We start from the raw sequence: 57,671 nt of genomic DNA on the forward strand, positions 1-57,671 counted from the left end.
TCACCTATCAGGTTGCGCAGCAGGATCTGATTCTGAATACCGCAACCGCCTATTTCAACGTCTTGAAGGCGATTGATACCCTTTCTTACACAGAAGCGCAGAAACAGTCCATCTACCGCGAATTGGATCAAACCACCCAGCGTTTCAATGTTGGCTTGGTGGCGATTACTGATGTGCAAAACGCCCGTGCGCAATATGACAGCGTTTTGGCTAGCGAAGTGACCGCGCGTAACAACCTGGATAACGCGGTGGAATCGCTGCGTCAGATCACCGGCATGGATTATCTGGCGCTGGCCTCACTCAATATCGACCGCTTTAAAACTGCGCGTCCTGATGCCGTTGCTACCCTGCTGAAGCAGGCTGAAAGCCGTAACCTCAACCTGCTTTCTGCACGTTTGAGCCAGGATTTAGCCCGTGAGCAAATTCGTTCTGCTGAGTCAGGCCATATGCCAACGCTGGATCTGACGGCATCGACCGGTATGTCCAACAGCAAATACGGCGGTAGCCGTGCTAATCAAAGTTCCGGCACCACGGATTCCATCACCGGTTCCAACCAGGTTGGCCTGAGCTTCTCACTGCCGCTTTACAGTGGTGGTTCGGTGACGTCTCAGGTGAAACAAGCGCAATATAACTTTGTTGCTGCCAGTGAGCAGTTGGAAGGTGCACATCGCAGCGCGATTCAGACTGTGCGCTCTTCGTTCAACAACGTTAACGCCTCTATCAGCAGCATCGATGCTTACAAGCAGGCCGTCGTGTCTGCTCAGAGCTCATTAGATGCGATGGAAGCGGGCTACCAGGTCGGTACGCGTACCATCGTTGATGTGCTGGATGCGACCACCACACTGTATAACTCAAAACAGCAGCTTTCTGATGCGCGTTACAGCTACCTGATCAACCAGCTGAACATCAAATACGCTCTGGGTACGTTGAATGAGCAGGATCTGCAGCTGTTGAACAGTTCACTGGGCAAAGAGATCACCACGGCTCCAGAAGTGGTTGCGCCAGAGAACAACCAACAAGCCGCGCGTGTGGATAATGGCCCTAAAGCCACCGCACCTTCAGCCGCCGCCAAAGCGCGCCCGGCTGCGGCTCGCAGCAGTGGAAATCCATTCGGTAATTAATCTCTTGAGGGGCCGCTTGCGGCCCCTTTCGCATTCAAACGTATAACAACGTAAAGATCCCCCAGCCATTCGGCGAGTCGCTTCAATTTCCACCCCTCATCACCTATCCTAAGCCCCACCTTTGGGCACAGGATGAAAATAATGAAACGGACTAAAAATATTCGTCATGCCGCTTTTCGTAAAAGCTGGCAGGCACGCCATTTAACGCCAGTTGCACTCGCGGTCACCGCAGTGTTTATGCTGGCAGGCTGCGAACAGAGCGATGAAACGGTCTCGCTGTATCAAAATGCAGATGATTGTGCAAAAGCCAATCCAAGCCAGAGTGCGCAATGCACCACAGCGTACAATGACGCGAAGAAAGAAGCCGAACGCACCGCACCCAAATATGCGACCCGTGAAGATTGTGTTGCTGAGTTTGGTGAAAACCAGTGCCAGCAAACACCTGCTCAGGCAGGCGTCGGCACCACGAATAATGCGGAAGCGCAGCAAAGTGGCAGCTTCTGGATGCCGCTGATGGCCGGATATATGATGGGCCGCATGATGGGCGGTGGTGCAGGCTTTGCACAACAGCCACTGTTCTCGCCAAAAACCCCTAACAGTCCGGCAAACGGTCAGTTTGTCGATGCTTCGGGCAAAAATTACGGTACTGCAACCTCTGGTCGCAGCATGAACGTACCGAAATCCGCTATGGCACCAAAACCGGCTACAACGTCCACGATCACGCGTGGTGGCTTTGGTGAGACCGTTGCGAAGCAAAATACGATGCAACGCAGCAGTGCCACCGGCACCACTCGCAGCAGTACTGGCAGCAGCCGCTCGATGGGAGGCTAAGCCGCAGTATGCAACGTATTGCCATCAGCGAACGCCCGGACTGGCGCGAAAAGGCCAACGAATACGGTTTCCAGTTTCATACCATGTATGGCGAGCCTTACTGGTGTGAAGATGCGTACTATCAGTTTACGCTGGCCCAGATTGAGCAACTGGAAGATACCACTGCCGAATTGCATCAGATGTGCTTGCAGGCCGTGGAAAAAGTGGTGAACAGTGATGCACTGCTCACCCGCTTTTGCATCCCTAAGCACACCTGGGATTTCGTGCGCGATTCATGGAAATTGCGCCAGCCCTCGCTCTACTCCCGTCTTGATTTGGCCTGGGATGGCCAAGGCGATGCCAAGCTGCTGGAGAATAACGCGGATACGCCAACTTCACTGTATGAAGCCGCGTTCTTCCAATGGATTTGGCTGGAAGATCAAATCAAAGCAGGCCATCTGCCGCAGGGCAGCGACCAGTTCAATAGCCTGCAAGAGAAGCTGATCGAACGCTTTGCTGCGCTGCATCAGCAGCACGGTTTTAATCTGCTGCACTTCGCTTGCTGCCGTGATACCGAGGAAGATCGTGCCACGGTACAGTACATGCAGGATTGCGCCACTGAAGCTGGTCTGGCCAATGAGTTCCTGTATATCGATGAGATCGGTTTGGGCGAGAAAGGACAGTTCACCGATCCGCAGGATCAGGTGATCAGCAACCTGTTCAAACTCTATCCCTGGGAATTCATGCTGCGAGAGGTGTTTTCCACTAAGCTGGCAGATGCCGGTGTACGATGGTTAGAGCCCGCCTGGAAGAGCATTATTTCCAACAAAGCCCTGCTGCCACTGCTGTGGGAGATGTTCCCGAATCACCCTAACTTACTGCCTGCCTATTTTGCTGATGATAAAAATGCCCCGCAGATGGACAAGTACGTGGTGAAACCGCTGTTTTCACGTGAGGGTGCGAATATCCGCATTATTGAAAATGGTCAGGAAATTGCGCGCGCTGACGGCCCGTATGGCGAGGAAGGAATGATTATCCAGCAGTTCTATCAACTGCCGAAATTTGGCGACAGCTATACCCTGATAGGTAGTTGGCTGATTGACGATCAACCTGCCGGTATCGGTATCCGGGAAGATCGCGAACTGATCACTCAGGATCTGTCTCGCTTTTACCCGCACACCTTTATTGAGTAAAAAGCGGAGCCACCCGCGTTACACGGGTGGCTTCGATTTAGCCGACCTGCACGGACATCATACTGATCGCGCCCATCTCCATTCCTTCAATCGGAATGCTAATCTGCTCATCGTCTACGCGTGCCCCGAGAATATACAACAGCGGTAGATAGTGCTCAGGGGTCGGGTTCGACAGCTCTGCACCCTCGTGCTGTAAGTAATTCACTAACGGATGATCTGCCGCAGCCCCTGCAAAGCCCAGATTTTCGCGTACGAATTCATTGAAGCTTTCAGCCCATGGATAGGTTGTGGCAGCACCCTGCCAGCGCAGCATGCGCAAGTTATGCACCACATTACCACTGGCCACTATCATCACGCCTTCATCCCGCAACGACGCGAGTTTGCGGCCTAATTCGAAATGCCATTCAGCAGGTTGAGTCGCATCAATACTCAACTGCACCACGGGAATATCCGCTGCCGGATACATTTTTGCCAGCACGCCCCACGAGCCATGATCGAATCCCCACTCCTGATCGGCATGGACGTCAATCGGCGCCAGTAAGTCGATGACTTCCTGCGCTAACTCTGGCGATCCGGGGGCGGGATAACGCACATCAAACAGCGCCTGAGGAAAACCGCCGAAATCATGAATTGTGCGTGGATTGTTCATTGCCGTCACCGCCGTGCCACGCGTGTACCAGTGTGCCGACACCGCCAGGATAGCGCGTGGTCGCGGCAATGTTGCACCCAAATGCTGCCATGCGCGGGTATAAGGGTTGTCTTCCAATGCGTTCATCGGACTGCCATGACCTAAAAACAGGGCGGGCATACGGTTGTGGCTCATGAGGTTTCCTCTGACGAAAGTGTCGCTTTATTAGTCGCTACGATACTCGCTTTCGTGCCGGGATTAACGCTGATAACGGTGATGATGTTTATCAGGGAATTTGAATAAGAATTTGCGGAAGATTACGCGATGTAAGGGATAAAAAGAACGACATAAAATCGCATTAAGTCATTGTCAGGTCGCCACTTAGGCGACCGAACGGAGGTTGAACCAGCAACTTAATGCGATTTATCGGATTAACTTGCCTGACGCGTTTCGTGCTCACGGCGATAAGCCACCAAGTCTTCAATCGTCACAACGGTCATATCGTGTTGTTTCGCAAAGATAATCGCTTCCGGTGCATGCGCCATACTGCCATCGTCGTTGGTGAGTTCACACAGTACACCTGCCGATTTGAATCCAGCCAGCGTCACCAGGTCGATAGTCGCTTCAGTATGACCACCGCGGGTGAGTACGCCGCCTTCACGAGCGCGCAGTGGGAAGACATGGCCAGGACGATTGAGATCGCTCGGCTTAGCCCCATCAGCGATAGCGGCACGAATAGTGGTGATACGATCGGCTGCAGATACACCGGTAGTCACACCGGTTGCCGCCTCAATGGTTACGGTGAAGCCCGTGCCATAAGAGCTGGTATTGGTTTCTACCATCATTGGTAGATCCAACTGCTGGCGGCGCTCTTCGGTGATACACAGGCAGACAATTCCACTCCCGTGGCGAATGGTCAAAGCCATCTGCTCAACAGTCATGGTTTCGGCGGCAAAGATCATATCGCCTTCGTTTTCACGATTTTCATCGTCGAGCACCATTACACCGCGACCGTTACGCAGCGCATCAATGGCGCGTTCTACACGCTGTTCCGGCGTGCCAAATTCAGAAAGAAGCGTCTGATTCATGGTAAAAAACCTTATAAAAAATATATGAGTTACCAGAACCAGGGCGTGCTTAGGAGTGCGCAAAAAATACACATGGCAAAAACGTGACGCGGGCGTAGGCCCGGCTGATGTCGTTACCCTCTCCCATCCGGACTCTAACCGTCGGCCCCGGAATTACACCGGATCTGCTGACCTTTCACTTTACAGTGAAAGCGCTCGCGGGCTTTCAGCCGAAGCTGATTTACCGCCGGTGGGGAATTTCGCCCCGCCCTGAGAATAAGCGAGGTCACTATAACGCCAATCATCTGCATGGGCAATCGACAAAGGCGCAAATGCTTTTGCATTTCCTGCGTTACGGATTTCAGGTTTAACCTTTTCGTTTCTGGCATTACACTTAACCTTTGTTGAGTCGGAACACGCGCTGTTATCAGCCACTGCAACCAGGAAATCACCATGATCGACACGAAAAAAATTGAACAACTGGCTCGCCAGGTACATGAAGCCATGCCAAAAGGGATTCGCGACTTTGGCGACGATGTCGAAAAGAAAATTCGTCAGGTATTGCAGGCGCAATTAACCCGTATGGATCTGGTTAATCGTGAAGAGTTTGATGTACAGACGCAGGTGTTGCTGCGTACACGTGAGAAGCTGGCCGCGTTGGAACAGCGTCTGGCAAAACTGGAGAGCGAGAGCCCTGCTGCACCGGCACCAGCAGTGGTGACGCCAGACCCAGCGGGTAAAATCGATACTCCGCAGTAACGTTGCAGTTGCCGGACATCGGCAAACTGCGGCCTAAAAGGCGCATTACCTGTCATTAAGGCGTAAGCGCTTTTGGTCGCCATAATAAATGGCAACCCTACGAAGATGTTGCACGGTTTTCGTAGGGTGCGCATTTATGCGTAGCGGCATGCTTGCATGAGCGGTATTCGAGTCCAGCAGCCGCCTATACGATTAATGGCTGCGAATAGTCTTGATGATATTGGTGGTTGAGATACCGTCTTCAAAGTTCAGCACGCGCACGTCACCGCCATTCGCCCAGACCTCTTTGCTGCCAGCGATATCTTCTGGCTTATAATCCCCGCCTTTCACCAACAGGTCCGGCAAAACTTCAGCGATCAAACGTTGTGGCGTGTCCTCTTCGAACAGCACCACCCAGTCAACCGCTTCCAGCGCACCCAGCACAATCATGCGGTTTTCCTGCGGGTTAACCGGGCGCGTTTCGCCTTTCAGACGCTTGGTAGATGCATCGCTGTTAACGGCCACGATCAGACGATCGCCCAGCTTACGTGCATTCGCCAGGTAGGAAACGTGGCCAGCGTGCAGGATGTCGAACACACCATTGGTCATTACCACTTTTTCGCCACGCTGACGCGCCATCGCAACGGCCATTTTCAGCTCGGATTCGGTCATCACACCAAATCCCGTTTCCGGGCGGGCATGAATGGCGTTTTCCAGCTCAACGGTACTGACCGTTGACGTACCCAGTTTCCCCACAACCACGCCCGCCGCCGCATTGGCGAGGAAGCAGGCCTCTTCCAGGCTATCTCCGGCTGCCAGCACGGCCGCCAGCACACCAATCACGGTATCGCCAGCACCGGTAACGTCATACACTTCCTGCGCCTGAGTAGGCAGATGCAGTGGCTCTTTACCCGGTTGCAGCAACGTCATACCGTTTTCTGAGCGGGTAACCAACAGTGCAGAGAGATCGTAATCAGCGATCAGCTGCATGCCACGACTGACAATCTCTTCGACCGTTTTACACTTGCCGACCACTGCCTCGAACTCAGACAGATTAGGCGTCAGCAAGGTTGCGCCGCGATAGCGTTCAAAGTCCGTTCCTTTTGGATCGATCAACACAGGAACCTTGGCTTCACGCGCCAGCTGAATCATGGTTTCCACACTGCTCAGTGCACCTTTCGCGTAGTCTGACAGCACCAGCGCACCGGCCTGTGTCAGCGATTGACGCATACGATCGTGGATCGGCTGTGGATCGACCTGCTCAAAGCCTTCTTCAAAGTCGAGACGAATCAGCTGCTGATTACGCGATAACACACGCAATTTGGTGATGGTAGGATGGCTTTTCACCGCAACAAAATCGCAGTCGACCTTCACCTTCTCCAGCGTTTCGCTCAGCACACGTGCCGCATCATCTTCACCGGTCAGGCCGATTAAACGCGATACCGCGCCAAGCGCAGCAATGTTCATTGCGACGTTCGCCGCACCGCCTGGACGTTCCTCGATCGTATCGACTTTCACCACCGGCACTGGGGCTTCAGGTGAGATACGGCTTGTCGGCCCATACCAGTAGCGATCCAACATCACATCGCCAACAACCAGTACAGCAGCTTTGCCAAAAGCGGGCAGCGTTACTTTCATTCCAGAGACTCCAGACTTCGGTCAAAATAATGCGCGGATAGTAGCATAAAAGCCTGTCGGCTCACTTACTCCGCGCCATCAGATTCGGTAGCGGCCAGCCAGCGTTGCCAGCTGTCATGCACGACGGCTCGCTCGGTGGCAAAGGATTCTGGTGCAACGTGCCCCGGCAACTCTTGCAGCGCTAAATGGTGTAGCGCATCGCGCAAGGTCACGTAAGCATGTGTTAGCGCCTGTGCTTCCTCTGTATCCATGATTTCGTGACGCGCCATCAGCTCGAAAATTCGCACATTGTCTGACCAGCGCGTCAGCCCGGGCTGGTCGGCCGCGTATCCTAGGACAAGATATTGCGCGATGAATTCAATATCGGTGATACCGCCCTCATCGGTCTTTATTTCCCAGCGCCCTTTGTGTTTATTGCTGAGATGCGCACGCATTTTCTCACGCATCTCTCGCACTTCCTTCCGCAGCGTATGATGTTCACGCGGCAGAGAGAGAATGCCGCGACGGATCTCATTGAAACGTTCGCAGAGTGCTGGCTCGCCAAACACGATACGTGCGCGTACTAAGGCCTGATGTTCCCAAGTCCAGGCTTCACTGCGTTGATATTCGTCGAAAGCGGCAAAAGTGCTCACCAGCATTCCCGCCGCGCCAGACGGACGTAGACGCGCATCCACTTCATACAAGATACCGGACGAGGTCCGCGTGCTGAACAGATGCATCACACGCTGCGCCAGACGCAGGTAGAACTGGCGGCCATCAATCACGCGCTCACCATCGGTTTCCGCATCATCCGGGCAGTCATGCAGGAAGACCAAATCAAGGTCAGAGCTGTAACCCAATTCCCAGCCGCCCAGCTTGCCGTAGCCGACCACGGCAAAACCGCGGTCATTGTCACTGGTGAGATGAGAAGGACGGCCATAGCGCTGTACCATCATCTGCCACGCCTGCTGTACCACCGACTCAATGATGGCTTCGGCCAGCCAAGTTAAGTGATCGCTCACTTTCATCACTGGCAGCGTTTCGGCGATATCAGCAGCGGCGATGCGCAGATGTTGTGCCTGCTTAAACTGGCGTAGCGCTTCCAACTGTTGCTCTTCATCGTCGGTGGGGATACGCAGCAAGTACTGGCGCAGTTCATCGCGATACGCATCGGTGGCAGTGGGTTGATAAAGCGTGGCAGGATCGAGCAGTTCATCCAGCAGCAGCGGGTAGCGTGCCAGTTGGCTGGCGATCATCGGAGAAGCAGCGCACAGGCGAATCAGATGGCGCAGTGCGCCATGATATTCCGTCAGCAGCTCCAGATAGGTGCTGCGCGTGATAACGCCCAACAGCAGCGGTGTCAGGCGCCCCAGCACGACATCGGCATCTTCGCGTGGACAGACTTCACTGAGCAAACGCGGCATCAATTGATCGAGCGCTAAACGCCCGCGCGGGCCAATCGTGCGGCGGCTGACATCCTGACGGAAATTGTTCAATGCGTTAAAGAGCGCGTGGCGCTGTGTTTCATCCAGCTGTGGCACCACAGGAATCAGGTCATTTTCTTCCAGAGTGTCTTGCCACAGGCCGGCAAATTCAACCAACTGGGGTTGGTCATCCACATCCGGTGCATCATCGCCAATTAACTCATCAAAGATGCTGCGCACGCCTGCCATCTGTTGCTCAAGCTGCGCCATTAACGCATCCCAGTCCGCAGTCCCCATCGCCCACGCTAAACGCTGGCGATCGAGGGGATTTTCCGGCAACGTTTGCGTCTGCTCATCGTTAATGCTTTGCAGCAGGTTTTCCAGACGGCGCAGGAACAGGTAAGCCTCGCGCAAATGTTCTACCTGCGGTGGGCTCAGTAGCGCCAGTTCACCAATCGCCTGCAGCGTTGGCAACAGGGAGCGGAGCTGAAGTGAGCGCTCACGTCCACCACGGATTAACTGAAAGACCTGCACGATAAATTCAGTTTCGCGAATGCCACCCGCGCCGAGTTTGATGTTGTCCTTCAAACCACGCCGACGCACTTCACGGGCAATCATGCCCTTCATATTTCGCAGTGACTGGATCACACTAAAGTCGATGTAGCGACGATACACGAACGGGCGCAGCATCTGCTGCAACTCTTGGCTCCAGTGGCCGTGGTCATCTCCCATCAGCCGCGCTTTCACCATCGCGTAACGTTCCCAGTCGCGACCCTGCTCCTGATAATAGTCTTCCAGCGCCGCAAAGCTCAGCACCAGTGGGCCACTGTCACCAAAGGGACGCAGGCGCATATCCACACGATAAACAAAGCCATCAATGGTGGGCTGATCCAGCACTTTAATCAGGCGCTGGCCCATACGGGTGAAGAACTGAGCATTATCGAGTTCACGCCTTCCCCCTTTTGTCACACCATTTTCCGGCCAGGCAAAAATCAGGTCGATATCGGAAGAGAAATTGAGTTCGCCACCGCCCAGTTTGCCCATGCCGAGAATCAACATCGGCTGCGCTTCGCCCGCTTCATTGCAAGGGGTGCCGAAATCACGGCTGCAATCCTGCCACACCCAGTCACGCGCAGCAGCGATAAGTATTTCAGCCAACGTGCTGAGTTGCGTCAGACTCTGTTCGGTACTGGCATGTTGCAGTGCCTGCATCCAGGCAATACGCACCAGCATGTGACGACGGAACAGGCGTAGCTCACGCATCAGTGCGTTTTCATTATCCACACCCACCATCGCCTGAGCGAGCCAGCCTGCATAGTGCTGCCACTCATCAGGTGCGGGCGGTTGCTGCTGGATCTGTTGCCACCACTCCGGGTGCTGCTGCAGGTTATCAACCACAAAGTCACTAAAGGTCAGCGCCCCCGCCTGTTCTGGCGTAAAGGCTGACGGCGGCATATTCAACCGCTCTGCCACAATAGCTAATTGCGCCTGCATCAGCGCCGGTAACGGTAACAACATCTCCCCTCCCTGATTTATGTGTGCGTCGAGCCTAGCGTTTCACTCCGCTATTCAGCCAGAACGGCGATGGCCGAATGGCCAGGTTAACCAGCTGCAGCAATCCGCGCTCTTGCTGGACGCGAATCGCATGCTGTAACTCCTGCCAGCCGGACAACCAGATATTCACCTCTTCGGCTGGATAGGCCCCAGCGAGTAGATGCACCGCCAGAAGTTGGCGATTCAGACGCGTCAATTTGTCCTGGAATTCATTGAACAACTGCACATCGACAAATGTTTCTCTCAAGTCGGCAGCAATACGGCTGAGCATGATGTCACTGAAACGCTTGAACGATCCCTGCAACTTACTTTTGCTCTTGTCATCAAGCCAGTTCTGCCACTGTGACTCCACCAGCCAGTGAGTGAGTGCTAACTGAGCCTCGACGGAGATCGCCGAAAAACAAGCTGCTTCAGCATCGATATCAGTATCAGCAAGTAACGCATCCAACTGGGTCAGTTTCTGTCGCAAATCGCTACTTGCCTTGCGCGGTACTAGAGCACCAAATAGCGAAAACGCCTGGCGCAGCGTTTCGAGTGCTTCAACCACAGCCTCTTTTGCATCCTGATTGCCGCGCAGCCACACCTCTTCATGGTATTGCCACTGATTAATCGCCACGGTCATGGCATTCACCATCCCCTGCTCCACGGTGGCTTTTGCGGCGATTCTTTGCAGAGGCAAGGCCCGTAACGGGCGTTCAGGATTGCCCTGAGCCAGCTGATAGCCTCGTGCCGCTTTGCTCAAACTGCCAAGACGCAGGCCGCCCGTGGTGATTAAGGCTTCCGCGAACTTGAGCATGTCGGCGCGCTGCCCACTTTTCAGCTCCAGCTCAACTTCATACAGCGGTTCAGTGAGCTCACCCGCAGCGACTTCACCGCGGTCGAAAGCGACTTCAATTTCGCTCTCACCAAATTGGACCAGCCAGGCTTCACGCTGGAAGTGCGTGCTGAAAAGCGGCTGCAAGCGCTGCTGCAAGGCAGCAATGTCGGTGCCTTGTGGCCAAATTTCTGCTGGAAGCTGGGCGATATCCAGCTGAGGTTCCGTGAGATCGACATTATATTCAGGCCGCTGGTGCAGGCCGCCTACCGTTTTACCGGCGGCTTTCAGCGTCATTTCATAGCGCTGATCTACGCCTCGAATACGCAGGCCCATGTCCCAGCGACGTAGCTGATTATCATCGGTCTCAAAATAGATGTTGGTCAGTTCGCGCGCGGCGAAGTGCTGATGTGGCCAAACGGCAAGCTTTTCACCGAGTTTTTCGGCGGCTTGTGGTGTGGCAATGAACTTTAATTCGATTTCGATGGTCATAATTTTTTATTCAATACGCTGCTGGCACTTACGAGTTTAATCTGGCGAAGAGTAATGCACCCGAAGCCCGCTGTCTCTGCTTTCTTGTGCTTTTACGACCCTTTTCGCATTGGATTGAGACCAGGATAGTTCTCATTCAGATTTTTGAGAAGCGTCCCCAGACTGTGCCGGTAAATTTACGCCATTAAGAAAAAACGATATCGAATGAAAAAAATCACTCTCGCTGCTCTTTCTTTGCTGGCTTTTAGTGCCATCGCCCCCGTTCATGCTGCTGACGAAAAGCGTTATATCTCCGATGAATTATCCACTTGGGTACGCAGCGGTCCAGGCGATCAGTATCGTCTGATTGGCAAGCTGAATGCCGGAGAGGAAGTCACACTGTTGCAAGTTAACAACGATTCGCAATATGGTCAGATTCGTGATGCCGAAGGGAAAACCAACTGGATCCCGCTGTCCCAGTTGAGTGCCGAACCTAGCCTGCGCACCCGCGTGCCGCAGCTGGAGCAACAGGTTAAAGATCTCACCGCCAAGCTGGCAAACATCGACAACAGCTGGAACCAGCGCACTTCTGAAATGCAGAATAAAGTCGCGAACAGCGATGGCACGATTGATGGCCTGAAAGCCGAGAATCAGAAATTGAAAAATGAGCTGATTGTCGCGCAGAAGAAAGTCAGCGCCGCTAACGTCCAACTGGATGACAAACAGCGCACCATCATCATGCAGTGGTTCATGTACGGCGGCGGCGTGCTAGGTGTGGGCTTACTGCTTGGTTTGGTGTTGCCGCATATGGTGCCGCGCCGCAAGAAAAACGATCGCTGGATGAACTAAACACCCACGTCGATTTGTCGTTTTCTTTCAGGGGATCGTAAGATGCCCCTTTCGGCGTGCCCGATTTTTAACCAAAGTATGCAACAATAAAGCAACATGCGTGCTTCGCGCGCAGATTTTCATTGCCTCTGGAGTAGTTGAGTGAAGACGTTTCTGGTCGGTGGCGCAGTGCGTGATGCCTTACTGCGTTTGCCGGTAAAAGATAGAGATTGGGTCGTTGTCGGCGCCACGCCCGACAATATGCTGGAGCAGGGTTATCAGCAGGTTGGCCGTGACTTTCCGGTTTTTTTGCATCCTCGCAGCCGCGAAGAGTATGCGCTGGCGCGCACCGAGCGTAAAAATGGCAAGGGTTATACCGGCTTTGTGACGCAGTTCGCCCCGGATGTCACGCTTGAGCAGGATTTGCAGCGCCGCGATCTCACCATCAATGCCATTGCGCAAGCTGACGACGGCAGCCTGATTGACCCTTATCATGGTCAACAGGATCTGGCGAGCCGCACGCTGCGTCATGTGTCCTCGGCATTCAATGAAGATCCGCTGCGTGTACTGCGCGTGGCGCGTTTTGCCGCCCGCTTTGCCCATCTCAATTTCCGCGTGGCAGATGAAACACAAGCCTTAATGCGTGAGATGGCCGAAAGCGGCGAGCTGGCTGACCTTACCGCAGAACGAGTCTGGAAAGAGACCGAGAAGGCGCTGCTGACACGCAATCCGCAGGTCTATTTTCAGGTACTGCGTGACTGTGGCGCATTGCAGGTGCTTTTCCCGGAGCTGGATGCGTTGTATGGCATCCCCGCCCCCATCAAATGGCATCCTGAGATCGATACGGGCGTGCACGCACTCATGACACTGACGATGTCGGCGGTGCTTTCCGATGAGTTGGATGTTCGCTTCGCCACGCTGTTCCACGATGTGGGTAAAGCGCTCACGCCACCGGAGAAATGGCCGAGCCATCATGGCCATGGCTTAGCCGGTGTACCGATTGTTGAAGCGCTCTGCCAGCGTTTACGCGTGCCCAATCAGGTGCGTGACCTGGCGCTGATCGTGACCGAATTCCACGATATCGTACACACCATCGAGCGTCAGTCTGCGGAGTCGCTAATTGCCCTGTTTGACCGTATCGATGCATGGCGTAAACCCGATCGCGTGGAGAAAATGGCCTTGACCAGTGAAGCCGATGCACGTGGTCGCGCCGGGTTGGAAAGCATGGCTTATCCGCAGGGTGATTATTTGCGCCAGGCGTTTACGCTGGCTCAGGCGGTGCCAACCAAGGATGTCGTCGCTGCGGGCTTTAAAGGCCCAGCGGTACGGGAGGAGTTGACACGTCGTCGGGTGATTGCGGTGCAGGAAGGATTAATCAACGCGCGGCCAGACTAACTGGCCGCGCGCCGAGCTTTACATGAACAGCGCGTACACCGCCGCCGCCACGATGAAGCGATAGATGGCGAAGGACACAAACGAGATACGCTTAATCAGTTCCAGGAACACTTTGATTGCCAACAGCGCGACCACAAAGGCGGTCACGAAGCCCACGGCAAACATCGGGAAATCCTGCATGGTCAGGAAGCTCATGCTTTTGTAGAGATCCAACACCGTCGCGCCCATCATCATCGGAACGGCCAGGATGAACGAAAACTCCGAGGCCGCATAGCGGCTTACACCCATTAACATACCGCCAGAAATGGTGGCACCTGAGCGTGAGAAGCCCGGCCACAGCGCCAGACACTGGAAGCAACCAATCATAAATGCCTGGCGATAGGTGATATCGTCAATGCCCACCGCTTTCGGCTGCTTGGGTTTAAAGAACTCTGCCGCCAGCAGCAGCACGCCGCCAACCACCAGCGCGTACATCACGTTAATCGGATTAAACAGGCTTTTGATTTGATCGTGCAGCACCAGACCAATCACCACCGCAGGCACCATACCTAACAGAATATGGATCAGCGTCAGTTTTCCGGTTCCTGTGCCTTCATGTGGCTCTTTGCCGAAGTGAATGCCAATCAAACCAAACAGACGACGCCAGAACATCACCACAACAGCCAAAATCGAACCCAGCTGAATCACCACTTCAAAGGTTTCGGCGGTTTGGCCTTCAAAACCCAGCAGGTGGCCAACAATAATCATGTGGCCCGTTGAAGAGACCGGCAGGAATTCCGTGAGGCCTTCCACAACCCCCAGGATTGCAGCGACCCATAGCTGATGAATATCTGCCATCAAAATTTTCCTCTATCCGTTTTAAACAGTAAAAAGGCGGTCGCAAGGTGCTACCGCCTAAAATTATGCCTGCGCCACGCTGAAGGAAACCTTAAGAAAATCGGTCACTTCGCGTCCGATAGCGCAACGGCCTCAAGTGAGACACACCATAATTTGGTTTGGTTTCATTGTGATGGCAATCACGGAGGATTTATTTAGGAATAGTCCCGCGCTCGATACGCACGCCAACCGTCGCCGCCTGGGCCACTGCGCCTGGTTTTCCGACCTTAATGCGCACACCCGGCGTTTTGAAACGATTCATCAACAGATCGGCAATTTCTTCCGCCACGCGTTCCACCAAAGCAAAGCGTTGGCCCTGTAGATGATTGAGGATCGCTTCAGTGACATCTGCGTAGCTCAAACAGTCATTAACATCGTCGCTAATCGCCGCACGGCGGTTGTCCCACGCCATTTCGACATCGAGCACCAGCTTTTGCTGCATGCCCTGCTCCCAGTCGTAAACGCCAATAGTGGTGAACACGGTGAGTTGTTCTATAAATACGATATCCATGATGTCAGTCTCTGTTTTTGGCTAAGCCGGATACCACTTCCGGCGGATTATGCGTATTATCCACGCTTATCGAGAACAAAACGACCCAAAAGGAACGGTACGAAGCTATGAGTGCTATCGCGCTTGGTATGATTATTTTCGCGTATCTTTGCGGCTCGATTTCCAGTGCGATCCTGGTTTGTAAACTCGCGCGTTTACCCGATCCGCGTACCGCTGGATCCGGCAACCCTGGTGCGACCAACGTGTTGCGTATCGGCGGTAAAGCCGCTGCCGCTGCAGTCCTGATTTTCGACGTTGCCAAAGGGATGATTCCGGTGTGGATCGCTTACCTGCTGCACGTCACGCCGATATATCTCGGCTTAACGGCGATTGCGGCTTGCCTCGGCCATATCTATCCGGTGTTCTTCCGTTTTCGCGGCGGTAAGGGCGTCGCCACGGCGTTTGGCGCTATCGCACCGATTGGCTGGGATTTGACGGGATTGATGACCGGCACTTGGTTGCTGACGGTGCTGCTGAGTGGCTACTCTTCATTAGGCGCGATAGTGAGTGCGCTGATCGCTCCGTTTTATGTGTGGTGGTTCAAACCCCAATTCACTTTCCCGGTTTCGATGCTCTCCTGTTTGATTCTGCTGCGTCATCACGACAATATCCAGCGCCTGTGGCGCGGCCAGGAAAACAAGATCTGGAAGCGGAAGAAGAAGAAATAAAAAAAACCGGCGCGAAGCCGGTTTTTTCGTTTTAGATGGCGGGCAGTTCTGCCAGTGGCCAGCGAGGCCGTACACTCACGCCCAACTCACCGCGCGTTCCGCCTTTCAGCCGCACCATCCCTGCATAGGCGATCATGGCACCGTTATCCGTACAGAATTCCGGACGGGCGTAGAACACCTCACCACCGCGCTTCTGCATCATTTCAGCCATACGCTCACGCAGCGTGCGGTTCGCACTCACACCACCGGCGATCACCAGGCGTTTAAAGCCGGTTTGCTCCAGCGCACGTTTGCACTTAATCATTAAGGTATCGACCACCGCATCTTCAAATGCACGGGCGATATCGGCGCGCGCCTGCTCATCGCCTGCATGCTCACGAATGGTGTTGGCAGCAAAGGTTTTCAGGCCGGAGAAACTGAAGTCTAAGCCTGGACGATCGGTCATCGGACGCGGGAATTTGAAACGGCCCGGCGTCCCCTGCTGCGCCATACGTGAAAGCATGGGGCCACCAGGATAATCCAAACCCAGCAGCTTGGCGGTTTTGTCGAAAGCTTCACCAGCGGCATCGTCAATCGATTCACCCAGCAAGGTATATTCACCGATGCCAGTGACGCTGATTAACTGAGTGTGGCCGCCTGACACCAACAACGCGACAAACGGAAATTCCGGTGGATTGTCTTCCAGCATCGGCGCCAGCAAATGGCCTTCCATATGATGGACCGGTACGGCGGGCACGTTCCATGCAAACGCCAGCGCACGACCAATAGTCGCACCCACCAGCAGCGCTCCGACCAAACCCGGACCTGCGGTGTAGGCCACCGCATCAATTTGTTTCGCTTCCAGTCCGGCTTCTTTAAGCGCGGCCTGAATTAGCGGTACCGTTTTACGCACGTGGTCGCGCGATGCCAGTTCTGGCACCACTCCACCGTAGTCGGCGTGCAGTTTCACCTGGCTATATAGTTGATTCGCCAACAAACCGGAGGCATCGTCATAGATCGCGATGCCGGTTTCATCGCAGGACGTTTCAATACCCAGAACTCGCATAGCTTTTATCACCCTCTTCTTGCGGCGCGCAGTGTAGCACAGGGGAATCACACGCTGGACGACTTTGCCAGGAAAAAGTGTTTTTCTGTCGCACAAAGAGTGCGCTATACTCCACGGCCTGAAAAAACCGGCAGCCGCGATGGCATATGTCTCTGTTGGTTCTAAATTGTTCATGGTGCTTTACAAGTCAGCTACGGCTGGAGTAAAATGCTGCACCATTTTAAAAGTGCTGGCGCCGCAGTCAGCAGCAAAACCGAATTTATCGAGGTAAGAGTTACATGCCGGTAATTAAAGTACGTGAAAACGAGCCTTTCGACGTAGCACTGCGTCGCTTCAAGCGTTCTTGCGAGAAAGCAGGTGTTCTGGCGGAAGTTCGTCGTCGTGAGTTTTATGAAAAACCAACGACTGAGCGTAAGCGCGCTAAAGCGTCTGCTGTTAAGCGTCACGCCAAGAAACTGGCTCGCGAAAACGCACGCCGCACTCGTCTGTACTAATTTCTTTCGGAAGTTCGCTTCCGCCGCGTGTTAAACGCAGACAGAGTCAAGTAAGAGGCCGTGCTTTCCGAAAGGAAGCGCGGCTTGTTGCCGTTTATGAGCTGAAAAACCGGGGCTTATGGCTGGACGAATTCCACGCGTATTTATCAATGACTTACTTGCCCGCACGGATATCGTGGATCTTATCGATGCCCGCGTTAAGCTGAAAAAGCAGGGTAAGAACTATCACGCGTGCTGTCCTTTTCATAACGAGAAAACCCCCTCTTTCACTGTAAGCGGTGAGAAGCAGTTCTATTACTGCTTCGGCTGTGGCGCCAAAGGTAACGCCATCGATTTCCTGATGAATCACGATCGTCTGGATTTCGTCGAAAGCGTTGAGGAGCTGGCCACGCAACACGGCTTAGAAGTGCCGTATGAAGCGGGTAATGGCCCGAGCCCGATGGAGCGCCATCAGCGCCAAAGTCTGTACCAGCTGTTGGAAGGCCTTGACGGTTTCTACCAGCAAAGCCTGCGCAATCCGCAAGCTGTCTCTGCACAAAACTATCTCGCCACGCGCGGTCTCAGCCAGGAAGTGATCGATCACTTCGCTATTGGTTATGCGCCAGCAGGCTGGGATAACGTGCTGAAGCGTTTTGGTCAGCAGAAAGATGACCGCGAATCCTTGATGGAAGCGGGCATGTTGGTCAGTAACGATTCTGGCCGCACTTATGATCGTTTCCGCGATCGCGTAATGTTTCCGATTCGCGATAAGCGCGGACGCGTGATTGGCTTTGGTGGACGCGTACTGGGCAACGATACGCCAAAGTACCTGAACTCCCCGGAAACACCGATTTTCCATAAAGGCCGTCAGTTATATGGCCTGTATGAAGCGCAAAAAAACCACCCACAGCCAGCCCGTTTGCTGGTAGTGGAAGGCTATATGGACGTGGTAGCACTGGCGCAATTTGGCGTTGATTATGCAGTTGCCTCACTGGGCACCTCGACCACCGCTGAACATATTCAGTTGCTGTTCCGCTCGACCGATACGGTGATTTGCTGTTACGACGGCGACCGTGCAGGGCGTGAAGCCGCATGGCGTGCGTTAGAAACCGCATTGCCTTACATGAATGATGGTCGTCAGCTACGCTTTATGTTTTTGCCTGATGGCGAAGACCCGGACACGCTGATACGAAAAGAGGGCCGAGAAGCCTTTGAAGCGCGGATGGAGCAGGCTTTACCGCTCTCCACGTTTTTATTCGACAGCCTGATGCCGCAGGTCGATCTGAGCACACGCGACGGTAAAACCAAGCTGGCGACGCTGGCACTGCCGTTGATAAGCCAGATACCCGGTGAAACGTTGCGCATTTATATGCGTCAAACATTGGGTAATAAACTCGGCATTCTTGACGATAATCAGTTAGACAAGCTGATGCCAAAGCTAGCAGAGAGTGGCACCGCGCCAACCGCACCACCGTTGAAGCGCACTACCATGCGCGTACTGATTGCGTTGCTGGTGCAGAATCCGCAATTTGCCACCATCGTACCGACGTTGGACGGGCTTGAGCAGTCAAAGATGGCGGGTTTACCGCTGTTTGTAGAGTTAGTCAGTCGTTGTACGGAGAATCCTGGCCTGACGACGGGACAGCTACTAGAGTTATATCGCGGGACAGAATTTAGCCAGCCCCTTGAAACGCTGGCAACCTGGAACCACATGATAGTGGATGAAGAAGCGGAAGCTGTGTTCCAGGATTCACTGGCGAGCCTCTACGACTCCGCCCTTGAACAGCGTCTTGAAGCACTCATCGCTCGCGATCGTACCGAAGGCCTGAGCGCCGCCGAACGCCGCGAGTTCTGGGCTTTAAGCCAGGCATTAGCGAAAAAATAAGATTTTTATCAAACCAGAACGTTGAAGGCTGCTAAAGCCGCCGTTTTGGTTTGTTCGTCCGGTCAACGCAGTAAGCACACCGGAGCAAGAGGCGTTAACGTCGCAGCCAGTTTTAACGCTGCCAGCGCACAGCAACCGGAGCGTACTGAAGTACGTGAGGATTGCGAGCACTGCCAGAGTTAAAAATGGCAAGTAAGTTAGCCTCGAAAGAAAGAATTCAAGCGGCTTAAGTGCCGATATATGAAGGGCTGAAGCCCTGGCCGCGTTGAAGGCAGCGGCAAAAACACAACGCCTTCACTGTTATAGTTGGCTCGCAGCCGACCGACACCAATCTAATTAACAGAAGTGTGGATACCGTCTTATGGAGCAAAACCCGCAGTCACAGCTTAAGCTGCTTGTCACCCGTGGTAAGGAGCAGGGCTATCTGACCTATGCTGAGGTCAATGACCATCTGCCGGAAGATATCGTCGACTCCGATCAGATCGAAGACATCATCCAGATGATTAACGACATGGGTATTCAGGTTGTTGAAGAAGCACCTGATGCCGATGATCTGATGCTGAATGAAAACAGTACCGATACTGACGAAGATGCCGCAGAAGCTGCCGCACAGGTACTCTCCAGCGTTGAGTCTGAAATTGGCCGTACTACTGACCCGGTGCGCATGTACATGCGTGAAATGGGTACCGTTGAACTGCTGACACGCGAAGGCGAAATCGACATCGCTAAGCGTATTGAAGACGGTATTAACCAGGTTCAGTGCTCTGTTGCTGAATATCCGGAAGCGATCACCTATCTGCTGGATCAATACGATCGCGTGGAAGCGGGTGAATCACGCCTGTCCGATTTGATCACCGGCTTCGTTGATCCTAACGCAGAAGAAGACATCGCCCCTACCGCGACTCACGTCGGCTCTGAGCTGTCTGAAGAAGACCGTGATGATGACGAAGAAGAAGACGAAGATGGCGATGACGACAGCTCTGACGATGATAACTCCATCGATCCAGAGCTGGCGCGCGAGAAATTCAACGATCTGCGCACTCAGTACGAAACCACCCGTACCGTAATCAAAGCCAAAGGCCGCAGCCACGCTGATGCCGTTGCAGAAATCAACAACCTGTCTGAAGTGTTCAAGCAGTTCCGTCTGGTACCGAAGCAGTTCGACTACCTGGTGAACAGTATGCGCGTCATGATGGAGCGCGTGCGTACGCAAGAGCGCCTGATCATGAAGCTGTGTATTGAAATCTGCAAAATGCCGAAAAAGAACTTCATCACCCTGTTCACCGGCAACGAAACCAGCCCAAGCTGGTTCAAAGCGGCGCTGGCCATGAATAAACCATGGTCTGAGAAGCTGCTGGAAGTTGAAGATGAAGTGACGCGTTCACTGCAGAAATTGCAGCAGATTGAAGAAGAAACCGGCCTGACCATCGAGCAGGTTAAAGACATCAACCGTCGCATGTCGATCGGCGAAGCCAAAGCGCGTCGTGCGAAGAAAGAGATGGTTGAAGCAAACTTACGTCTGGTTATTTCTATCGCGAAGAAATACACCAACCGTGGTCTGCAGTTCCTCGATCTGATTCAGGAAGGTAACATCGGCCTGATGAAAGCGGTTGATAAGTTTGAATACCGTCGTGGTTATAAGTTCTCAACTTATGCGACCTGGTGGATTCGTCAGGCTATCACCCGTTCTATCGCCGACCAGGCACGTACCATCCGTATTCCGGTGCATATGATTGAGACCATCAACAAACTCAACCGTATTTCGCGCCAGATGCTGCAAGAGATGGGCCGTGAGCCAACGCCGGAAGAACTGGCTGAGCGCATGCTGATGCCAGAAGATAAAATCCGCAAAGTGCTGAAAATCGCTAAAGAGCCGATCTCCATGGAGACGCCGATTGGTGATGATGAAGATTCGCATCTGGGCGATTTTATCGAAGACACCACGCTGGAGCTGCCGCTGGATTCTGCAACATCAGAAAGCCTGCGTTCAGCCACCCACGACGTGCTGGCGGGCCTGACTGCGCGTGAAGCGAAAGTCCTGCGTATGCGTTTCGGTATCGATATGAACACCGACCACACGCTGGAAGAGGTTGGCAAACAGTTTGACGTTACCCGTGAGCGTATTCGTCAGATCGAAGCCAAGGCGCTGCGTAAGCTGCGTCACCCTAGCCGCTCTGAAGTACTGCGTAGCTTCCTTGACGACTAATCCTCGTTAAGACGAAAAACCCCGGCTTGCCGGGGTTTTTTATTGCCTTTAAAACGGCGTCAGCCCTTTTTCCTGCATCATCTTGCGCGCTTTATCGCTCTGCAAATACTTCACAAACTGCGCTGCCGCCTGCTTCTGCTGGGTGCTACGCGTAATCACCGCGCCGTAAAGCGTATCCTGCTGCACCGTTGGCGGAATCAGTCCGACAATGGTAATCCCCTTCACTGCCTGCAGTTCACTGTTCTGCTGGAAGCCCAGCTCGGCTTTGCCCTGCGCCACCGCTTCGCCCACCGGTGTGGCGGGGATCACGGACACTTTACTGGCGGTCTTCGGTCCCAGCGCCAGCTTGCTCAGCATCTTGCCTTGAATATATTTACCGCTAGCACTGTCCGATATCGCGATGCTGGAGGCTTCAGTTAATACCTGTTTGAATTTCGCTATGGTGCTGATATCTGGCGGCGCCATGCCCTGCTTCACCGCCATAGCGATATAAGAATGCGCCAGCACCTGATGGCTTTTGCTATCGACCCATTTGGCCTGCTCCAGCGGTTTGATGGCGTAATCCACCATCACTAACACATCGGCATTATCCTTGCGCTTAAGCCGATTGGGGATAGCCTGCGGGGTATCTCCCATGGAAGGTGCCGCTTCCAGCTGCAGGGTATTGCCGGTTTGCTGCTGATAATCCTGCTTTAAGCTTTCAATCACCGGATACATGCCACCGGAGCTAAACACTTTCAGCGTCTCCGCTTGCGCCCCCTGTTGCACCACAAGCAACAGCCCCGCCAGCGCGATTATAGGTTTCATCTTCCCTCTCTTTATTTGCCATAAAGATTTGGGTTTAGTCAGAAACTGCAGATTGAACAACTTCAGGGCCGCGTTAAGCGGAGCACGCTCACGCGTTATTCTGTAACCAATCATGAAGTTGGCGATATGCCGCTGCCATCTCCTCAATTGTGGCGCGGTTCAATCCACTGGGATTGGGCAGCACCCATAAACGGGTTTCGCCAAGGGTTTGCGGCTGCTCGCCCCACTCCACTTTGCGCTGTCGAAACGCCTTCTGGAACGCATCTTTGCCCAGCACCGCCAGCGCACGCGGTTGATAGCGCAAGATCTTCTCCTGCAAACGCGCCCCGCCATCGCGCAGCTCATCACCCGCCAACTCGTTAGCCTGAATGGTCGGACGCTCAACCAGCATAGTGATGCCACAACCAGTTTCCAGCAGACGCTGCTCCTGTTCAGGTTTCAATAGCTCACGCGTAAAGCCAGCCTGATGGATTACCTTCCAGAAGCGATTACCGGGATGGGCAAAATGAAAGCCGGTATGTGCCGAGGATTTCCCCGGATTGATGCCACAGAACAACACTCGAAGATGCGGCGCGATGATGTCCTGAATATCGTGTTCGCTCATACGCTCTCCAGTCCCACACGCTGTTTCACCGCGCGACGACTCACCGCCAGCAGGTTGCGTGCTTCCGCATCATCTGGGCAGGCGCGCGCCAGTGCTACTGCCCCCACCATCTCCGCCAGTATGCTGCTTGCAACATCATCCGCTTGCGGATGGCTGAGTTCACGCAGTGCCTGCGCCAGCCGTTGACGCACAGCTTCACGACGCTGTGAAAACAGCGTACGCGTTTCCATCGGCAAGTGGGCTATTTCACTCACCAGCGCAGGCATCGGGCACCCTTCTCCCGGCGTATTGCGATGATGTTCTGAGAGATAGTTGTCGATGAGTTGCGTCAACCGCTCGGCGGGATCGGCCAGGCTAGTGATGGCAGCAAAGCGCTGAGCCGAATCGGTGAACATCTCAGCAATCACCGCTTCGACCAGCGCTTCCCGTGATTCAAAGTGGGCGTAGAAGCCGCCGTGAGTTAAGCCAGCGCGCTTCATCAGCGCCGCCACGCCAATGCCTTCGGTGCCGCTCTCACGCATCACCACTGCGGCTTCATCCAGTATGCGCTGCCGCGTACGCGCTTTGTGGCTCAGCTTTTCCATCATTCATCATCCTGCTCATCGTTAATGGCAATCAGTGTAATTATTACGATCATCATATTCCAGCTTGACGAAAAATATGATGATCGTCATATTAAGTCCATCAGATATGACAACCATCATTTACAGGAACAGACCATGACACAACAACTGGCTTTGATCACCGGCGCATCCAGCGGTATTGGCGCAACCTATGCGAAACAGCTGGCAGCACGCGGCAGCAATCTGATTCTGGTGGCACGAGATGAATCGCGTCTTAACCAACTGGCGCAATCGCTGCGTGACGCGCACGGCGTGGAAGTGAGTGTGCTGGCGGCGGATCTGACGCGCACTGAAGATTTGCAGCGTGTGGCGCAAACCCTTGCGGATAACGAGAAGATTACGATGCTGGTAAACAATGCCGGTATGGCAGTTGAAGGCGAGTTTGTAGCAGGTGATATCTCTCAAATACAAACCATGCTGACATTAAACATTGTGGCCCTGACGCAGCTTGCACATGCAGCCGCACAGGCTTTCCGCCGCCGTGGTTCGGGAACGATTGTGAATATCGCTTCAGTGCTGGCACTGGTGAATGAGATGGCGAATGGTGCGTATAACGCCAGTAAAGCCTTTGTGCTCTCCCTGACGCGCAATATGCAGCGTGAGCTGGTGGAGAGAGGCGTGCGTATTCAGGCGGTATTGCCGGGCTTAACCCGTACCGAGATCTTCCAACGCTCGGGGAAATCGGTTGATGACCTCCCGCCAGAAAGCGTGATGGAGGTTGAGGATTTAGTCGCAGCGGCGCTGCACGGGCTGGATAGCGGCGAGCTGATCACCATCCCATCGGTGGAAGATATTGGCTTGTGGCAGAACATGGAGAGCACCCGCTTTGCCATCCTGCCGTATATCTCGTTGAATAAGCCGGCTTCGCGCTATTTATGAGGTAATGAGCGCAGGTTGAGACGAGGTGGATTGAACGCCTTGTCTCAAAAACCTGCGGAGGTTGAGAGCTGATTGAGCGATCTTGAGTGGTGAATAGGGATTTTTGCTTGGAGATCAACGAGTCAGAGATTGCTCTAATTTTCACCAACCGATTGGCGAACGCTGGATCACCCCTCCGAGATACTTTATAATCCCCGCTCCGCTGGCCCCTTAGCTCAGTGGTTAGAGCAGGCGACTCATAATCGCTTGGTCGCTGGTTCAAACCCAGCAGGGGCCACCAAATTTAGTGATCAAAATCATGCAGTTAAACCACCTTTCACGGTGGTTTTTTTGTGCCTGTGATTCACCATTGGCAGCAAAATGGCAGCAGACTTTTCTCGACATTCTAATTGTGCTATTGCTGTTCACTCAGAGCAGCCCGCACACAGCGGCTCAACAAAGCGGAAAATCTTTAGAAATGTATAAAGTAACTGTGTTATCTGAACGTATCAGGTTGACCAGTTTATGATTTCATCCAGTCCAAACAAAATTGCAGGGAAGTAACTTTCATCCAGTCCAAAAAAGTCTGTAAGCATGACACTATCAGCATGATCCTCAGGCCTTAGCACCATGTTTACGCCTACAGCATTACCCGAATCTGACTGCATGAATGTCAACTCGACCTGTTTAAACAGACAGCTAAGAACGACATCCGAATTCTTCTGTTGAAATATCAGCGACTGATGCAGCTTTTTTAAATCATCCCGAAATATCTCAAGCTGGCCCGCAGCAAACTCCGCACGGAATTCAGTTTTAAGCGAAGGAACAGAGAACTCAACCCAGACCATGATCCGGTCATATGCCGCTTCTTCAGGCTCCGGTATCCTTTCATAAGGGGTTAACTTGAGATGTAGGGTTCCGCTCTGTATATCGATCATCCGTTCACCTTTAAGGCATGTACTGAAAGTGCATAATAGTCCAGTCTTTTTCTCTTACCAGAACTTCAAGCCGGTAGGGTTTATAGAAATAACTTCCTTTTTTTTGTTTATCTTCTACCAGCCGGTACATACGGGTTTCATATCTGAAAAGCCCTGGTTTTCTAAGTGGGTCTGGCATACGTGTTCCATATCGAATGGCTTTTTCCTGTATCTGTAAAGGCACATATCGACCAGGTTCATACATGTGCTTTGCTGCGCTTTCCGTCATCTTCAAAGAGCGAGCCGAAAGGCCTATTTTTAGCCTTCCGCGCAAGAGGCTAATCGTGGCATGGCTAAGATTTACAGTTACGGCTGCACGAACTCCACTCTGTAGTAAAGCTCTCCCGGCAAGAAAAATACGAAATGCTCCTGCCGCCAGCAACACCAAATCGGTTGGGTCAATGAGGGGAGACTCTAACGGTGCCTCTTCAAGCCGAACAAAATTTCCTTCCGTATCATAAATTTGCCACAATCCCGGAGCCTGAGATACTGAGTAGCCGATACACATACCGGTTTCATCATCAACAATAGGCTTCGCACCATGAGGCAGAAATCGTGGGCGAATTTCAAAGAATTCGCCGTGTGGTAATCGTGACTGAAAAGTGTAGTAGCGACCGGGTTCTTCACTCGCTGCTAATCCTGTAACCATGAATACCTCCTCCTTGTAATTCAACACAGTGAATAATAGCACCATGCTAAAATAGCTCGGGTTTATAGACTGAAGAAAATGGAGGAAGATGTAAATGCATCATTTTCTGGAAACCCTTTCAGAATTTCTTTCCAATTGGCCTGTAATATCGGAAGAGCGAGCAGAGAGAAAACCAGTAAAAGACAGGAAGAAGATCTCAAGTCTTCACTACAGACCTATGTGCAAGATCAATGATGATAAAAAAAGAGATAATGATATTCCCAAGAAAGATGAGGCCAACTAAGAAAAACACATTCACACTTAAGTAGTAAGACTCATTGCTTGTAAAAAAACCGCTAACCGGGCTTCACTACGATCATAACCATAGGGGCTGCTGCTGGCCTCTGCTTGGATGTGGCGGAACGGCTTTAACTTTACATGGTGACATAATAATTTCTGACACAGTCTCATGCGACTTAAAGGTACAACTGCAATTAATGTTCTGGCACTGGTTGTAACGTTCTTTGGTCGTCGCTGATACTTAGAAGCTGCTGCGTGTATGTGCGGCATTCCCGCACAAAGGGCAATTCATCATGATGTATCCTCAAAAACCCAATTGAGATTAATGCTACTCAATTAAACCATTTTGAGATAGCACTATTCCATTTCAAGTGAATCTATTTTTACCTCGAGTTCAATGCTGGTCGTAAAGCCGCTATCCGCATTAAGGCTGTGCGTCAGCGTGGTTACAATCCACTCCCCCGCATCAATCTGCTGTTTGAATCCGCTCTCACGATACATCTGGCGAACGGTGCCTTCCTTGTAACCCGTGCGGCGACAGAACTCTTCTAAGGTAATGTAGGGCTCCGAGATCACGAGATTGATTGAAGGGCGCATTGAAAGTTTACGAGTCATGATGCACTATCCTCTGTTGAGTTCTAGCCAACTCTATTCATCACTATTAAACACGTATTGATACGACGAGTGAATATTAGGATCACAAATTGGAAAGTTCAACGAAAGATTTTACGAGTCATAAAGCTCCAACTTTACCAGAGGGTGGTAAAGATCCCATTGAGCGCATCGTTCGGGCATACGGTTTTGCATCTCGACAGGCGCTGTGTCGGCACTTAGATGTGTCTCAAAGCACCATGGCTAACCGCATAATGCGTGGGAACTTTCCTGCTGATTGGGTTCTGATTTGTTCGATGGAAACCGGCACTTCCCTTGAGTGGCTGACATATGGACGCGGCGATTCGAACATCACAAATCAAGAACAGCCATCAACCAAAATCGAACTCAGAAAAATCACAAATGGGAAATTCTCATCATCTGATTGGGTTGAATATGACGCTCAGCTATTACCAAGTGATGTTAAAGCCCCACTGTTAGTACATTTCGAGAAACAGAATTACCTGTTAGACATGACCGCCGCGGAGATCACTGACGGGCTGTGGCTCATCGAGATTGATAAGCTCATTAGCGTTAAAGAACTGTACCGTTTTCCCGGCGGGCGCATCCGCATTGAGAATGGAAAAGCCTCATTTGAATGCAAGGCAGACGACATCAAGGTCTTGGGCAAAGTCGTTGCCCGCACTGAGTACCTTTAAAGGCAAAGCATGGCGATAAACAAATTACCCAACGGGAAATGGCAGGCACAGGTTTTCCCAAACGGCCGAGACGGCAAAAGGATTCGCCACCAGTTTGCGACGAAGGGCGAAGCGCAATCCTATGAGAAGTTCGTAAAAGAACAGGCTCAAGATAAGCCTTGGCTGGGAGAGAAAGCAGATAAGCGGCGGGTAATTGAGCTGGTTGAATTGTGGTTCAACACGCATGGTATTACTTTGGCGGATGGTGAGAAGCGGCGAACCACAATGGCGTTCGCCTGCGAGGCTATGGGAAACCCATTCGCAACCGAGTTTAACGCGAAAATTTTTGCGTCTTATCGCGAGCAGCGGCTAAGCGGGAAAATCACCCGCTCCAGCCGAGTGAAAGCGGTTACGCCGCGCACGGTTAATTTAGAGCTGGCGTATTTCAGGGCGATGTTTAACGAACTACGCCGGTTGGATGAATGGACCGCTCCAAATCCGTTAAAAAATGTGCGCGAGTTTAAAATCAGTGAATCGGAGATGGCATATCTCACCATCGAGGAAATTAGAACCCTCCTCGCCGAATGTGAGAACAGCCGATCTAAAGACCTGACTACCATTGTGAAAATCTGCCTAGCAACTGGCGCACGATGGAGTGAGGCCGAAGGCTTGAAGGGAAGCCAAATCCGCGCCGGTCAGATCATCTACGTGAAAACTAAAGGTAAGAAAAACCGCGCGGTGCCGATAACTGAAAAATTACAGGCTCAACTGCCATCCAGCAGGAAAGCACAGTTGCTCTTTAAACCATGCTACTCAGCTTTTAGAAAGGCCATGCAACGCGCTGGCATCGAGACACCTTCTGGGCAAATGACGCACGTCTTACGACACACCTTCGCGTCTCATTTCATGATGAACGGGGGTAATATTCTCGTGCTTCAGCGGATATTGGGACATACCGATATTAAGGTGACAATGCGATATGCACATTTTTCCCCAGATCATTTAACTGAGGCTAAGAATCTAAATCCACTCGCTAGAAATTTTTCAATTTAAAATTTTAATACAGGATATGGAAATGTCTAAGATTGATACTTGGTCTACAAGGATTGCCAATTTTTCACAAATTGGAGTATTGGCTCTAGCAGCATTTGGATATTTTTATACGGTACTACCTGTATATCAGAAGTCACTATTAGATGAAGAAATAGCAAAGAAAACTCTTGAACTTGAGAAAAAAGACAAGCAACTTTTAGAGCTTAACGGAACTTTGAACCAACGGTCGATTGAATTGAACCAGCTTTTGAAAGAAGTTAATCAAGTAAAAGATGAAGCAAACTCAGCCAAATCAAACTTAAAAGTCGTGCAAGGTAAATTCTCGGAGCAATATTCAGAACTTAGAGTGCATCTCTTATCACAATTCATATCACTGGCTTATGCTGAATGTTACAAGTCACTATCAAACTCTAATAACATTTCACAATGCTTTACTAAAATAGCTGAGTCGTCAAACCTTCGCGAACTCAATCAAAGAGACAAAGGAAAACTTAAATATAACATTATAAAAGAAACCCCTAACTTGTTAATAGATTACGCCAACAAAAAAAGTGCTCTAGAGTATGCTTTGAAAAAATTTGATGAAAGAATTTTATCCATCAATAAGGAATGCGAGTCAAATAAGTTGAGGGATGAATATGAAGATAGATTTAAAAAAATAAACATTGATTTCGAATGTGATAATAAAAGAAGAGAAATGGAAAGCAAAGCATCCGAATTGAAAATGAAGTTTATTTTCGCAAAGCAAAAGTTAATTTCAGAAAACTTAGAAAGAATATCTCAAAAAACATTAAATTAATTGCTTGCAATAAATAAACAGAGGGTAAAATTGAAACCCTCCGTTTATTTTATAAATGATATTAAAAATATTCCTTTTCAAAATCCTCTGCTTTGCCAAGGGACGGCTTAACCCTATCAATTATTTCTTGGCAGATAGCAATATCATCCTGCAAAGCTTTAACTGCCTGCCCCTTGATTTTAGGGATGTTATTAAATTTCCCGTTCATCATACCTTCAGCTCCAAATGCTCCCCATTTGCCTGCGGTGCAGATGTGAATAATGAGTTCCAAGCAACTTGTGTTGTCCATCAAAGTTGATATGTCATCGTCGTATGTACTTGCACTCTGAGCAAAAGAGTTAGCTTCAGAAAAAGTCGAAGATCCTGCCTGTTCAAAAATTGATTGTATGACTTTCCGACTAGCCCATTCATGGCCTTTAATACACTTCATCAACACCGGGCTAAGCTTATATTTTTCAAGAACATTACCAACGCTAGAACTGAAACACCTATCAATAATATCTTTATTTAAGCCAAGCACACTTTTAGTAATTTGAACTGGATGTTTTAAATAAGTATGCTGATCCGAGGATTTTGTTGCGGAGATTGTATCCTCAATCATTTTATTTAGCCTCAAATAAACTATATCGTCTATACCCTTTAACAAACCACCATTAGTTGAAATACACTCCATTAAACATTGTCTTTTACTATCATCAGAACTACATTCTATAATGACTTGTTTTTTGATCTGTTCAACAACATCATTATTTAGTGGTTTGAAAGATAATCCTAATAGATATCTTTTCGCATTTAGCTTAATTTGCTCATTAGCATCATCTAATGATAAAAGAAGTTTATTTAAGAGGTACGAGTATCCATCATGATGAAGATTTTTAACACCTTCATTAACAACAACAGCATGGTCCTGGATGTTCGAAGTAGGGAATAAATATGAATTAGTTAACTTTGATAGGATTTGATCGGCAACTTGAGTTGTTGATAAAACAGGCTTTGAAAGAAACCTGTGTATGGTTTCAGAATAAACATAGCGAGCTTCTTCTGCTGTGGGTTTATGACCTGAAGGATGTGCAGCTTTATTTCTAAGCGTTCTTAAAACAGTTAGAAAATCAGCATCAATTTCCGTAATTATTTTTTCAGATTTTAGTTTGTTAAGCAAATCGCTTTCATATACTTTTTGCTCATCTCTTTTTTTAGATATTTCTGTAAATATTGCTCTGGCCACTCTGTTTGTAGTGGCCATCCCATCTAACTTTTTAAACAGGTCCTCGAAGATAGCAATGAATGAAAGCACCACACAAGCTCGATGTGCGCCAGTCATATAGCACGTTAAAGCTTCTCGCATGTATTCTTTCAATTCAACATCAACGATATCACCAATAAGCTCTTCCATATCCCTTAAATTTGACATAACTATTCCTTGAGATTAAAGTTTAATGTTAGGTTGAGTACAATTAACGGTTTATAATTCAACATTATTATCGGAAAATTTTGCTGTTATTTTAGTGTTTTTTTCATTCGATATGAACATTTAGTTATCACTTTTCTTTGCTTGATCGAGCACAAAAGATTGGCAGCAAAGCGCAACGCTATGTGCCACTTTTCATCACTATTCGGCCTAAAGAAAAGATAAAAATCAGTAAGTTACTGATTTTACTTGCTTCAAATTGGGACTCATAATCGCTTGGTCGCTGGTTCAAACCCAGCAGGGGCCACCAAATTCTCGATTCCAATCAATAGCTCATAATAATTTACAGCTTCTCAATTGATATAGTTGCTTAGCGACGTCCTAATCCCATCCTCATAATATTCAACTAGTTTAATAATCACCCATCTTGAAGTGAAATCAGCAACTGCTGGGTAAGCGGTAACGAGTATCAATATTAAATGTTGAGGCCAAGCTTAAATTTTCTAGAATAAGCAATAAAAACAATCAGCAAGGAATTCTTAGTGATGCGTAAAATCCTGCACTCTGAATACAGGTTCCGGCGGCCGCTCGAAGGTGTGGCCGCCTCGACTATTAATTCGGGGATAAAATATGAAAAAAAGCAATCGTGCCGTTCGTCGGCATCATATGAAAAGGCTCAAGACCAAGCGTGGCCGCTACAATAATACTGCTGCTAGCTGGGATGGGGATGCGACTGTCGCCAGTATTGGCAATGTTTATCATACTCCCTGTCGTTGTTCATGCTGGATGTGTGGCCACCAGCGCTTTTACCACGGGTTGAACATGCAGGAAGTTAGGGCAAGAGCGAAGCATCAGGAGTAAACATCTAAACCTGTTTGGGCGCACAACCTGAAGTGCGCCCAAACGAAGCTCTAAATCAGAGCTGGCAACTCATTACTGATTAGCGTCGCGTTTAGGCTGATTTTCCGCAATACGACGCAGATATTCGGCCATTTTGAACATAATCATAATCATTTCAAAACTGATACGGATACCTACCATCATTCCCAGACCGACCAGTAATTGCCAGAATGAAAAGCTGTGTGTCACAGCTAAGCTGATAAAACCAGAGATCACCACACCCAGCAAACTCAGCCAGTAGCAAACCAGCAAAATTTTAGGCGTCAATAAACTGTCAAAAAAGAAAATCTGTCTCATATCTGTCCCTTTAAATTATGTTGATCCGTCCTCTTCCGGTAACATCCGGAAAACAATTAGCGAGATCGATTATCCACATATATTTACCCCTCTCAACACCCAATGACAAAAATCAATTAATAAACAATAAAATCATAATGTTATGAATATAATATAAACCACCACAGCCTTTCGCACCCACTATAAATGGGGTTTAATCCAAATTAGAGGTGTGAAAAAATTAAAACCCAAGAATTCAACCTCCTATTAATCGCCATGTTTTATTACTGGGAACATTAGATTGATAATTTGACGATTAAGTTTCTTATTAATAGAAAAAACAAATAAATATTATGATGCATTCACTGCTAAATCTGAAATCCATATTAGCCAGAACAATTCATTTTCTGGCTAATATGAGTGAATCTGGTGAAACGTTCTCGCTACAATTCCTGTTGCAGTTCACAAATCTGCCACCTAACCGAACTTACGCCCTTCTCCAGACTGATCCTGCCCACTAAATTCTCCAGTTGGTCAGTCATGCTCGGTTTCCCCAGCACTTCCGCATTCACCTCCATGCGATGCGGCGGATTCATATCCTCGCTGTGCAGTGATTGCAGGCGCAGTCCGCTGCCGCCGAGGCTGTGTAACATCAGGCTACGCACCTGCACTTCATCCTGTGCCAGACAGATAATTTGCACTTTATAGTGCTGCACCACTTCTTCCGCAGGCACCAAACTTTGGCGATTAATCCCCTGCGCCAAATCGCGCAGCAGAATATTGGCGCACAGAATCACCATGCAACCAATCGCGGCTTCCAGCAGCAATCCCATGCTACACAGCACGCCCACGGCGGCAGTACACCATAGTGTTGCAGCGGTATTCAGGCCGCGTACGTTGAGGCCGTCGCGCATGATCACCCCGCCACCGAGGAAACCGATGCCGGAGACCACATAAGCCGCCACGCGTGAGGCATCGGTGGCGATGCCGGGTACGCTTTGCGTCATCAAAACAAATAAACAGGCGCCAGTGCTGACCAGCGCATTGGTGCGTAAACCGGTCATACGTTGGCGAAGCTGGCGCTCGCTGCCAATCAGCGCGCCTAAAACCAGCGCGACAGTGACGCGCAGTAAAAAGATTTTCCAATCCATCATAAACCTCACTCCGCTGCTTCAGGCAGGCGGAACTTCAGGGGGAGTAAATGGATTACAGTCGGAGCCACTACCGCTTAAAAATCAGCAGCATCACGTATAAAAACAGGGGGAGATTCTGGAAGGAAATCCACCGTCTTAACGCACGGTTAAGACAGCGTTGAGGGCTATCTTACCGCAGGGACCTTTTGTAATCGTTCGGGACAGGTGTCCAATGCAGTTATCCTCTTGGGGTAAAAGTCGGCGCGATTGTAAACCTCGCGCCGGTTAATTGCTATCCAACTGCGCTTCTGTTTATCAAATGTTTACGCGGTAGCATCACTTTCAAACTGCATTAACAGCTCAGGAATCGCCTCCATTTCGATGTAATGCGTGGCGTGAGGGAAATCCTTTTCCTCGCCGATAAATACGGCGACTTCCGCATGGCTAAGCATGATGAAATCATTTTGATCATTACCAAACGCGGTATATTTCTCGCTGCCAATCAGCTCGCTCAGGGCACGGTATTTATTATTCCCCTGCGGCGTGATGTCGTAGAAACCATCGCTACGATGGGTATGCACACTGACATTCTCCGCTTCAACCAGCGCCATCACGGATGCTTTGTGTGCATCGGAGAGCATCAGGATTTTCGTCACGCCCTCTTCCATCAACGCCTGTTCGCTGATCTCTTCACTGCTAAGCGAGCGGATGTATTCATGGAATGGGTGCTCCCGACTGGAGAGTGAAAAGCTCCATTCGCCATCCAGTACATAGGGGATGTCCAGTGCGATCAGATGTTGCACTACCTGCTTCACAAACGCGGGATTGAGCGTATGGCTGGTTTTAATTTCGCCCGCCTGATAGGCCATGCCGCCATTGCAGCCAATAAAGGTTGCAGTATACAGTTCCTCAGAAAGCATCGGCAGCATGTCACGCACGGGTCTGGCAGAGGCGAAAATTAACTGATGATGTTGCTGTAGTCTGGCAAGGCTCTGGCAGAGTTCAGCTTCTACTTTCAAGCCACCTTTTGCGATGGTGCCATCAATATCAAATACGTAAATACCCATCAAATCATCCTTAATTTATTGGCCATCATTAGCCGCTGGCGAAAATATCACCTAATGATTGCCGTGTAAAACTCAGGCTGTCTGAGCTGATTCTGACCGTGCTATCTTACCCGTTCGCTTTACCGCAACCGGATCAACAGCAATGGCAAAACAACGTGTAGGAATCGTGTTTGGTGGCAAATCGGCCGAGCATGAAGTGTCATTACAATCAGCAAAAAACATCCTCGAAGCGATCGATAAGAGCAAATACGAGGTGGTGCTGCTGGGGATTGATAAACAGGGCGAATGGCATCTGAACGAGGCGTCAGGCTTCCTGCTGAACGCCGATAATCCAGCACTGATTGCCCTGAATCGCTCAGGTGAAAACGTCGCGCTGGTGCCCGGCAGTGCTTCTCAGCAGCTGATTACCCGCCAGCAGGCGCAGCCGCTGTCTCAGGTCGATGTCATCTTCCCGATCGTGCACGGCACCTTGGGTGAAGATGGATCGCTGCAGGGGTTGCTGCGCATGGCAAACCTGCCGTTTGTCGGATCGGATGTGCTGGGCTCTGCGGTGAGCATGGACAAAGACTTTACCAAGCGTTTACTGCGTGATGCGGGCTTAAACGTCGCGCCGTGGATCAGCGTGACGCAGGCACAGCGCGCGCGTCTGGATGCGCAAGCCGTCGTCGATCAGTTCGGTCTGCCGCTGCTTATTAAGCCGGCGAATCAGGGATCGTCCGTGGGTGTCAGTAAAGTGGATCGCCTTGAAGATTTGGCTGCCGCACTGGATCTGGCCTTTACCTTCGATCGCAAAGTGCTGATCGAGCAAGGCATCAAAGGCCGTGAGATTGAGTGCGCGGTGCTGGGCAATGACGAACCCGCAGCCAGCCCGTGTGGCGAGGTGGTGGTGCACGATGCCTTCTACTCTTACGACACTAAATACATCAGCGCCGACGGCGCACAAGTCGTGGTGCCGGCTGCTATTAGCGCTGCGGCCAGCGACGCAATTCGTGCCGTAGCGATTCGCGCCTTCCAGGCGCTGGAGTGCTTCGGGATGGCACGTGTGGATGTGTTCCTGACGGAGAGTGGCGAGATCGTGGTGAACGAAGTGAATACCTTGCCAGGCTTCACCAATATCAGCATGTATCCGAAACTGTGGCAGGCGGCGGGATTGAGCTACAGCGATTTGATTACGCGATTGATTGAGTTGGCACAGCAGCGCCATCAGCAGAGTAGTCAGCTAAAAAGCAGCGTTTAATCATCAAGGTCACATCGATTTCCAGGTACGCATAAATGCGTACCCTACGAAGGTAAAATACGTTCGTCATTAATGGCGAACGAAACAATCACAGTCATCGTAGGGGCGCCATTCATGACGACCAAAACAATCAACACCAATCCATCGTAGGGGCGTCATTCATGGCGACCAAAACAATCAGCGCCAATCCATCGTAGGGGCGCCATTCATGGCGACCAAAACAATCAACACCAATCCATCGTAGGGGCGTCATTCATGGCAACCAAAAAAATCAGCACCAATCCATCGTAGGGTCGTCATTCATGGCGACCGAAACAGTCAGCCCCCAGCCCATTAATGGCGGCTGCCACGCACCTCAGGCCACGTCATTCACCACACTGCGTGGCTCCATCGCTGGTGAGGTTTGATTGCGGCCATTACGTTTAGAGAGGTAGAGATTTTTATCCGCCGCCGAGACCAAACGGTTGATCACCCCTGGCCATTCCCGCTCACTCTGCGCGCTGCCGCGTGCCAGACCTAAACTGACCGTCACGGTGACCGTGTTACCCTGAATCCAGAATTTCTCTTTGACCATCGCCTGTCGTATTCCTTCAGCCAACTGGTAAAGTTGCAGGTGGCTGTAGTCGAACACCACCACTACAAACTCTTCGCCACCGAAGCGACACACCATGCCACGATTACCCACCACGCGTTGCATACGGCGCGCAATCTCCTCCAGCACACCATCACCGGCATCGTGACCAAAGTTATCGTTGATGGCTTTGAAATAGTCGACATCCAACATCAACACGCCCGCTTCGCGTTGTAAGGAGAACGGCTCCTGTTTCAGGCTTTCATACAGGCCGGAACGCGACAGCAGTTGGGTGAGGAAATCAAAATTCGCTCGCAGTGCCAGGCGATGATTGAGCTGGCGAATGGCATCCATACTCACCGCCACCAGCAGCGGGCTGAGGGCCACGGTCGCCACGCCAAGCCGCGCCGAAGTGAGATGGCTGATGGGCAGCAGTGCGTCATCGCCCTGAATATTCATCACACCGTGGGAAACGAGAACGATCTCAGTGATGCCCGTAATCAGGATCACCAAGCTTGTAACAGGAATCGGTAACACGATGGCACACCAGATCAGTGCTGGCACCGGGAAGGTCAGACTGCCTGCCCCGCCAATCATCGCCCCCATGGTCAATGACAGCACCACCGCCGCCAGCGGCAACAGTTTGCCGGGGTGCAATAAGGTGCGCGGGGATACGCTGCGTAAGGGGCGCGCCAGCATCACCGGCAACAGCATTAATGAAGTCGAGAACTGTTCGCTAAACCAGTCGCTCCACGCCACAACGAATCGCGCATTAAAATCGATATCCTGTGCCCATGCGCCCCAGGTGGCACAGGCTGCGGCACCGAGAAAACAGGCAGGGAATATGCGCATGGCATTGAACACCTGGCTATTGGCAGAAGGCGGCTGCAGGTGCTTAATCAGCATGCTGACTGACACGAGAATAAACAGGATATTGGCGAAGTTCACGGTCACCGCCGGCAGCGCCCAGCCGGAGAATACCGTGTCGTTAAAAATCATTGCAGCAAAGCACACCAGATAACTGGAGGTGGTATGCAGGAAAGGGTTGCGCACCATCAAACCGGCTATCAGCGCGTTAACGGGCCAGAATAGAGAGAACTCCTCCGGGATGCGCAAATGACTGCCAATAAAGCAGAAAAAAAGCGTAATGAGGAACAGCGAGAGTGCATTCTTTTTTAAATTATTTTCAGCAAACAGCTTAACGCGCATACGTCTGAACCCTGTAACCTGGAAATCGCTGCTTTCTGCCCATCGGCATCAGCAAGTATTAAACCTGAAATAACCGAGCAATGATTCGGCAATTAAGCGAGTGTTCATCACCCTACTCGGCGGCTGAACGGCGCTCAATCGCTGCGGATGTAGCGACAACATAACCCGGGCGGCGCTGCTACGGTCCGACGCGCAATACATTGCGCCACGATATGACATGCGAGAGTGAACAAGAATTGCTGCAATTATGCCCTGCAAATAAAAAAATCGGATATCCGAGATATCCGATTTTTACCTTAAAAACCAGCTTTTAAGCCAAATGATATTGCTATTTCATCGCAACTGGCCACTGACTCAGACGAATACCACGCTCGCCGGCGTTTTCGCCAAAATCTCGCAGCACCGCTTTGATATCAGGGTCCATGTACTCCGCGTTGTCATTATCAACAATCACCGTGCTGTTTTCAGGGATCTCGGCCAGTAATCCCTGCAATTTAGGGTTATGCATAAAGGTGAGGTTTTGCTGAAAGCGCAGCACATAGTGATCGTCATAACGGGTCAGCTGCAACGCATTGCGATGGCTCTTGTAAATGCTGCAAAGGATTTGTGTCGCGATACCGATGCCAATTCCTGCCAGCATGCCAAACACCAGGATGCCGCCAATCGTGGCGAGGAACGGAATGTACTGCTGGGTGCCCGTACGGAATTGCTCGATGAACAAGCGCGGCGTCGCGAGTTTATAGCCGGTATACAACAGAACGGCGGCAAGGCTCGCAAGCGGAATCGCATTCAACAGATCGCTAAACCACAGGCCACAAATCAGCAGCAGTACACCGTGAATCAGGATTGATAGTTTGGTCTGAGCACCAGCACTGACGTTAACCGAGCTGCGCACGATCACTGCGGTGATTGGCATCGCACCCAAGAAACCTGCCGTCAGGTTGCCCACGCCCTGCGCAAACATCTCTTTATTCGGCGAGGGGGCGGGATGCTGCGGTCGCAACTTTTTCAGTGCTTCCTGGCTTAGCAGCGTTTCGAGGCTGGCGACCAGCGCCAGCGTCACGGCCACCATCCAGACAGAAGGATTTTTCCACGCCAGCCAATCGGGGGTTTCCAGCTCCGCTGCTAGCGCGGGCAGGCTATCAAAGGCGGGCAAAGCGATACGTGGTAAGTCAGGAAACAGGCGATCGCCAAACAGGGTTGCCATGCAACCAAACAGCACGGCGACCAAGGGGCCGGGGATCCAGCTCAGCACCTTCACGGATTTCACCATCGGTGTGGTCCAGAGCCACAAAATCGCTAAACCGATTCCCGCGACGATCATTGCACTGAGTGAAAATTGGAAATCCCCTTTCACCAACGACACCAACTCAGCGTCACCCGTCGCACCCAGAGCCACCGGAATCTGCTGCATTATCAGCAGAATGCCGATAGCCGCCAGCATGCCTTTGATCACGCTGCCCGGCACCAGTGAAATAAAGCGACCCGCTCGCAGCAAGCCAAACAGGCACTGCAACACACCCGCCAGAATCAGCGCGGTTAGAAACGCAGAGAAACTGCCGAGCGTTTGGATCGAAGCCACCACGATTGTCACCAACCCGGCGGCTGGGCCGCTAACGGCAAAGCGCGATGGGCTCAGTGAGGTGACTAACAAGCCACCGATCACTCCAGTAAGTAAACCGGCAAAAGGTGGCAGACCGCTGGCTTGCGCAATGCCAAGGCAAAGCGGTAGTGCCACCAAGAAAACCACCAGACCGGCGGGAATATCCTGACGAAGTGTATTTAGATTCATGGCACGGCGCCCTCTTCGTATAGCGGGATAAGCGCTTTAAGATGGCCGGACTGTTGATGTGCCCTACTGAGATTTTTCGCTAATAAGGGTTTAAGTATCGTCACAATTATCTTCTCTCTACGTCCAGAAATATCGTTTTTAGGCAAAGCCACAGGTATAAGGATGCGACTACAACAATCGATTGTGGGTTAAAGCAGAGCTTCTTCACAGAAATTGTTTATAGCTGCTTATGCTTGCTGTTGCACAAGGAATATTAATGGCCGCAGATTCACAACGCGCCTTGTAAAATCATCGTCAGGAAATGTCATTCTAAAGTAATGAAATGCAAGTCAAAACATCGACACTTAAAATAATTAATTTCAATTAAATTAATAAGTTGAAATAAATTTCAAATTATTCACCTCAAATGAAACAACAAAACTATACATGCATACTGATTATGCCTTTGCACCACAAAGGGGAAATAAACCTTTTGAGATGAGAAAAGTCTTAATTAAAAAATTTATGATTAGCATGATTAACCGGGTATCCGGCAAATTAACAATATTTACCGCTATTTTCTTGTGATAAATAAAGCAAGAGATCAGGAAAATAATGAGGAGAATAATAATGACGAGGAAAAGTAAATATTAATGGCCCTGAAATGCACCCCAGAGCGCCTGCAAATACAGGCGCTATTGGGTTTGAACCGCTATTGGCCGTTCCAGGCTTTCAAACGTGCTTCACGGACCTGAAGCTGCTGTTCTGGCGTCAGTTTGTTGTAGTTTTCCGCCATGCCACTTTCCCAGTCACCGTACAGTGGGTTAGGCAGAACGATAAACTGCGTCCCGAAACGCTGATGATTGAGGCTAACAAATTGCTGACGCTGCGCATTGCCCTGATGCCAGGTCGCACCGCCAAAGTCGTTCAGGTTATCGCCCACATACAACACCACGTTGTATCCGGCATTTTTGACCGCATCGAAGCGCTCCTGTTTATTGGAGTTTCCGGTGCTGAGGCGCACGGTTTTATCGCTCACGCCGCTGAAGCCCAGTTTATTGAGGTTATCCACCGTGGCGGCGTAATCCTTCTGATCGCGGTTTGAAACATAGAACATGGTGCCGCCATGGCTGTTCACATAGTTGGCAAACTCCACCGCGCCCGGCACCGCAGTAGCCTGACGTGCCTGGGTCCACGCGGACCAGGTTTTGCCGGAGAACGGCTGGCCATGCTTCGCTTGCCACGCGCTATAGGCGCTGTTGTCGATCATGGTTTCATCAAGATCGACGATTACCGCCTTCGGCTTACCCACCAGCGACGGCGCGGCATCAAAGGCCATGCGCGCGCTATTAAACGCTTGCCAGCTTAATGCCTGATACTCACCGGACTGCTGGAACCAGTTCACTGCCAATACCGATTGCTGGGCGAGCTGCTGCTGTGCCTGCTGTTTAGCCGGTTGCGCACATCCTGTCAGCAGCAACGCGAGAATGCCGGACGCCGCCAGCAACGTGGTGTTTTTCATCATTTATTCCTTAAGTGATTATGGTCAGTTTGTGTAAAGCTTTAAAAATGTAGCAGTTAACGTAAGCTGTGGGCAGAAGAATGCAGCCGCCCAGTCAAAGGAGACACTTATGTCGCATTCCGGACCGCGCTCAACCTTGCTTGATGCCCTGCCGTGGCTCGATTATGCCTTCCAACCGGCCGGCCAACCGGTTCCTGCAGAGGCGGCTTACGGTCAGCAGCGCCACAGCGCCACCGTCGTGCTCGCCTCACAAAACCAGCCGCCGAAAAGCTGTGAGTCTGATGGCGTGATAGGCGAGCATCAGTTGCCCGTGGCGGTGTATACCGCTGACTGCCTGCCAGTGCTGTTTGCCGACACCCAACAGCATCAGGTAGCGGCCGTACATGCCGGGCTGAAAGGCACGTTGAGCGGTGTACTGCACAGCGCGATTGATGGCCTACTGGAACGCGGCGCGCGCACTGAGACGCTGCATGTCGCCATCGGTCCGGCTATCGGTCCATGCTGCTATGAACTGGGCAAAGATCTGGTAGCGCAGATGCAGCAGCGCACGGATTTGCCCGAGCTCAAGTGGTCGGGCGATCAACCGCAGAATCACGCCGCGATTCGCCCACAAGCACGCGCACATCATCAAGGTGTATGGTTTGATTTGCCGCATCTGGCGCGGGGATTGCTGTTACAGCGTGGTATACCCGCACAGCAAATTGAGGTGCTGAATGTGTGTACCTATTGCATGGCGGAGACGGGATCAAGCTATCGCTACAACACCCATTTTGACAGCGGCTACCAATCACGATTCTCCTGGATCCGTAGCCGAGATTAACGGCTTCACTTCCCTGTGAAGCCCATTACATCAGTGGATAATGGCATTCAACGCCAGTACACCCGCCAGGCCGAGGATGGAGATCAACGTCTCCATCACCGTCCAGGTTTTCAGGGTTTCCACCACGCTCAGATTGAAATAGCCCTTAAACAGCCAGAAGCCCGGATCGTTAACGTGTGAGGCGATCACACTCCCCGAGCCGACGGCCAGCACCATCAGCGCTGGATCGGCATGCGTGGCTGCGATAATGGGTGTCACGATCCCTGCAGTGGTAATCGCTGCCACGGTGGCCGATCCCAGTGCCACACGCAGCATGGCGGCGACTGTCCAGCACATCAGCAGCGGTGAAAGCGACGAGCCCTTCATCATATCCGCGATATAGTTGCCGACACCACTGTCCACCAGTACTTGCTTGAAGGCACCACCACCGGCAATGATGAAGATGATCATGGCGATGGCGGCAATCGATTCACCACACATATCCATCACTTCTTCCATCTTGCGTCCGTTACGCAGTCCCAGCGTCAACACCGCGATCACCACAGCGATAAACAGCGCGACCGCCGGGTTACCGATAAATTCAAAGAACTGGCGCAGCGGGTTCTCTTTCGGCGTGGTCAGCTCAAACACCGCCGCAATCGCCATCAGCACCACCGGGATCACCGCAGCAAAAATACTAATGCCGAAGCCTGGCATCTCCTCTTCGCTGAAGATTTTTGGGTTGTACAAACCTTCTGGCGGTGACTTCTCAAAGCTCTTGAGGAATTTGGAGAAGATCGGCCCGGCCACAATCACCGTTGGAATGGTGATGATCATGCCGTACAGCAAGGTGGTGCCAAGGTTTGCGCCAAAGATAGTGGCGATCGCCGTTGGACCGGGATGCGGCGGCAGGAAGCAATGCGTCACCGAGAGGGCGGCAACCATCGGCACGCCAACATACAACAGCGGCAGGCCAGCAGCGGCAACGATAGTGAACACCAGCGGCAGCAGCAGCACGAAGCCTACTTCATAGAACATCGCCAGGCCGACGATCAAACCGGTGACCACCAGCGCCCATTGCAGCCGTTCTTTACCGAAGGCGGCAATCAGCGTGGTCGCCACGCGTTGTGCCGCGCCCGTGTCCGAGACTAAGCGCCCGAGCATGGCGCCGAAGCCGAGGATCATCGCTAATCCGCCAAGCGTCGAGCCGATACCTTTCTGGATCGAGGCCATCACATTGAGCGGTGTCATCCCTTCGGCAATACCCACCACCGCCGAAACAAACACCAACGCAATGAAGCCGTTGACCTTAAATACAATCATCAACACCAGCAGCAGTATCACACCCAGCACAATAATGGTTATTGGCATTTTTTATTATCCTTAGAAATACAGAGGGGTGATTAAGTTTTAGGCGCGGCCCGGCAATAATGCCAGCCGCGCCATGGCATTACACGGCGACGCGCATACCACCATCAACAAATAACAGGTGACCATTGACGAAATCAGAAGCGCCTGAGGCGAGGAACACGGCAGCACCGATCAGCTCTTCCGGTTTACCCCAGCGCGCCGCCGGAGTGCGTTTAGTGAGCCAGCCGGTGAAAGCGGGATCGTCGGCCAGTGCCTGGGTCATCTCGGTGACGAAATAGCCCGGTGCGATGGCGTTCACCTGAATGTTATGGCGCGCCAACTCAACGCACATACCGCGGGTTAACATCGTGACGGCCCCTTTTGAAGCGGCATACGGAGTGATGGTGTCGCGGCCCAGCTCGCTCTGCATCGACCCGATATTGATGATCTTACCGCGCTGACGATCCACCATTTTTTTCGCCACGGTTTGTGATACCAGGAACACGGCGGTCTGGTTAACGGCAATCACGTCATTCCAGTCCTGCTCCGGGAATTCGAGGAACGGACGGCGGCGCTGGATCCCGGCGTTGTTGACCAGGATATCAATCGGGCCCCATTCGGCTTCAATCTCATCCACCGCCTGCTGTACCTGCGCAGACTGCGTCACATCAAAGGCTTTGGCATGGGCACGTAAACCCAGCTCACGCAGCTTTGCCGCGCCCTGCTCTGCACCCTGTTCGGTGGTGGCGTTGACGATCACTTCCGCACCGGCTTCACCCAATCCACGCGCCAGCAAAAAACCGATACCGCGCGCGGAACCGGTCAGTAAAACGCGCTTGCCTTCGAGGGAAAATAACTGACTCATCACTGCTCCTTAAAAGGTTAACTGGACTTTCGCTGCGCGGGTTTTATCCCCAGCAAACTGCAATGCCGCATCAATGTCCTGCAAATCGAACTCACCGCTGAACAGCGGCAGTGGCTTAACCACACCCTTTGCCAGCCACTCGACGGCAGTATTAAATTCGTGAGTGAAGCGGAAGGACCCAACCAGCTGAATCTCTTTGGCAATCAGCGCCATGATCGGGAAGTTCGGAATGGTGCCGCCCATGCCGACCTGCACCAGCGTGCCTTTTGCGCACACCACGTCCAGGCAGCGCTGCAGCGAAGAGGGATGGCCTGAGGCTTCAAACGCCACATCGAAGTAGCCTTTGTCCGCCAGATAAGGCGTGAAATCGCCGTCCGCGGCGTGTATCACCTCAGTTGCGCCCATTTGCTGCGCCATCTCTAATGAACGTTCGCTGATATCGCTGCACACCACCGATGCCGCACCGCGCGCTTTAGCGGCAGCGGCGATCAAGCAACCAATCGGCCCCACGCCAGAGATAAACACGTGCTTGCCGGTGAGATCGCCCGCCTGATGGGTGGCGTGAATGCATACCGCCAGTGGCTCGGCAAACACCATCACCGTTTCATCGGCGTCTTGCGGGAAAGGCACGCACTGTTTGCTGTCCACCACTTTGTATTGCGTAAAGCCGCCATCGACGTGCGGCACATACATGGCGCTACCGAAGAAGCGCATCGAGGTGCATTGGTTTTCCTGATCGCGCTGGCAGTATTTGCACTCTCCACAGGGTTTGGACGGATTGACCGCCACTTTTTGATCCGGCTTGAGATTAGGATCATCGCTCTCCACCACCTGGCCAATCACTTCGTGGCCGAGGATCATCGGCATTTTGACTTCGAAGCTGCCGACTCTCCCTTCCTGGTAGTAGTGCAGGTCGGAACCACAGATGCCACCACGCGTAATACGCACCAGCGTGCCTTTGCCGTCCCACTTCACCTGTTGCTGCGCGACGCTGACCTGTTTTTTACCGGTAATGACGCAGGATTGCGTTTCGATATTCATTGTTTCCCCATTGGGTGCCGTTGCAATGGGGTCATAAAAGCGGGATTGGCACGGCAAAACTGTGAACCAGATCACTCAAATTCATGTTACGAAAAAGGTGTTACCTGGAACGTGAACTGCTCGTACAGAAGATGGAATCGGGATCACCTTTTTCCGAGAAAAACCAAGACCGGTCTTGGGGATTAACCGCGGTGAGCTATGTCATTATCGCCGCACCCTCACCCGGGAAAGTTGTCTGGATTGAGTCTGACAGGAGTCATCACTATAGAGCTAATCCATTAGCCCATCACATCGTACTATTACAGGGCGCGCAGGTGTCTTCCCGTGCCTGACGAAGGAGTCCGAACACTTCGTTAGCGACTTGCCGCCCTGCTTTTTTTGAGGTTTCTCACAGCCTGAGCGCCGCGAATTTCCATCCCGTCCATTTCCCGCTAGAGTTCACTCATCCGACCACTTTCTGAGACTGTGATCATGACTGAACACTACGCCCACCTGTTTGCACCGCTGGATCTGGGATTCACCCAGCTGAAAAACCGTTTCCTGATGGGCTCGATGCACACTGGGCTTGAAGAACATGCCGATGGCGCGGCGCGTCTAGCCGCGTTTTATGCGGAACGTGCACGTGAGGGGGTGGCACTGATTGTCACAGGGGGGATTGCCCCGAACCCGCAAGGCGTGGTCGCACATGGCGGGGCCATCCTCAATAATGAGAGCCAATGCGAATGGCACCGAACGCTCACCAATGCAGTACATGCCGAGGGGGGGAAAATCGCCCTGCAAATTCTGCATGCTGGGCGGTATAGCTATCAGCGCGATCTGGTCGCCCCTTCAGCCCTTCAGGCGCCGATTAACCCGTTCACACCGCGCGAACTGAGCGATACCGAGGTTCGACAAACGATTGCCGACTTCGCGCACTGCGCCCGCTTAGCCCAGCAGGCGGGTTATGATGGCGTGGAGATCATGGGCTCTGAAGGCTATCTGATTAATCAGTTTTTGGTCGCACACACCAACCATCGCGACGATCACTGGGGCGGAGATGTGCTGCGCCGTCGGCGTTTTGCGCTGGAAGTCACCCAAGCGGTACGTGCAGCCGTCGGGCCGGAATTTATTATTATTTTCCGCCTGTCGATGCTCGACCTGGTGAATAACGGCAGCTCGCTGGAAGAAACGCTGGCCTTGGCACAAGCGTTGGAGCAGCGCGGTGTCACCCTGTTTAACAGTGGCATCGGCTGGCACGAAGCGCGCATTCCCACCATCGCCACCTGTGTGCCCCGCGCCGGGTTTGCGTGGGTGACACAGCATCTGCGCGAAGCGGTTTCAGTGCCGGTGATTGCGACCAACCGCATCAACCATCCGCAGGTGGCGGAATCGCTGCTAAGTGATGGCATTGCCGATATGGTGTCGATGGCGCGCCCTTTCCTCGCCGATGCAGCCTTTGTGCGCAAAGCGCAAGCCGGGCAGCCTGATGCCATCAACACCTGCATCGCCTGTAACCAGGCCTGCCTCGATCAAATTTTCGTCGGCAAGGTCACTTCTTGCTTGGTCAATCCACGCGCCTGCCATGAAACACTAATGCCGGTAATGGCTGCTGAGCAACCTAAGCACATTGCGGTGGTGGGAGCCGGCCCGGCGGGCATGGCGTTCGCGCTTCAGGCAGCCGAGCGCGGGCATCAGGTGACGCTGTATGAAGCGGACACACAGATTGGCGGCCAGTTTAATATCGCCCGCCAGATCCCCGGTAAACAGGAGTTCAGCGAAACGCTGCGCTACTTCCGCCATCAACTCGATGCAGCGGGCGTGGTGATTCGCACCGACCACCGCGTCAGCGCTGATGAACTGGAAGAGGCGGATGAAGTGGTGATCGCCACCGGCATTACTCCGCGGCAACTTTCCATTCCCGGCATTGATCACTCCAGCGTGCTCAGCTATCTCGATGTCATCCGCGATAAAAAACCGGTGGGCCAGCGAGTGGCGATCATCGGAGCAGGCGGTATTGGTTTTGATACCGCCGAGTTTCTGCTGCATCAAAATGCGCATGAAGATTTCTATCAAAGCTGGGGGATCGATCGTAGCTTGCAGGCGCGTGGCGGGTTGGTGCGCCCGCAGCCGTTGGCAGCGGATCGGCAAATCTGGCTGTTGCAGCGTAAATCCGGCAAGCCCGGAGCCGGGCTGGCAAAAACCACTGGCTGGATTCACCGCGCCAGCTTGCAGGCACACGGTGTGCAACTGTGGGGCGATGTCGAGTATCTGAAAATTGATGATGCAGGATTGCACCTACGCCATCAGGGCGAAGCCATCACGCTGGCCGTGGATAACGTGGTGATTTGTGCCGGTCAAGAACCGATGCGCTTACTGGCTGATGAGATGGCCGCACGGGGTAAAACCGTGCGTCTGATTGGCGGCGCTGATGTGGCGCAGGAGCTGGATGCTCGCCGCGCCATCGCCCAGGCCACTGAGCTGGCGCTCAGCGTGTGATTAACGCAGTTTGACCGAGCGCAGCACCACGAACTTGGCGTTAGACGCCACCAGTTCACAATTGCCAAACAGCTTTTTCATTTTGACGTGATAGCCGAGGTGGCGGTTGCCGACAATACGCAATTCGCCGCCATATTGCAGGCAGCGCTTGGCATCGCGCAGCATTTGCCAGGCAAGATGATCGGTCACCGCGTGCTGCTGGTGGAACGGCGGATTGCACAGCACCGCGTGCAGACGGTCCGACGGGAAGCCACTTAGCACGTTGTTGACGCGGAACTGGCAGCGCGCCAGATCCTGCGGACGGTTCACTTCCACGTTCAGCTTACTGGACGCCACCGCCATATAGGATTCGTCATAAAACAGTACGTCGGCCTGCGGGTTCTGCTCCAGCGCCAGCAAACCAATCACGCCGTTACCACAGCCGAGATCGAGGATTTCGCCTTCAATATCTGACGGCAGGTGCTGCATAAAGAAGCGCGCGCCCACATCCAGCGAACCACGTGAGAACACGTTGGCGTGGTTATGAATCTGGTAAGACGAATCGTCCAACGGCCATACGGTGGTCTCTGACACATCTGGCAGCTCAGGTGCGCTGTAGGTGCAGTAGATCAGACGGGATTTTTTCCACGCCAGTGAAGTTTTGCTCTCACCGAGAATGCGGTCAAACAGCTGCTGCGTCGAGTTGTGGATATCTTTGGCTTTGGCTGCACCGAGGATCAGCGTGTCAGCCGTCACCACTTTACGCAGCGCGCGCAGCTGGTGTTCCAGCAAGGCCAGCGCCTTCGGGATTTTAATCAGCACCACGGCCGGCGCAGCAGGCAGCGGCGCCAGGCTATCGATAAAGTGCACCTGATCTTCATCCATCTCATTGAGACGCAGGTTCTGCTTGGCCGCCTGCTCGCTCAGCAGCGAGTCACTGACGTGCCACACTTCACGGCCGTTCAGTCCGCAGGTCAGCGCACCAAAGCTGTCGTTGAACACCAGCACCGGTCCTTCTGGCAGTTCTTGCTGCAACAGATATTCATCGGCGGAATCCCACGCCTGTAGCGGGCTCTCCTCGCGCATTGGCGGGAAGCGGTGCAGCGTCAGCGTGCGATTGGTCAGTTCAAGTTGGCTCATGGAATCTCCGGCGTGGTACACTTTGCGCGATTTTCGCCCTAAAAAGGGGGCGCAGTATACTGTCTTTCGTCGGGAATCCCAATGTCATTAATCTATCTGCAGGGTTACCCTGAAAACATCCTCGAACAGGTGCAGTTGCTGATTGATAATCAGCGATTAGGCAGCTTTCTGCAGGAACGCTATCCCAACACGCACGATGTTGTCAGCGATCGCGCGCTTTACGACTACACCCAAGCGCTGAAAAGCCGCTATATGCGCAGCGCCCCGCCGGTGAGCAAAGTGATTTGGGATAATAAAATCAAAGTGATGAAACATGCACTTGGCCTGCACACCGCCATCTCTCGTGTGCAGGGCGGCAATCTGAAGGCAAAAGCCGAGATCCGCATCTCCACTTTCTTCCGCCTCGCGCCGGAGCCCTTTCTGCGTATGATCGTGGTGCACGAATTAGCGCACTTGAAAGAGAAAGAGCACGACAAAGCCTTTTACCAGCTTTGCTGCCATATGGAACCGGACTACCACCAGTTAGAGTTCGATGCGCGCCTATGGATGACCGATCAGGCGATGCGCGGTAACGCGGCTTAGAGAAACTCCTGCGCCTTCTGAATCAAACTGGTTTTGGTCAAGGCGCCCATAAAGCGGCGTTCCTGCGGGTTGTTCAGCACCGGCAAGCGCTCCAGCGTCACCCGCGCAAACGCCTCCCAGCCTTCACGCATGCTCTGGTTCTGATAAATGCACGGGAAGTTGTCATCCATCACGCTGCTCACCGGTGAATCCAGCGTGATCTCTTGCGACAGCACTTTGCGGGAAATGTCGTGGATCGATACCACCCCGAGGAACTGTCCTGCACTGTTAATCACATACACATAGCGCTCACGCTTCAGTGAACTCACCGCTAAGGCTTGCCCTACGGACTCCTCTGGCTGAAGCGCCGCACCGGGAATGATCAGCTGATTTACGCGCATATTATCGAAATCGAATTTAGCTTCTGAACGGCTAAAGTGGTTGCTCACCACCGGATAGGTGCTGGCGGATTGCAGTCGATAAACCACCATGGAAGCCAGCACCGAGGCGATCATAATCGGGAATAGCAGGCTACTATTGAGCGTCATCTCCAGCACCATCAGCATCGCCATCAACGGCGCCTGGCTGACGGCCGCCAGCACCGCCGCCATACCAATTGCCGCATACAATAAAGTGTTTCCCACTGGTAAATGCAGTACTACCCCCATCTGTGCCAGCGCCACACCCAGTAGCGCACCAATCAACAGGGAAGGTGTGAACAAGCCGCCGACGGCGTTGGACCCCACCGACAGCGTAGTCGCCAACGTTTTTAGCACCAGCAGGCCAACCAATCCCGCTAATACATAGTGACCATCAATGATTTTCACAATCACTTCGTAGCCGTTACCCAAGATATCGGTGGAGATCAGCGCCAGGAAACCCACCGCCAAGCCGCCAAGACCCAGGCGCGCAGGCAGTGACTTTATACGCCCGAACTGCGCTTTACTGCGGGCAATCAGTTTTATCAACAACCAGCCCGCCAAGCCCGCCACCAAACCAATCACCATGGTCATCAGCAAACTACTGATATCCATTTGAAACAGTGCTTCGGAGAGCGGATAAAGCGCGCTGCGGAAACCCAGCGACCACATGGTCATCACCGCCACCGCTGAGGCGACAATCAAAGGGATTAACCGCTGTAGGGCCGAAATACCGAACGCAATCTCCGCCACAAAGATCGCCGAAGCCAGCGGCGCGTGGTACACCGAAGAGAGGCCGGCCGCTGCGGCCATGGCGACAATATCGCTGTTACGCATCTGCGGGAACCAGCGGCCCAGCAGGCTGCCACTCAGCGCGGAGAGCTGCACCATCGGCCCCTCTTTACCAATCGAAGCACCGCTGCCGATACTGGCAATCGAGGAGAGTGCGCGGAACAGAGAAGTTTTGGTCGGCACCGCATCCAGCCGCGCGTTGATCACTTCGAGATAGTCGGTTTTAACCGTTTCCTGCTTCTCAATCGCCACCGCATAGCGCAGGAAGAACCCCGCCAGCACACCGCCCGCGCCCACCAGCAGCGGCCAGAATATCCACGGCCAGGCATGCATCGCCACGGTGATTTCGCTGTCGCTGTTAAACAGCAGGCGGTTAATCAAATCAATGACACCACGAAATGCCAATGTCACCAGCGAAGCGACGAACCCTACGGGAATCGCGATCAGTAAGGTGGTCCAGTTCAATGCATGTTTACTTCCACTCACCCACGCGTCCCCGTTTGCTGGTTAAAAAAAGCTGCTGCATCATCATATTGGAATGCGGATCGCAGGATCAAATTTCGTCTGACCGTGGCTCCGCTGAACATGGTACTCTGCCGCATTACTGTTGCAGGAGAGCTATACCGTGATTCGTTTTGCTATTGTGGGAACCAACTGGATTACTCGCCAGTTTATCGACGCCGCGCATGAGACCGGCAAAATGAAACTGCACGCTGTCTATTCGCGCCAGCAATCACAGGCCGATGCCTTTATCGCCGATTATCCCTGCAAACTGACCTATACGTCTCTCGACGATTTGGCCGCCAGCCCGGAGATCGATGCCGTTTACATCGCCAGCCCCAATGCACTGCATGCTGAACAGGCCATCCTGTTTATGTCTCATGGCAAGCACGTGATTTGTGAAAAGCCGATGGCGTCGAATCTGCGTGAAGCCGAAGCGATGATCGCCTGCGCGCGTCAGCATCAGGTGGTGTTGTTTGAAGCGTTCAAAACCGCCAGTTTGCCAGCCTTCCTGCAACTGCAAAAAACGCTGCCGCAGATAGGTAAGTTGCGTAAAGCGTTGATTAACTACTGCCAATATTCGTCACGTTATCAGCGTTACCTCGACGGTGAAAACCCCAATACCTTTAATCCGCGCTGGTCGAACGGTTCGATCATGGATATTGGCTTCTATTGCCTGGCCACAGCGGTAACCTTGTGGGGCGAGCCGCAGCAGGTGCAGGCTCAGGCTTCCCTGTTAGCCAGTGGCGTGGATGCGCATGGTGTCGTGGTGCTGGGCTATGGCGATTTTGATGTCACGCTACTGCACTCGAAAGTGAGTGATTCCCTGATCCCGAGTGAAATCCAGGGTGAAGCCGGTTCGCTGGTGATCGAAAAAATTTCCGAATGCCAGCAGTTGCGTTTTATCCCGCGCGGCGGCGAAAGCCAGGTGCTGACGCAAACTCAGCACGTCAATACTATGCTGTATGAAGCCGAGACTTTTGCGCAGCTGGTTGAACAGCGTCAAGTCGAGCATCCGGCGCTGGAAACCTCACGCATCACGTCAAAACTGCTGACGGAGATTCGACGCCAAACCGGCGTGGTGTTCCCGGCGGATAAGTCTGAAGTGTAAATATTGCAGAATATTTCAAACTCCCCATTGAATCCCATCGCGGTTGGACGTATGTTGACCGCTGCAAAGGGGAGTAACTTGTAAGCTGATTGATCGTCATTACGATGCTAAACGCATCCGGTCGTCAGGCAACCCGGAATCTATTCTGAGTTGTAAGTGAGACCTTGCCGGAAGGCGAGGTTTGCTTGCAGCTTAATAAAAGCGGCTAACGTCTTCTGACTTAGCCGTTTTTTTATTTTTCGGACAGGATACGACTATGCACTCTGTAGGCACACCGTTACTCTGGGGCAGCTTCGCTGTTGTTGTGCTCATCATGCTGGCGATTGATCTCTTCTTACAGGGACGTCGCGGCGCTCAAACCATGTCATTCAAGCAGGCCGCCGTGTGGTCGCTGGTGTGGATCTCCGTTTCCCTGCTGTTCAGCGCCGCTTTCTGGTGGTATCTCGAAGGCACCGCGGGCCGCGAAGTGGCCACTGCGCAAACCCTCGCCTTCCTGACGGGTTACGTGCTGGAAAAAGCGCTGGCGGTCGATAACGTCTTCGTTTGGCTGATGCTGTTCAGCTACTTTGCCATTCCGGCTAACTTGCAACGTCGCGTGCTGGTGTATGGCGTGCTGGGCGCGATTGTGCTGCGTACCATCATGATTTTTGCTGGCAGCTATCTGGTCACGCAGTTCAGCTGGATCCTCTACGTGTTCGGTGCCTTCCTGTTGTTCACTGGCCTGAAGATGGCGTTTGCCAAGGAAGGAGAGGATGAGGCTGTGGGTGACAAACCGGTGGTGCGCTGGCTGCGTAAACACTTGCGCATGACCGATAACCTCGAAGGCGAAAAGTTTTTCACGCGCAAAAACGGCGTGTTGTTCGCCACGCCGCTGCTGCTGGTACTGATTATGGTTGAGCTAAGCGACGTGATTTTCGCCGTCGACAGTATTCCGGCTATTTTTGCGGTGACCACCGATCCCTTTATCGTGCTGACGTCGAACCTGTTCGCGATTCTCGGCCTACGTGCGATGTACTTCCTGCTGGCTAACGTGGCAGAACGCTTCTCGATGCTGAAATATGGTCTGGCGATTGTGCTGGTGTTTATCGGTATCAAGATGTTGATTGTCGAGTTCTACCACATCCCGGTGGGGATCTCGTTGGCGGTAGTCGGCATTATTTTGGGCGGTACACTGCTGATCAACGCATGGGTTAACCACAGAAACGACCAGAAGCGTATCTCACCATAATCTTCTGCAGGGGCGGTAATCGCCCCTGCTTTGTTTCGCCAGCTGCAATTTTCACCTTTCATAGCTCTGTCACATTTCGCATCGTCAGCAGATCAAAAAACCGATCTACACCGCACGCACAGAATTATCTCTTTCCTCACCAGGACTTTTCCTTATACTCCGCCGGGCAAACCGTTTGGCGCGGAGGAACCGCGCACAACACTCATACCGCTATAAAAAGACCGAACTATGCTAAATAACTTTATTGGACGTCTGGGCGCGCTGTTCGCAGGAAGCCTGGTAAAACAAATCATGATTGGCCTGATTGCCGGCGTCGCGCTGGCGTGGTTCTCACGTGATGCAGCGTTAGCCGTTGGCCTGCTAGGTGAACTGTTCGTACGCGCGCTGAAAGCGGTGGCACCGCTGCTGGTTCTGGTATTGGTGATCTCATCCATTGCGAACCATCAGCAGGGACAGAAAACCAATATCCGTCCGATCATCATGCTGTATCTGCTCAGCACCTTCTTTGCGGCCGTGGTCGCGGTGACCTTAAGCCACATCTTCCCGCAAACCCTCTCGATGAAAGTCGGCGCGACCGAAATTTCACCGCCGTCTGGCATTACCGAAGTGCTGCATGGTTTGTTGATGAGCATGGTGGCTAACCCGATTGAAGCGTTACTCAACGCCAACTACATCGGCATTCTGGTATGGGCCATCGGCCTCGGCCTGGCCTTCCGCCATGCTAGTCCGAGCAGCAAGGCGTTTCTCACCGACGCTTCGCATGCGGCGACATGGGTAGTACGCTGCGTGATTCGCTGTGCGCCGCTGGGAATTTTTGGTCTGGTGGCCTCGATTCTGGCCTCAACCGGCTTTGGCGCCCTTGAGGAGTATGCGACGCTGCTGGCGCTGCTGTTGGGATGCATGGCCATCATGGCGTTGGTTGTGAATCCGATTCTGGTGTTCCAAAAGATTCGCCGTAACCCTTATCCGCTGGTGTTTACCTGCATCCGTGAGAGTGGCGTCACCGCCTTCTTTACCCGCAGTTCCGCGGCAAACATTCCAGTTAACATGGCGATCGCCAAACGCCTGAATCTTGATGAAGATACTTATTCTGTCTCTATTCCGCTGGGCGCGACTATCAGCATGGCGGGCGCGTCTACCACCATCACGATACTGACGCTGGCAGCGGTGCATACGCTGGGCATTTCTGTCGATGTGCCGACGGCGATTCTGCTAAGTTTCGTGGCCTCCATCTGTGCCTGCGGTGCCTCGGGTGTGGCAGGCGGTTCGCTGCTTTTGATTCCGGTCGCCTGTAACATGTTTGGCATTCCGAATGACCTCGCGATGCAGGTAGTGGCCATCGGCTTTATTATCAGCGTATTGCAGGATTCAGCCGAAACGGCGTTGAATTCGTCGACCGATATTCTGTTTACGGCAGCAGTGTGCCAGGCAGAAGCCGAGCGCGAACTGCGTACGGTGTCTGAAGCAGAATAGATTGGTATTGCCAGGGCGGCATCAATGCCGCCCCTCCGTCTATTTCGCACGGTTTTTGTCAGGTGCGCGTTGAGCGCACCTGATATTTACAGCGTGACGCCACTCTTAAATATCGCTAATTCGCGGAAATCATTGGCTTCGTTGCGCGCGGGCTGTCCATTGGCAATCGCCACGATCATATCGACGAAGTCGGCCAACATCTCTGGCATGCTCATGCCATCAATCAAACGCCCGGCATTAAAATCAATCCAATGCGGTTTCTTTTCTGCCAACGGCGTATTGGTCGCGATTTTTACTGTGGGAACAAATCCGCCGTAGGGTGTACCGCGCCCGGTGGTGAATAACACCATATGGCAACCCGCACCCGCCAGCGCGCTGGTGGCTACCGCATCATTGCCTGGCGCACTCAACAGATTCAGACCTGGCGTCACCAGGCGCTCGCCATATTTCAGCACATCCACGACCTGACTCTGCCCGGCTTTCTGCGTACAACCGAGGGATTTCTCCTCCAGCGTGGTAATGCCGCCGGCTTTATTGCCCGGAGACGGGTTTTCATAAATCGGCTGTTTATGATCGATAAAGTAGCGCTTAAAATCGTTAATCATCGCGACGGTTTTATCGAATGTCGCTTCATCACGGCAGCGGCTCATCAAAATTCGCTCAGCACCAAACATTTCCGGTACTTCGGTCAATACCGTGGTGCCGCCGTTGGCAATCATTTGATCGGAGAAACAGCCCAGCATCGGATTCGCAGTGATACCTGAGAAACCGTCAGAACCGCCGCACTCCAGCCCAAATTTCAGTTCGCTCAGTTTGCCCGGCTGGCGCTGATCCTGGCGCATAGCCTCATACAGCGTGTGCAGCCGCGCTAAACCGGCTTCCACTTCGTCGTCCTGCTTCTGGCACTCCATAAACTGCAAGCGATCGCTATCAAAGCCACCGAGGGTTTCGCGAAATACATCCACCTGATTGTTCTCACAACCGAGGCCAATCACCAACACTGCGCCAGCATTAGGATGGCGCACCATGTTTTGCAGCATGGTGCGGGTATTTTCGTGGTCTTGCCCCAATTGCGAACAGCCAAACGGATGACTGAACAGATGCACACCATCAATCCCTTCCGCGTCCTTGGTCTCTTTTAGAAAACGCGACAGAATTTGCCGGGCGATACCATTGACGCAGCCCACCGTCGGCAGAATCCACAGCTCATTTCGAATCCCCACTTCGCCACTGGCGCGTCGGTATATCTGTACTTCGCGGTCACCGGCCTGCGGTGGAATATCGAGGAATTCCGGCTGATAATCGTATTCATCGACATCACTCAGATTGGTGCGCGCGTTACTGGAATGGATGATTTCACCGATGGAAATCGGCTGCGTCGCGTGAGCAATCGGCAAACCGTATTTGATCACCAGCGCATCGATTGCCAGCGGCGTGAGTGCGAACTTGTGGCCGCGTCCCACCTCTTGCTGCAACGTAATGACCTGGCCAGCAACTTCAATCTTCGCTTCGGCAGGTAAATCGCGCAGCGCCACCGCCACGTTGTCGCGTGAATGTATTCTTATCGCATCTTGCATAGCGTTATCTCAGTTGTAGCAACGCCGTCCGCATCCCGTGGACGATGATGTTTTGCAGGTGTTGGCTGATTGCGGGCGCTAATCCAGGCCGCTGAGTCAGATCTTCGCCCCAGTGGTGGCTGTTGCGCAGTACCGCCTGCACCAGCTGTTCCGGGGTCATTTTGTTTTGATTTACTGCAGGCCATAGCTCTGCAAACTGCTGTAACCAGTACTCGTCATCCTGTAATGACCACTGCTTGTCGCCCTGCTCACCGCGATAAAACGCCAGCAGCGCCGCAAAAGCGAAGGTCAGGCGCGGCGGCCATTGACCCGTTTGTTGCTGTGCGAGCAACAACTGCGGGAGTATACGAGTACGGAATTTGGTCATGCCATTCAGCGCAATGGAGAGCAACGCATGGCGGATAAACGGATTACGGAAGCGGCGCTGCACGGCGTCAGCAAAGGCATGCAGTTCATCGGAAGGCAGATCCAGCGTCGGTATAACCTCATCACGCAGCAGCGCATCAACGTAGCCAGCAATGGCAGCGTCATCCATCGCTTCTCCCACGCTTTCCACTCCAGACAGGAAAGCCACGGGCACCATGGCCGTATGCGCACCGTTGAGTATTGCCACTTTCTGCGCTTTGTACGGCGAGATGTCATCAACAAACTTCACTTCTGGAGCCAGCTGATCCAGCTTCAACTCTCGCGCCAATGCATCCGGCCCCTGAATCACAAACTGGTAATAGACCTCGCCTGCCACTAGGTAGCGATCTTCATAACCCAGCTGTGCCGCGATCGACTCACCATCGGCTGGATAGCCAGTGACGATGCGATCCACCAGGGTGTTATAGAATGCACAGTGATCCAGTACCCAGCGGGCAAACTCCGGTGGGAGCATCCAGTGTTTGATATAGCGCAGCACCAACTCGCGCAGCGCATCGCCGTTATGATCGATAAGCTCACAGGGAACAATCAGCCAGCCCTTGTCGGCGGCACCGGCAAAGTGGGTGAAACGCGTCCACAGCAGCTGTGTCAACTTGCCTGGGAATGAGGAAGCGGGCGCATCCTCCAGCCGATCCTGCTCGGCAAAGGCAATGCCCGCTTCGGTGGTGTTAGAAAACACAAAACGCATTTGCGGGGCACGGGCCAGCGCAAGAAAATCGTCAAACTGCTGATAGGGCTGGATCTCGCGATTGAGGCTACGGATCAGGCGAGTTTCACTCACCTGCTCACCCTGCTGGTTCAGGCCTCGAATCAGCGTGGTGTACAAACCGTCCTGCTGATTCAGTGAGTCTTCCACCACGCGATTGCGCGGCCGCACCACCACCACGCCCGCATCAATGCCATGATGCTGATTGAGCCAGTCGAGTTGCCAGTCAATGAAGGCGCGCAGGAAGTTGCCCTCCCCAAACTGGATAACGCGATCGCTGTAATGCGCGCCGGGAAAATCGTGACGGTTTAGCCGCTGCATGATTAGGCTCCCAACTCAATGCCAAAGTAATCACGCGCATTGTTGAAGCTGATGTTTTGTACCATCTGCCCCAGTAACGCTTCATCCGCCGGTGCTTCCCCGCGAGCCACCCAGTTGCCAATCATCTGACACAGCAGACGACGGAAATATTCATGGCGCGTGTATGAGAGGAAGCTGCGGCTGTCAGTCAGCATGCCAACAAAGCGGCTCAGCAAACCAATTTGTGCCAGTTGCGTCATCTGGCGCTGCATGCCGTCTAGCTGATCGTTAAACCACCATGCCGAACCAAACTGCATCTTGCCCGGCTCACCTTCACCCTGGAAATTGCCCGCCATGGTGGCAAGCACTTCGTTATCACGCGGGTTGACGCAGTAAAGAATGGTTTTAGGCAGGGCGTTGTTACGATTCTGCGCATCCAGTAAGCGAGCCAACGGGATCGCCAGGGGGGCATCGTTGATGGAGTCAAAACCGACATCCGGTCCAAGAATATCGAACTGGCGGCGATTCGCATT

51 protein-coding genes, 2 tRNA genes, 1 pseudogene and 1 riboswitch (2 of these 55 running past the window's edge) are annotated in these 57,671 nt (G+C 52.5%); of the genes and pseudogenes, 24 read left to right on the top strand and 30 right to left on the bottom strand.

Annotated elements, in window-relative coordinates:
• From tolC to F3J38_RS17935, 3 genes are all read left to right on the top strand, one after another.
• A protein-coding gene (tolC, locus tag F3J38_RS17925; RefSeq protein ID WP_167140699.1) for an outer membrane channel protein TolC crosses the window boundary here: on the top strand, positions 1–1,121 show its 3' portion. It extends 352 nt beyond the left edge of the window; the window shows 1,121 of its 1,473 coding nt (coding positions 353–1,473); its start codon lies beyond the left edge, outside the window; it ends in the stop codon at positions 1,119–1,121.
• A gap of 141 nt (positions 1,122–1,262) precedes the next feature.
• A complete protein-coding gene (locus F3J38_RS17930) occupies positions 1,263–1,952 on the top strand; it encodes a DUF1190 family protein (protein ID WP_167140701.1) in 690 nt (229 codons plus the stop codon).
• Positions 1,953–1,960: 8 nt separating this feature from the next.
• A complete protein-coding gene (locus tag F3J38_RS17935) occupies positions 1,961–3,124 on the top strand; it encodes a glutathionylspermidine synthase family protein (RefSeq protein WP_167140703.1) in 1,164 nt (387 codons plus the stop codon).
• Between the two features lie 37 nt (positions 3,125–3,161).
• On the opposite strand, the gene ygiD is transcribed toward F3J38_RS17935, so the two are convergent.
• Both ygiD and ribB read right to left on the bottom strand, forming a co-directional pair.
• Entirely contained in the window at positions 3,162–3,947 is a 786-nt protein-coding gene (gene ygiD, locus F3J38_RS17940; protein ID WP_167140705.1) for a 4,5-DOPA-extradiol-dioxygenase, read from the bottom strand.
• A gap of 236 nt (positions 3,948–4,183) precedes the next feature.
• Complete coding sequence (gene ribB, locus F3J38_RS17945) at positions 4,184–4,840, bottom strand: 3,4-dihydroxy-2-butanone-4-phosphate synthase (RefSeq protein WP_167140707.1); 657 nt, start codon at positions 4,838–4,840, stop codon at positions 4,184–4,186.
• Between the two features lie 111 nt (positions 4,841–4,951).
• A riboswitch (FMN riboswitch) is annotated at positions 4,952–5,101 on the bottom strand.
• Positions 5,102–5,272: 171 nt separating this feature from the next.
• Between ribB and ubiK the strand changes: the two genes are divergently transcribed.
• The gene (gene ubiK / locus F3J38_RS17950) at positions 5,273–5,578 is read left to right on the top strand and encodes a ubiquinone biosynthesis accessory factor UbiK (protein WP_034828368.1); all 306 of its coding nucleotides are present in this window, start codon (positions 5,273–5,275) and stop codon (positions 5,576–5,578) included.
• Positions 5,579–5,770: 192 nt separating this feature from the next.
• Here the strand turns inward: ubiK and hldE are convergent, their stop codons facing one another.
• From hldE to F3J38_RS17965, 3 genes are all read right to left on the bottom strand, one after another.
• A complete protein-coding gene (gene hldE, locus F3J38_RS17955; RefSeq protein ID WP_167140709.1) occupies positions 5,771–7,195 on the bottom strand; it encodes a bifunctional D-glycero-beta-D-manno-heptose-7-phosphate kinase/D-glycero-beta-D-manno-heptose 1-phosphate adenylyltransferase HldE in 1,425 nt (474 codons plus the stop codon).
• Between the two features lie 65 nt (positions 7,196–7,260).
• Positions 7,261–10,116: a bifunctional [glutamate--ammonia ligase]-adenylyl-L-tyrosine phosphorylase/[glutamate--ammonia-ligase] adenylyltransferase gene (gene glnE, locus F3J38_RS17960; protein WP_167140711.1), complete on the bottom strand. Its 2,856-nt coding sequence runs from the start codon at positions 10,114–10,116 to the stop codon at positions 7,261–7,263.
• Positions 10,117–10,147: 31 nt separating this feature from the next.
• Positions 10,148–11,458 (bottom strand): CYTH domain-containing protein, encoded by a 1,311-nt coding sequence (locus tag F3J38_RS17965; RefSeq protein ID WP_167140713.1) that lies wholly within the window; start codon positions 11,456–11,458, stop codon positions 10,148–10,150.
• Between the two features lie 204 nt (positions 11,459–11,662).
• On the opposite strand from F3J38_RS17965, the gene F3J38_RS17970 reads away from it, so the two are divergent.
• Together F3J38_RS17970 and F3J38_RS17975 are read left to right on the top strand one after the other, a co-directional pair.
• Complete coding sequence (locus tag F3J38_RS17970) at positions 11,663–12,286, top strand: TIGR04211 family SH3 domain-containing protein (RefSeq protein WP_167140715.1); 624 nt, start codon at positions 11,663–11,665, stop codon at positions 12,284–12,286.
• Positions 12,287–12,427: 141 nt separating this feature from the next.
• The gene (locus F3J38_RS17975; protein ID WP_167140718.1) at positions 12,428–13,660 is read left to right on the top strand and encodes a multifunctional CCA addition/repair protein; all 1,233 of its coding nucleotides are present in this window, start codon (positions 12,428–12,430) and stop codon (positions 13,658–13,660) included.
• Positions 13,661–13,678: 18 nt separating this feature from the next.
• On the opposite strand, the gene bacA is transcribed toward F3J38_RS17975, so the two are convergent.
• Together bacA and folB are read right to left on the bottom strand one after the other, a co-directional pair.
• Positions 13,679–14,497 carry an undecaprenyl-diphosphate phosphatase gene (bacA, locus tag F3J38_RS17980; RefSeq protein WP_167140720.1) on the bottom strand — a complete coding sequence of 273 codons (819 nt, stop codon included), beginning with the start codon at positions 14,495–14,497 and terminating at the stop codon, positions 13,679–13,681.
• A gap of 190 nt (positions 14,498–14,687) precedes the next feature.
• Entirely contained in the window at positions 14,688–15,047 is a 360-nt protein-coding gene (folB, locus tag F3J38_RS17985) for a bifunctional dihydroneopterin aldolase/7,8-dihydroneopterin epimerase (protein WP_167140722.1), read from the bottom strand.
• Between the two features lie 107 nt (positions 15,048–15,154).
• On the opposite strand from folB, the gene plsY reads away from it, so the two are divergent.
• Positions 15,155–15,754 carry a glycerol-3-phosphate 1-O-acyltransferase PlsY gene (gene plsY, locus F3J38_RS17990; protein ID WP_167140724.1) on the top strand — a complete coding sequence of 200 codons (600 nt, stop codon included), beginning with the start codon at positions 15,155–15,157 and terminating at the stop codon, positions 15,752–15,754.
• Between the two features lie 31 nt (positions 15,755–15,785).
• Here plsY and tsaD read toward each other — a convergent pair whose 3' ends face one another.
• Positions 15,786–16,799, bottom strand: coding sequence for a tRNA (adenosine(37)-N6)-threonylcarbamoyltransferase complex transferase subunit TsaD (tsaD, locus tag F3J38_RS17995; RefSeq protein WP_167140726.1), 1,014 nt, complete (start codon positions 16,797–16,799; stop codon positions 15,786–15,788).
• 278 nt (positions 16,800–17,077) lie between these two features.
• On the opposite strand from tsaD, the gene rpsU reads away from it, so the two are divergent.
• From rpsU to rpoD, 3 genes are all read left to right on the top strand, one after another.
• Complete coding sequence (rpsU, locus tag F3J38_RS18000; protein ID WP_001144069.1) at positions 17,078–17,293, top strand: 30S ribosomal protein S21; 216 nt, start codon at positions 17,078–17,080, stop codon at positions 17,291–17,293.
• A 118-nt stretch (positions 17,294–17,411) separates the two neighbouring features.
• Positions 17,412–19,157: a DNA primase gene (gene dnaG, locus F3J38_RS18005; protein ID WP_167140728.1), complete on the top strand. Its 1,746-nt coding sequence runs from the start codon at positions 17,412–17,414 to the stop codon at positions 19,155–19,157.
• Positions 19,158–19,518: 361 nt separating this feature from the next.
• The gene (gene rpoD / locus F3J38_RS18010) at positions 19,519–21,363 is read left to right on the top strand and encodes an RNA polymerase sigma factor RpoD (RefSeq protein WP_167140730.1); all 1,845 of its coding nucleotides are present in this window, start codon (positions 19,519–19,521) and stop codon (positions 21,361–21,363) included.
• Positions 21,364–21,411: 48 nt separating this feature from the next.
• Here rpoD and F3J38_RS18015 read toward each other — a convergent pair whose 3' ends face one another.
• The 3 genes from F3J38_RS18015 to F3J38_RS18025 all read right to left on the bottom strand — a co-directional run bounded on the left by F3J38_RS18015 (position 21,412) and on the right by F3J38_RS18025 (position 23,358).
• Complete coding sequence (locus F3J38_RS18015) at positions 21,412–22,170, bottom strand: substrate-binding domain-containing protein (protein WP_167140731.1); 759 nt, start codon at positions 22,168–22,170, stop codon at positions 21,412–21,414.
• Between the two features lie 88 nt (positions 22,171–22,258).
• Positions 22,259–22,774 (bottom strand): G/U mismatch-specific DNA glycosylase, encoded by a 516-nt coding sequence (mug, locus tag F3J38_RS18020; RefSeq protein WP_167140733.1) that lies wholly within the window; start codon positions 22,772–22,774, stop codon positions 22,259–22,261.
• Positions 22,771–23,358: a TetR/AcrR family transcriptional regulator gene (locus F3J38_RS18025; protein ID WP_167140935.1), complete on the bottom strand. Its 588-nt coding sequence runs from the start codon at positions 23,356–23,358 to the stop codon at positions 22,771–22,773. The genes mug and F3J38_RS18025 overlap by 4 nt, the downstream gene beginning before the upstream one ends.
• 135 nt (positions 23,359–23,493) lie before the next feature.
• Between F3J38_RS18025 and F3J38_RS18030 the strand changes: the two genes are divergently transcribed.
• Positions 23,494–24,276, top strand: a complete 783-nt coding sequence (locus F3J38_RS18030) for an SDR family NAD(P)-dependent oxidoreductase (RefSeq protein WP_167140735.1) — start codon at positions 23,494–23,496, stop codon at positions 24,274–24,276.
• Positions 24,277–24,480: 204 nt separating this feature from the next.
• Positions 24,481–24,556: transfer RNA gene (locus tag F3J38_RS18035), tRNA-Ile, on the top strand.
• A 208-nt stretch (positions 24,557–24,764) separates the two neighbouring features.
• Here F3J38_RS18035 and F3J38_RS18040 read toward each other — a convergent pair.
• Together F3J38_RS18040 and F3J38_RS18045 are read right to left on the bottom strand one after the other, a co-directional pair.
• Positions 24,765–25,193, bottom strand: coding sequence for a WapI family immunity protein (locus F3J38_RS18040; protein ID WP_240156027.1), 429 nt, complete (start codon positions 25,191–25,193; stop codon positions 24,765–24,767).
• A 10-nt stretch (positions 25,194–25,203) separates the two neighbouring features.
• Positions 25,204–25,881, bottom strand: a complete 678-nt coding sequence (locus tag F3J38_RS18045) for a hypothetical protein (protein WP_240156028.1) — start codon at positions 25,879–25,881, stop codon at positions 25,204–25,206.
• Between the two features lie 94 nt (positions 25,882–25,975).
• Between F3J38_RS18045 and F3J38_RS18050 the strand changes: the two genes are divergently transcribed.
• On the top strand, positions 25,976–26,164 hold the full coding sequence (locus F3J38_RS18050; RefSeq protein ID WP_167140737.1) for a hypothetical protein: 189 nt from the start codon (positions 25,976–25,978) through the stop codon (positions 26,162–26,164).
• 72 nt (positions 26,165–26,236) lie between these two features.
• Here the strand turns inward: F3J38_RS18050 and F3J38_RS18055 are convergent.
• Together F3J38_RS18055 and F3J38_RS28125 are read right to left on the bottom strand one after the other, a co-directional pair.
• Positions 26,237–26,455 (bottom strand): annotated as a pseudogene (locus tag F3J38_RS18055) (ogr/Delta-like zinc finger family protein).
• 62 nt (positions 26,456–26,517) lie between these two features.
• Positions 26,518–26,775: a hypothetical protein gene (locus tag F3J38_RS28125; RefSeq protein WP_167140739.1), complete on the bottom strand. Its 258-nt coding sequence runs from the start codon at positions 26,773–26,775 to the stop codon at positions 26,518–26,520.
• An 89-nt stretch (positions 26,776–26,864) separates the two neighbouring features.
• Here F3J38_RS28125 and F3J38_RS18065 point away from each other — a divergent pair, with 89 nt between their 5' ends.
• From F3J38_RS18065 to F3J38_RS18075, 3 genes are read left to right on the top strand one after another with little or no spacing between them, the layout of a single operon-like run.
• Positions 26,865–27,470 carry a phage repressor protein CI gene (locus tag F3J38_RS18065; RefSeq protein WP_167140741.1) on the top strand — a complete coding sequence of 202 codons (606 nt, stop codon included), beginning with the start codon at positions 26,865–26,867 and terminating at the stop codon, positions 27,468–27,470.
• 9 nt (positions 27,471–27,479) lie between these two features.
• Positions 27,480–28,502 (top strand): phage integrase, encoded by a 1,023-nt coding sequence (locus F3J38_RS18070; protein WP_167140743.1) that lies wholly within the window; start codon positions 27,480–27,482, stop codon positions 28,500–28,502.
• 22 nt (positions 28,503–28,524) lie between these two features.
• Positions 28,525–29,301, top strand: coding sequence for a coiled-coil domain-containing protein (locus tag F3J38_RS18075; RefSeq protein WP_167140745.1), 777 nt, complete (start codon positions 28,525–28,527; stop codon positions 29,299–29,301).
• A gap of 61 nt (positions 29,302–29,362) precedes the next feature.
• Here the strand turns inward: F3J38_RS18075 and F3J38_RS18080 are convergent, their stop codons facing one another.
• Entirely contained in the window at positions 29,363–30,712 is a 1,350-nt protein-coding gene (locus F3J38_RS18080) for a DUF4145 domain-containing protein (protein WP_167140748.1), read from the bottom strand.
• A 222-nt stretch (positions 30,713–30,934) separates the two neighbouring features.
• Here F3J38_RS18080 and F3J38_RS18085 point away from each other — a divergent pair.
• Positions 30,935–31,019, top strand: a tRNA-Ile gene (locus tag F3J38_RS18085).
• A 623-nt stretch (positions 31,020–31,642) separates the two neighbouring features.
• Here the strand turns inward: F3J38_RS18085 and F3J38_RS18090 are convergent.
• The 3 genes from F3J38_RS18090 to F3J38_RS18100 form a co-directional block, all read right to left on the bottom strand.
• On the bottom strand, positions 31,643–31,906 hold the full coding sequence (locus F3J38_RS18090) for a DUF4282 domain-containing protein (RefSeq protein ID WP_167140749.1): 264 nt from the start codon (positions 31,904–31,906) through the stop codon (positions 31,643–31,645).
• A gap of 422 nt (positions 31,907–32,328) precedes the next feature.
• Positions 32,329–33,036, bottom strand: a complete 708-nt coding sequence (locus tag F3J38_RS18095; RefSeq protein WP_167140940.1) for an MgtC/SapB family protein — start codon at positions 33,034–33,036, stop codon at positions 32,329–32,331.
• A gap of 305 nt (positions 33,037–33,341) precedes the next feature.
• The gene (locus F3J38_RS18100; protein ID WP_167140751.1) at positions 33,342–34,085 is read right to left on the bottom strand and encodes an HAD-IIB family hydrolase; all 744 of its coding nucleotides are present in this window, start codon (positions 34,083–34,085) and stop codon (positions 33,342–33,344) included.
• Between the two features lie 142 nt (positions 34,086–34,227).
• Here F3J38_RS18100 and ddlA point away from each other — a divergent pair, with 142 nt between their 5' ends.
• Positions 34,228–35,322, top strand: a complete 1,095-nt coding sequence (ddlA, locus tag F3J38_RS18105; RefSeq protein WP_167140753.1) for a D-alanine--D-alanine ligase — start codon at positions 34,228–34,230, stop codon at positions 35,320–35,322.
• Positions 35,323–35,677: 355 nt separating this feature from the next.
• Here the strand turns inward: ddlA and F3J38_RS18110 are convergent, their stop codons facing one another.
• The 3 genes from F3J38_RS18110 to F3J38_RS18120 form a co-directional block, all read right to left on the bottom strand.
• Positions 35,678–37,102 (bottom strand): GGDEF domain-containing protein, encoded by a 1,425-nt coding sequence (locus F3J38_RS18110; protein ID WP_167140755.1) that lies wholly within the window; start codon positions 37,100–37,102, stop codon positions 35,678–35,680.
• 328 nt (positions 37,103–37,430) lie between these two features.
• Positions 37,431–38,894 carry a SulP family inorganic anion transporter gene (locus F3J38_RS18115; RefSeq protein WP_167140757.1) on the bottom strand — a complete coding sequence of 488 codons (1,464 nt, stop codon included), beginning with the start codon at positions 38,892–38,894 and terminating at the stop codon, positions 37,431–37,433.
• 691 nt (positions 38,895–39,585) lie between these two features.
• Complete coding sequence (locus F3J38_RS18120; RefSeq protein ID WP_167140942.1) at positions 39,586–40,395, bottom strand: 5'-nucleotidase, lipoprotein e(P4) family; 810 nt, start codon at positions 40,393–40,395, stop codon at positions 39,586–39,588.
• Positions 40,396–40,504: 109 nt separating this feature from the next.
• On the opposite strand from F3J38_RS18120, the gene F3J38_RS18125 reads away from it, so the two are divergent.
• On the top strand, positions 40,505–41,215 hold the full coding sequence (locus F3J38_RS18125; protein ID WP_167140759.1) for a purine nucleoside phosphorylase YfiH/LACC1 family protein: 711 nt from the start codon (positions 40,505–40,507) through the stop codon (positions 41,213–41,215).
• A gap of 30 nt (positions 41,216–41,245) precedes the next feature.
• Here F3J38_RS18125 and F3J38_RS18130 read toward each other — a convergent pair whose 3' ends face one another.
• The 3 genes from F3J38_RS18130 to idnD all read right to left on the bottom strand — a co-directional run bounded on the left by F3J38_RS18130 (position 41,246) and on the right by idnD (position 44,450).
• Positions 41,246–42,565: a gluconate:H+ symporter gene (locus F3J38_RS18130; protein WP_167140761.1), complete on the bottom strand. Its 1,320-nt coding sequence runs from the start codon at positions 42,563–42,565 to the stop codon at positions 41,246–41,248.
• A 79-nt stretch (positions 42,566–42,644) separates the two neighbouring features.
• Complete coding sequence (idnO, locus tag F3J38_RS18135) at positions 42,645–43,409, bottom strand: gluconate 5-dehydrogenase (protein WP_038644549.1); 765 nt, start codon at positions 43,407–43,409, stop codon at positions 42,645–42,647.
• 9 nt (positions 43,410–43,418) lie between these two features.
• Positions 43,419–44,450 carry an L-idonate 5-dehydrogenase gene (gene idnD / locus F3J38_RS18140; protein ID WP_167140763.1) on the bottom strand — a complete coding sequence of 344 codons (1,032 nt, stop codon included), beginning with the start codon at positions 44,448–44,450 and terminating at the stop codon, positions 43,419–43,421.
• A gap of 471 nt (positions 44,451–44,921) precedes the next feature.
• Between idnD and F3J38_RS18145 the strand changes: the two genes are divergently transcribed.
• Positions 44,922–46,925, top strand: coding sequence for an NADPH-dependent 2,4-dienoyl-CoA reductase (locus tag F3J38_RS18145; protein WP_167140765.1), 2,004 nt, complete (start codon positions 44,922–44,924; stop codon positions 46,923–46,925).
• Here the strand turns inward: F3J38_RS18145 and rlmG are convergent, their stop codons facing one another.
• Positions 46,926–48,044, bottom strand: coding sequence for a 23S rRNA (guanine(1835)-N(2))-methyltransferase RlmG (gene rlmG, locus F3J38_RS18150; protein ID WP_167140767.1), 1,119 nt, complete (start codon positions 48,042–48,044; stop codon positions 46,926–46,928).
• Between the two features lie 81 nt (positions 48,045–48,125).
• Here rlmG and F3J38_RS18155 point away from each other — a divergent pair, with 81 nt between their 5' ends.
• Entirely contained in the window at positions 48,126–48,626 is a 501-nt protein-coding gene (locus F3J38_RS18155) for a M48 metallopeptidase family protein (RefSeq protein WP_167140769.1), read from the top strand.
• Here the strand turns inward: F3J38_RS18155 and F3J38_RS18160 are convergent.
• Entirely contained in the window at positions 48,623–50,302 is a 1,680-nt protein-coding gene (locus F3J38_RS18160) for a chloride channel protein (RefSeq protein ID WP_167140771.1), read from the bottom strand. The genes F3J38_RS18155 and F3J38_RS18160 overlap by 4 nt on opposite strands.
• Positions 50,303–50,441: 139 nt before the next feature.
• On the opposite strand from F3J38_RS18160, the gene F3J38_RS18165 reads away from it, so the two are divergent.
• The 3 genes from F3J38_RS18165 to sstT all read left to right on the top strand — a co-directional run bounded on the left by F3J38_RS18165 (position 50,442) and on the right by sstT (position 54,129).
• Positions 50,442–51,428, top strand: a complete 987-nt coding sequence (locus tag F3J38_RS18165; RefSeq protein WP_167140774.1) for a Gfo/Idh/MocA family protein — start codon at positions 50,442–50,444, stop codon at positions 51,426–51,428.
• A 256-nt stretch (positions 51,429–51,684) separates the two neighbouring features.
• Positions 51,685–52,656, top strand: coding sequence for a TerC family protein (locus F3J38_RS18170; protein ID WP_167140776.1), 972 nt, complete (start codon positions 51,685–51,687; stop codon positions 52,654–52,656).
• A 228-nt stretch (positions 52,657–52,884) separates the two neighbouring features.
• On the top strand, positions 52,885–54,129 hold the full coding sequence (sstT, locus tag F3J38_RS18175; RefSeq protein ID WP_167140778.1) for a serine/threonine transporter SstT: 1,245 nt from the start codon (positions 52,885–52,887) through the stop codon (positions 54,127–54,129).
• An 86-nt stretch (positions 54,130–54,215) separates the two neighbouring features.
• On the opposite strand, the gene F3J38_RS18180 is transcribed toward sstT, so the two are convergent.
• The 3 genes in view from F3J38_RS18180 to uxaC are tightly spaced (at most 4 nt apart) and all read right to left on the bottom strand, a layout consistent with a single transcriptional unit that may run on beyond the window.
• Positions 54,216–55,706 carry a UxaA family hydrolase gene (locus F3J38_RS18180; RefSeq protein ID WP_167140780.1) on the bottom strand — a complete coding sequence of 497 codons (1,491 nt, stop codon included), beginning with the start codon at positions 55,704–55,706 and terminating at the stop codon, positions 54,216–54,218.
• A 4-nt stretch (positions 55,707–55,710) separates the two neighbouring features.
• Complete coding sequence (locus F3J38_RS18185) at positions 55,711–57,159, bottom strand: tagaturonate reductase (RefSeq protein WP_167140782.1); 1,449 nt, start codon at positions 57,157–57,159, stop codon at positions 55,711–55,713.
• Between the two features lie 2 nt (positions 57,160–57,161).
• Positions 57,162–57,671, bottom strand: the 3' portion of a protein-coding gene (gene uxaC / locus F3J38_RS18190; RefSeq protein WP_167140784.1) for a glucuronate isomerase. Its footprint extends 906 nt past the window's final position; the window shows 510 of its 1,416 coding nt (coding positions 907–1,416); its start codon lies off the right edge, out of view; its stop codon occupies positions 57,162–57,164.

It is taken from the genome of Candidatus Pantoea formicae (genome assembly GCF_011752625.1).
In the GTDB taxonomy this organism is placed as follows: Bacteria; Pseudomonadota; Gammaproteobacteria; order Enterobacterales; family Enterobacteriaceae; genus Pantoea; species Pantoea formicae.

Excerpts from the sequence above, each read along its gene's own strand:
- sstT (WP_167140778.1), top strand. The coding sequence starts at position 52,885 with ATGCTAAATAACTTTATTGGACGTCTGGGCGCGCTGTTCGCAGGAAGC.
- F3J38_RS18115 (WP_167140757.1), bottom strand. The coding sequence starts at position 38,894 with ATGAATCTAAATACACTTCGTCAGGATATTCCCGCCGGTCTGGTGGTT.
- F3J38_RS18155 (WP_167140769.1), top strand. The coding sequence starts at position 48,126 with ATGTCATTAATCTATCTGCAGGGTTACCCTGAAAACATCCTCGAACAG.
- idnO (WP_038644549.1), bottom strand. The coding sequence starts at position 43,409 with ATGAGTCAGTTATTTTCCCTCGAAGGCAAGCGCGTTTTACTGACCGGT.
- folB (WP_167140722.1), bottom strand. The coding sequence starts at position 15,047 with ATGGATATCGTATTTATAGAACAACTCACCGTGTTCACCACTATTGGC.
- F3J38_RS18080 (WP_167140748.1), bottom strand. The coding sequence starts at position 30,712 with ATGTCAAATTTAAGGGATATGGAAGAGCTTATTGGTGATATCGTTGAT.
- F3J38_RS17965 (WP_167140713.1), bottom strand. The coding sequence starts at position 11,458 with ATGACCATCGAAATCGAATTAAAGTTCATTGCCACACCACAAGCCGCC.
- rpoD (WP_167140730.1), top strand. The coding sequence starts at position 19,519 with ATGGAGCAAAACCCGCAGTCACAGCTTAAGCTGCTTGTCACCCGTGGT.
- F3J38_RS18110 (WP_167140755.1), bottom strand. The coding sequence starts at position 37,102 with ATGCGCGTTAAGCTGTTTGCTGAAAATAATTTAAAAAAGAATGCACTC.
- plsY (WP_167140724.1), top strand. The coding sequence starts at position 15,155 with ATGAGTGCTATCGCGCTTGGTATGATTATTTTCGCGTATCTTTGCGGC.
- ddlA (WP_167140753.1), top strand. The coding sequence starts at position 34,228 with ATGGCAAAACAACGTGTAGGAATCGTGTTTGGTGGCAAATCGGCCGAG.
- F3J38_RS18095 (WP_167140940.1), bottom strand. The coding sequence starts at position 33,036 with ATGGATTGGAAAATCTTTTTACTGCGCGTCACTGTCGCGCTGGTTTTA.
- F3J38_RS18015 (WP_167140731.1), bottom strand. The coding sequence starts at position 22,170 with ATGAAACCTATAATCGCGCTGGCGGGGCTGTTGCTTGTGGTGCAACAG.
- F3J38_RS18040 (WP_240156027.1), bottom strand. The coding sequence starts at position 25,193 with ATGATCGATATACAGAGCGGAACCCTACATCTCAAGTTAACCCCTTAT.
- F3J38_RS18170 (WP_167140776.1), top strand. The coding sequence starts at position 51,685 with ATGCACTCTGTAGGCACACCGTTACTCTGGGGCAGCTTCGCTGTTGTT.
- F3J38_RS18100 (WP_167140751.1), bottom strand. The coding sequence starts at position 34,085 with ATGGGTATTTACGTATTTGATATTGATGGCACCATCGCAAAAGGTGGC.
- F3J38_RS18075 (WP_167140745.1), top strand. The coding sequence starts at position 28,525 with ATGTCTAAGATTGATACTTGGTCTACAAGGATTGCCAATTTTTCACAA.
- ribB (WP_167140707.1), bottom strand. The coding sequence starts at position 4,840 with ATGAATCAGACGCTTCTTTCTGAATTTGGCACGCCGGAACAGCGTGTA.
- F3J38_RS18070 (WP_167140743.1), top strand. The coding sequence starts at position 27,480 with ATGGCGATAAACAAATTACCCAACGGGAAATGGCAGGCACAGGTTTTC.
- idnD (WP_167140763.1), bottom strand. The coding sequence starts at position 44,450 with ATGAATATCGAAACGCAATCCTGCGTCATTACCGGTAAAAAACAGGTC.
- ygiD (WP_167140705.1), bottom strand. The coding sequence starts at position 3,947 with ATGAGCCACAACCGTATGCCCGCCCTGTTTTTAGGTCATGGCAGTCCG.
- mug (WP_167140733.1), bottom strand. The coding sequence starts at position 22,774 with ATGAGCGAACACGATATTCAGGACATCATCGCGCCGCATCTTCGAGTG.
- F3J38_RS18145 (WP_167140765.1), top strand. The coding sequence starts at position 44,922 with ATGACTGAACACTACGCCCACCTGTTTGCACCGCTGGATCTGGGATTC.
- F3J38_RS18025 (WP_167140935.1), bottom strand. The coding sequence starts at position 23,358 with ATGGAAAAGCTGAGCCACAAAGCGCGTACGCGGCAGCGCATACTGGAT.
- F3J38_RS18130 (WP_167140761.1), bottom strand. The coding sequence starts at position 42,565 with ATGCCAATAACCATTATTGTGCTGGGTGTGATACTGCTGCTGGTGTTG.
- F3J38_RS17970 (WP_167140715.1), top strand. The coding sequence starts at position 11,663 with ATGAAAAAAATCACTCTCGCTGCTCTTTCTTTGCTGGCTTTTAGTGCC.
- F3J38_RS18090 (WP_167140749.1), bottom strand. The coding sequence starts at position 31,906 with ATGAGACAGATTTTCTTTTTTGACAGTTTATTGACGCCTAAAATTTTG.
- tsaD (WP_167140726.1), bottom strand. The coding sequence starts at position 16,799 with ATGCGAGTTCTGGGTATTGAAACGTCCTGCGATGAAACCGGCATCGCG.
- F3J38_RS18125 (WP_167140759.1), top strand. The coding sequence starts at position 40,505 with ATGTCGCATTCCGGACCGCGCTCAACCTTGCTTGATGCCCTGCCGTGG.
- glnE (WP_167140711.1), bottom strand. The coding sequence starts at position 10,116 with ATGTTGTTACCGTTACCGGCGCTGATGCAGGCGCAATTAGCTATTGTG.
- F3J38_RS18050 (WP_167140737.1), top strand. The coding sequence starts at position 25,976 with ATGCATCATTTTCTGGAAACCCTTTCAGAATTTCTTTCCAATTGGCCT.
- dnaG (WP_167140728.1), top strand. The coding sequence starts at position 17,412 with ATGGCTGGACGAATTCCACGCGTATTTATCAATGACTTACTTGCCCGC.
- F3J38_RS18180 (WP_167140780.1), bottom strand. The coding sequence starts at position 55,706 with ATGCAAGATGCGATAAGAATACATTCACGCGACAACGTGGCGGTGGCG.
- F3J38_RS18120 (WP_167140942.1), bottom strand. The coding sequence starts at position 40,395 with ATGAAAAACACCACGTTGCTGGCGGCGTCCGGCATTCTCGCGTTGCTG.
- F3J38_RS28125 (WP_167140739.1), bottom strand. The coding sequence starts at position 26,775 with ATGACTCGTAAACTTTCAATGCGCCCTTCAATCAATCTCGTGATCTCG.
- hldE (WP_167140709.1), bottom strand. The coding sequence starts at position 7,195 with ATGAAAGTAACGCTGCCCGCTTTTGGCAAAGCTGCTGTACTGGTTGTT.
- F3J38_RS18185 (WP_167140782.1), bottom strand. The coding sequence starts at position 57,159 with ATGCAGCGGCTAAACCGTCACGATTTTCCCGGCGCGCATTACAGCGAT.
- bacA (WP_167140720.1), bottom strand. The coding sequence starts at position 14,497 with ATGGCAGATATTCATCAGCTATGGGTCGCTGCAATCCTGGGGGTTGTG.
- ubiK (WP_034828368.1), top strand. The coding sequence starts at position 5,273 with ATGATCGACACGAAAAAAATTGAACAACTGGCTCGCCAGGTACATGAA.
- rlmG (WP_167140767.1), bottom strand. The coding sequence starts at position 48,044 with ATGAGCCAACTTGAACTGACCAATCGCACGCTGACGCTGCACCGCTTC.
- rpsU (WP_001144069.1), top strand. The coding sequence starts at position 17,078 with ATGCCGGTAATTAAAGTACGTGAAAACGAGCCTTTCGACGTAGCACTG.
- F3J38_RS17930 (WP_167140701.1), top strand. The coding sequence starts at position 1,263 with ATGAAACGGACTAAAAATATTCGTCATGCCGCTTTTCGTAAAAGCTGG.
- F3J38_RS18030 (WP_167140735.1), top strand. The coding sequence starts at position 23,494 with ATGACACAACAACTGGCTTTGATCACCGGCGCATCCAGCGGTATTGGC.
- F3J38_RS18045 (WP_240156028.1), bottom strand. The coding sequence starts at position 25,881 with ATGGTTACAGGATTAGCAGCGAGTGAAGAACCCGGTCGCTACTACACT.
- F3J38_RS17935 (WP_167140703.1), top strand. The coding sequence starts at position 1,961 with ATGCAACGTATTGCCATCAGCGAACGCCCGGACTGGCGCGAAAAGGCC.